At 64.2% G+C, this 56,477-nt stretch carries 52 protein-coding genes and 1 tRNA gene (1 of these 53 only partly in view); 37 read left to right on the top strand and 16 right to left on the bottom strand.

The window, feature by feature from the left end:
- From hutU to hutG, 10 genes are all read left to right on the top strand, one after another.
- A protein-coding gene (hutU, locus tag A1D30_RS09795) for a urocanate hydratase (protein WP_063460538.1) crosses the window boundary here: on the top strand, positions 1-688 show its 3' end. 1,037 nt of this gene lie to the left of the window's left edge; 688 of the gene's 1,725 nt are visible here — the last part of the coding sequence; its start codon lies off the left edge, out of view; its stop codon occupies positions 686-688.
- Between the two features lie 106 nt (positions 689-794).
- Complete coding sequence (locus A1D30_RS09790; protein WP_242421835.1) at positions 795-1,541, top strand: IclR family transcriptional regulator; 747 nt, start codon at positions 795-797, stop codon at positions 1,539-1,541.
- A 31-nt stretch (positions 1,542-1,572) separates the two neighbouring features.
- Positions 1,573-2,322, top strand: coding sequence for a glutamine ABC transporter substrate-binding protein (locus A1D30_RS09785; protein WP_063460536.1), 750 nt, complete (start codon positions 1,573-1,575; stop codon positions 2,320-2,322).
- A gap of 34 nt (positions 2,323-2,356) precedes the next feature.
- Entirely contained in the window at positions 2,357-3,025 is a 669-nt protein-coding gene (locus A1D30_RS09780; RefSeq protein ID WP_063460535.1) for an amino acid ABC transporter permease, read from the top strand.
- A 17-nt stretch (positions 3,026-3,042) separates the two neighbouring features.
- Entirely contained in the window at positions 3,043-3,819 is a 777-nt protein-coding gene (locus A1D30_RS09775) for an amino acid ABC transporter ATP-binding protein (RefSeq protein ID WP_063460534.1), read from the top strand.
- 61 nt (positions 3,820-3,880) lie between these two features.
- Positions 3,881-4,774, top strand: a complete 894-nt coding sequence (locus A1D30_RS09770) for a phytanoyl-CoA dioxygenase family protein (protein ID WP_199865944.1) — start codon at positions 3,881-3,883, stop codon at positions 4,772-4,774.
- A 21-nt stretch (positions 4,775-4,795) separates the two neighbouring features.
- The gene (locus A1D30_RS09765) at positions 4,796-5,410 is read left to right on the top strand and encodes a HutD family protein (protein ID WP_063460532.1); all 615 of its coding nucleotides are present in this window, start codon (positions 4,796-4,798) and stop codon (positions 5,408-5,410) included.
- 89 nt (positions 5,411-5,499) lie between these two features.
- Positions 5,500-6,777, top strand: coding sequence for an imidazolonepropionase (gene hutI / locus A1D30_RS09760; RefSeq protein ID WP_063460531.1), 1,278 nt, complete (start codon positions 5,500-5,502; stop codon positions 6,775-6,777).
- Entirely contained in the window at positions 6,774-8,168 is a 1,395-nt protein-coding gene (locus tag A1D30_RS09755) for a formimidoylglutamate deiminase (protein ID WP_063460530.1), read from the top strand. The genes hutI and A1D30_RS09755 overlap by 4 nt, the downstream gene beginning before the upstream one ends.
- A gap of 36 nt (positions 8,169-8,204) precedes the next feature.
- Positions 8,205-9,017 (top strand): N-formylglutamate deformylase, encoded by an 813-nt coding sequence (gene hutG, locus A1D30_RS09750; RefSeq protein ID WP_063460529.1) that lies wholly within the window; start codon positions 8,205-8,207, stop codon positions 9,015-9,017.
- Positions 9,018-9,083: 66 nt separating this feature from the next.
- On the opposite strand, the gene asd is transcribed toward hutG, so the two are convergent.
- The 6 genes from asd to A1D30_RS09720 form a co-directional block, all read right to left on the bottom strand.
- Entirely contained in the window at positions 9,084-9,932 is an 849-nt protein-coding gene (gene asd / locus A1D30_RS09745; RefSeq protein ID WP_063460528.1) for an archaetidylserine decarboxylase, read from the bottom strand.
- Positions 9,933-9,996: 64 nt separating this feature from the next.
- Complete coding sequence (locus A1D30_RS09740; RefSeq protein WP_063460527.1) at positions 9,997-10,710, bottom strand: ABC transporter ATP-binding protein; 714 nt, start codon at positions 10,708-10,710, stop codon at positions 9,997-9,999.
- 1 nt (position 10,711) lies between these two features.
- Positions 10,712-11,485, bottom strand: a complete 774-nt coding sequence (locus A1D30_RS09735) for an ABC transporter ATP-binding protein (RefSeq protein ID WP_063460526.1) — start codon at positions 11,483-11,485, stop codon at positions 10,712-10,714.
- Complete coding sequence (locus tag A1D30_RS09730) at positions 11,478-12,476, bottom strand: branched-chain amino acid ABC transporter permease (RefSeq protein WP_063460525.1); 999 nt, start codon at positions 12,474-12,476, stop codon at positions 11,478-11,480. The genes A1D30_RS09735 and A1D30_RS09730 overlap by 8 nt, the downstream gene beginning before the upstream one ends.
- The gene (locus A1D30_RS09725; protein WP_063460524.1) at positions 12,473-13,336 is read right to left on the bottom strand and encodes a branched-chain amino acid ABC transporter permease; all 864 of its coding nucleotides are present in this window, start codon (positions 13,334-13,336) and stop codon (positions 12,473-12,475) included. Before A1D30_RS09725 ends, A1D30_RS09730 begins: the two co-directional genes overlap by 4 nt.
- 112 nt (positions 13,337-13,448) lie before the next feature.
- Entirely contained in the window at positions 13,449-14,636 is a 1,188-nt protein-coding gene (locus A1D30_RS09720) for an ABC transporter substrate-binding protein (RefSeq protein ID WP_063460523.1), read from the bottom strand.
- Between the two features lie 526 nt (positions 14,637-15,162).
- On the opposite strand from A1D30_RS09720, the gene A1D30_RS09715 reads away from it, so the two are divergent.
- The 4 genes from A1D30_RS09715 to A1D30_RS09700 all read left to right on the top strand — a co-directional run bounded on the left by A1D30_RS09715 (position 15,163) and on the right by A1D30_RS09700 (position 18,049).
- Positions 15,163-16,302, top strand: a complete 1,140-nt coding sequence (locus A1D30_RS09715; RefSeq protein WP_242421869.1) for an HPP family protein — start codon at positions 15,163-15,165, stop codon at positions 16,300-16,302.
- Between the two features lie 230 nt (positions 16,303-16,532).
- Positions 16,533-16,781 carry a translation initiation factor IF-1 gene (infA, locus tag A1D30_RS09710; protein ID WP_063460522.1) on the top strand — a complete coding sequence of 83 codons (249 nt, stop codon included), beginning with the start codon at positions 16,533-16,535 and terminating at the stop codon, positions 16,779-16,781.
- 217 nt (positions 16,782-16,998) lie between these two features.
- A tRNA-Pro gene (locus A1D30_RS09705) sits at positions 16,999-17,075 on the top strand.
- 161 nt (positions 17,076-17,236) lie between these two features.
- Positions 17,237-18,049, top strand: a complete 813-nt coding sequence (locus A1D30_RS09700; protein WP_082836386.1) for a heparan-alpha-glucosaminide N-acetyltransferase — start codon at positions 17,237-17,239, stop codon at positions 18,047-18,049.
- Positions 18,050-18,190: 141 nt separating this feature from the next.
- Here the strand turns inward: A1D30_RS09700 and A1D30_RS09695 are convergent, their stop codons facing one another.
- The 6 genes from A1D30_RS09695 to A1D30_RS09670 form a co-directional block, all read right to left on the bottom strand.
- Positions 18,191-18,976, bottom strand: coding sequence for a peptidylprolyl isomerase (locus A1D30_RS09695; RefSeq protein ID WP_063460520.1), 786 nt, complete (start codon positions 18,974-18,976; stop codon positions 18,191-18,193).
- A gap of 68 nt (positions 18,977-19,044) precedes the next feature.
- Positions 19,045-19,311, bottom strand: a complete 267-nt coding sequence (locus A1D30_RS09690) for a BolA family protein (RefSeq protein WP_063460519.1) — start codon at positions 19,309-19,311, stop codon at positions 19,045-19,047.
- Positions 19,312-19,326: 15 nt separating this feature from the next.
- Positions 19,327-19,866, bottom strand: a complete 540-nt coding sequence (locus A1D30_RS09685; protein WP_063460518.1) for a septation protein A — start codon at positions 19,864-19,866, stop codon at positions 19,327-19,329.
- Between the two features lie 23 nt (positions 19,867-19,889).
- Positions 19,890-20,303 (bottom strand): peptide-methionine (R)-S-oxide reductase MsrB, encoded by a 414-nt coding sequence (msrB, locus tag A1D30_RS09680; RefSeq protein ID WP_063460517.1) that lies wholly within the window; start codon positions 20,301-20,303, stop codon positions 19,890-19,892.
- Positions 20,300-21,784 carry a protein adenylyltransferase SelO gene (locus A1D30_RS09675; protein ID WP_063460516.1) on the bottom strand — a complete coding sequence of 495 codons (1,485 nt, stop codon included), beginning with the start codon at positions 21,782-21,784 and terminating at the stop codon, positions 20,300-20,302. The genes msrB and A1D30_RS09675 overlap by 4 nt, the downstream gene beginning before the upstream one ends.
- A 70-nt stretch (positions 21,785-21,854) precedes the next feature.
- Positions 21,855-22,895 (bottom strand): AraC family transcriptional regulator, encoded by a 1,041-nt coding sequence (locus A1D30_RS09670; RefSeq protein WP_063460515.1) that lies wholly within the window; start codon positions 22,893-22,895, stop codon positions 21,855-21,857.
- A 191-nt stretch (positions 22,896-23,086) separates the two neighbouring features.
- Here A1D30_RS09670 and A1D30_RS09665 point away from each other — a divergent pair, with 191 nt between their 5' ends.
- Positions 23,087-24,793: a carboxylesterase family protein gene (locus A1D30_RS09665; RefSeq protein WP_063460514.1), complete on the top strand. Its 1,707-nt coding sequence runs from the start codon at positions 23,087-23,089 to the stop codon at positions 24,791-24,793.
- Positions 24,794-24,827: 34 nt separating this feature from the next.
- Here A1D30_RS09665 and A1D30_RS09660 read toward each other — a convergent pair whose 3' ends face one another.
- Positions 24,828-25,514 carry a Crp/Fnr family transcriptional regulator gene (locus tag A1D30_RS09660; RefSeq protein WP_063460513.1) on the bottom strand — a complete coding sequence of 229 codons (687 nt, stop codon included), beginning with the start codon at positions 25,512-25,514 and terminating at the stop codon, positions 24,828-24,830.
- 276 nt (positions 25,515-25,790) lie between these two features.
- Here A1D30_RS09660 and A1D30_RS09655 point away from each other — a divergent pair, with 276 nt between their 5' ends.
- From A1D30_RS09655 to A1D30_RS09565, 19 genes are all read left to right on the top strand, one after another.
- The gene (locus A1D30_RS09655) at positions 25,791-27,434 is read left to right on the top strand and encodes a 3-(methylthio)propionyl-CoA ligase (RefSeq protein WP_063460512.1); all 1,644 of its coding nucleotides are present in this window, start codon (positions 25,791-25,793) and stop codon (positions 27,432-27,434) included.
- Positions 27,435-27,699: 265 nt separating this feature from the next.
- Positions 27,700-28,932: a branched-chain amino acid ABC transporter substrate-binding protein gene (locus A1D30_RS09650; RefSeq protein WP_063460511.1), complete on the top strand. Its 1,233-nt coding sequence runs from the start codon at positions 27,700-27,702 to the stop codon at positions 28,930-28,932.
- Positions 28,933-29,002: 70 nt separating this feature from the next.
- Positions 29,003-29,956, top strand: coding sequence for a branched-chain amino acid ABC transporter permease (locus tag A1D30_RS09645; RefSeq protein ID WP_063460510.1), 954 nt, complete (start codon positions 29,003-29,005; stop codon positions 29,954-29,956).
- A gap of 4 nt (positions 29,957-29,960) precedes the next feature.
- Entirely contained in the window at positions 29,961-31,286 is a 1,326-nt protein-coding gene (locus tag A1D30_RS09640; protein ID WP_063460509.1) for a branched-chain amino acid ABC transporter permease, read from the top strand.
- Between the two features lie 2 nt (positions 31,287-31,288).
- Positions 31,289-32,074 (top strand): ABC transporter ATP-binding protein, encoded by a 786-nt coding sequence (locus A1D30_RS09635; protein ID WP_063460508.1) that lies wholly within the window; start codon positions 31,289-31,291, stop codon positions 32,072-32,074.
- Between the two features lies 1 nt (position 32,075).
- Entirely contained in the window at positions 32,076-32,771 is a 696-nt protein-coding gene (locus tag A1D30_RS09630; protein ID WP_063460507.1) for an ABC transporter ATP-binding protein, read from the top strand.
- A gap of 190 nt (positions 32,772-32,961) precedes the next feature.
- Positions 32,962-35,061, top strand: a complete 2,100-nt coding sequence (locus tag A1D30_RS09625; RefSeq protein WP_063460506.1) for a 3-hydroxyacyl-CoA dehydrogenase NAD-binding domain-containing protein — start codon at positions 32,962-32,964, stop codon at positions 35,059-35,061.
- Positions 35,062-35,101: 40 nt separating this feature from the next.
- Entirely contained in the window at positions 35,102-36,277 is a 1,176-nt protein-coding gene (locus A1D30_RS09620) for an acetyl-CoA C-acyltransferase (protein WP_063460505.1), read from the top strand.
- A 372-nt stretch (positions 36,278-36,649) separates the two neighbouring features.
- Positions 36,650-37,072: a hypothetical protein gene (locus A1D30_RS09615; protein WP_242421834.1), complete on the top strand. Its 423-nt coding sequence runs from the start codon at positions 36,650-36,652 to the stop codon at positions 37,070-37,072.
- Between the two features lie 51 nt (positions 37,073-37,123).
- Entirely contained in the window at positions 37,124-38,983 is a 1,860-nt protein-coding gene (locus A1D30_RS09610; protein ID WP_063460503.1) for an acyl-CoA dehydrogenase, read from the top strand.
- A gap of 2 nt (positions 38,984-38,985) precedes the next feature.
- Positions 38,986-39,186, top strand: a complete 201-nt coding sequence (locus A1D30_RS09605; RefSeq protein ID WP_063460502.1) for a hypothetical protein — start codon at positions 38,986-38,988, stop codon at positions 39,184-39,186.
- A gap of 170 nt (positions 39,187-39,356) precedes the next feature.
- Entirely contained in the window at positions 39,357-40,148 is a 792-nt protein-coding gene (locus A1D30_RS09600) for an SDR family oxidoreductase (RefSeq protein WP_063460501.1), read from the top strand.
- A gap of 146 nt (positions 40,149-40,294) precedes the next feature.
- A complete protein-coding gene (locus A1D30_RS09595; RefSeq protein ID WP_063460500.1) occupies positions 40,295-40,726 on the top strand; it encodes a PaaI family thioesterase in 432 nt (143 codons plus the stop codon).
- Positions 40,727-40,821: 95 nt separating this feature from the next.
- Complete coding sequence (locus A1D30_RS09590) at positions 40,822-41,838, top strand: NADP-dependent oxidoreductase (protein WP_063460499.1); 1,017 nt, start codon at positions 40,822-40,824, stop codon at positions 41,836-41,838.
- Positions 41,838-42,302, top strand: a complete 465-nt coding sequence (locus tag A1D30_RS09585) for a GNAT family N-acetyltransferase (protein WP_063460498.1) — start codon at positions 41,838-41,840, stop codon at positions 42,300-42,302. Before A1D30_RS09590 ends, A1D30_RS09585 begins: the two co-directional genes overlap by 1 nt.
- Positions 42,303-42,311: 9 nt before the next feature.
- Positions 42,312-43,973: an isovaleryl-CoA dehydrogenase gene (locus A1D30_RS09580; protein WP_063460497.1), complete on the top strand. Its 1,662-nt coding sequence runs from the start codon at positions 42,312-42,314 to the stop codon at positions 43,971-43,973.
- A gap of 25 nt (positions 43,974-43,998) precedes the next feature.
- Positions 43,999-44,934, top strand: a complete 936-nt coding sequence (locus tag A1D30_RS09575; RefSeq protein ID WP_063460496.1) for a glutathione S-transferase family protein — start codon at positions 43,999-44,001, stop codon at positions 44,932-44,934.
- Positions 44,935-45,840 carry an SDR family oxidoreductase gene (locus A1D30_RS09570; protein WP_063460495.1) on the top strand — a complete coding sequence of 302 codons (906 nt, stop codon included), beginning with the start codon at positions 44,935-44,937 and terminating at the stop codon, positions 45,838-45,840.
- A 50-nt stretch (positions 45,841-45,890) separates the two neighbouring features.
- Positions 45,891-46,481, top strand: a complete 591-nt coding sequence (locus A1D30_RS09565; protein ID WP_063460494.1) for a methylated-DNA--[protein]-cysteine S-methyltransferase — start codon at positions 45,891-45,893, stop codon at positions 46,479-46,481.
- Positions 46,482-46,501: 20 nt separating this feature from the next.
- On the opposite strand, the gene A1D30_RS09560 is transcribed toward A1D30_RS09565, so the two are convergent.
- Entirely contained in the window at positions 46,502-46,987 is a 486-nt protein-coding gene (locus A1D30_RS09560) for a hypothetical protein (protein WP_131798443.1), read from the bottom strand.
- 240 nt (positions 46,988-47,227) lie between these two features.
- Between A1D30_RS09560 and A1D30_RS09555 the strand changes: the two genes are divergently transcribed.
- Positions 47,228-48,268: a diguanylate cyclase gene (locus A1D30_RS09555; RefSeq protein WP_063460492.1), complete on the top strand. Its 1,041-nt coding sequence runs from the start codon at positions 47,228-47,230 to the stop codon at positions 48,266-48,268.
- Positions 48,269-48,564: 296 nt separating this feature from the next.
- Here the strand turns inward: A1D30_RS09555 and A1D30_RS09550 are convergent, their stop codons facing one another.
- Positions 48,565-49,650 carry a DUF72 domain-containing protein gene (locus tag A1D30_RS09550; RefSeq protein ID WP_063460491.1) on the bottom strand — a complete coding sequence of 362 codons (1,086 nt, stop codon included), beginning with the start codon at positions 49,648-49,650 and terminating at the stop codon, positions 48,565-48,567.
- A 52-nt stretch (positions 49,651-49,702) separates the two neighbouring features.
- A complete protein-coding gene (locus A1D30_RS09545) occupies positions 49,703-50,107 on the bottom strand; it encodes a hypothetical protein (RefSeq protein WP_063460490.1) in 405 nt (134 codons plus the stop codon).
- Positions 50,108-55,297: 5,190 nt separating this feature from the next.
- Here A1D30_RS09545 and A1D30_RS24740 point away from each other — a divergent pair.
- Both A1D30_RS24740 and A1D30_RS26020 read left to right on the top strand, forming a co-directional pair.
- The gene (locus A1D30_RS24740) at positions 55,298-55,921 is read left to right on the top strand and encodes a DUF4272 domain-containing protein (RefSeq protein ID WP_082836384.1); all 624 of its coding nucleotides are present in this window, start codon (positions 55,298-55,300) and stop codon (positions 55,919-55,921) included.
- 316 nt (positions 55,922-56,237) lie between these two features.
- Positions 56,238-56,477, top strand: a 240-nt coding sequence (locus A1D30_RS26020) for an RHS repeat domain-containing protein (RefSeq protein WP_199865943.1), incomplete at its 3' end; no start/stop codon positions are given.

Genomic DNA, 56,477 nt, shown 5'->3' with positions numbered 1-56,477 from the left:
CCAGGTGGCGTTCGACGAAGGTGTGAAGAATGCCTTCGACTTCCCCGGCTTCGTGCCTGCCTACATCCGCCCGCTGTTCTGCGAAGGCAAGGGCCCGTTCCGCTGGGTGGCCCTGTCGGGCGACCCGGAAGACATCCGCAAGACCGACGCGAAGATCAAGGAACTGTTCCCCGAGAACAAGCACGTGCACCGCTGGCTCGACATGGCGGGCGAGCGCATCGCCTTCCAGGGCCTGCCTGCACGCATCTGCTGGCTGGGCCTGGGCGAGCGCCACATCGCGGGCCTGGCCTTCAACGAGATGGTCAAGAACGGCGAGCTGAAGGCCCCCATCGTGATTGGCCGCGACCACCTGGACACCGGCAGCGTGGCCAGCCCCAACCGTGAGACCGAAGGCATGAAGGACGGAACGGACGCTGTGAGCGACTGGCCGCTGCTCAACGCGCTGCTCAATACCTCGGGCGGCGCCACCTGGGTCAGCCTGCACCACGGCGGTGGCGTGGGCATGGGCTACTCGCAGCACTCGGGCATGGTCATCGTGGCCGATGGCACCGATGCGGCGGCCCAACGCCTGGCCAATGTGCTGGTCAACGACTGCGGCAGCGGCGTGATGCGCCACGCCGACGCGGGCTACGAGTTGGCCGTGGAGACAGCGAAGAAGCAGGGCCTCAAGCTGCCCATGGTGAAGTAGTCCGAAGAAAGCGAGGGAATAACAGGAATGTGAAAAAGGGAACTGCATTCCCATCAAATGGGAATGCAGGGTAGGAATGTCGCTGCAATACTTTGATACTGAGTCCATGACCGCCCGTGGACTGACCTCCGTTGCCGCTGCCGACCGTGTTCTGCACGTGCTGGCCGTACTGGCGCAGCACGGTCAGCCCATGTCGGCGGCCGAGCTGGTGGAGGCCACGGGCCTGGCGCGCAGCACGTTGTACCGCCAACTGGCGCGGCTCAAGCTGTGGGGTTTTGTGCTGGAGAGCAGCGGGCACTACGCGCCCGGGCCGCTCAGCCTGCAACTGGCCCTGGGCTTTGACATGGCGTCGCACCTGGTGCACCACGCGCGGCCGGACATGCAGGCCCTGGCCCGGCAGTCCCACGAGAGCGTGGGGCTGGTGGTGGCCGTGAATGACAGCGTGGTGTGCCTGGACATGGTGGACAGCACGCAGGCGCTGCGCTGCTCATTTGAAAAAGGGCGCAGCGTGCCGCTGCGCGCGGGCGCCTCCGCCAAGTGCCTGCTCGCCCATGTGGCCCCGGCCACGCGCAATGCCATTCTGGACCTGCACTACGGTGCAGGCACCCCCGAGCGCCAGGTGGCGCTCGCCGAGCTGGAAGGCATTGCCAAGGCGGGCTACGCCGTCAGCTCCGGCGAGGTGGATGCCGGTGTCTGGGGCGTCAGCGTGCCGGTGTTCGGCTCTCCCCGGCAGGCGGCCGGGGCCATCACGCTGATGGCCCCGATCTTGCGGGCCCAGGGGCAGGAGACCGCGCTCACCGGCATGGCCGTCGTCGCCGCGGCGCGCATCTCCCGCCAACTCACTTCTCCCTGATTTCCCTCACCCCTCCTCAGGAGCTTTCCCCATGAACCTTCGCCGCAACCTTCTTCTGGCCAGCCTGGCCGCCGCTGCTTTCTGCACCACGGGTGCGCAGGCCCAGGACAACGTCCTGCGTGTGGGCACCGATGCCACGTTTCCGCCCATGGAGTTTGTCGAGAACGGCAAGCGCACGGGCTTTGACATCGAGCTGGTGGAAGCGATTGCCAAGACCATGGGCAAACAGGTCGAATGGGTGGACATCGACTTCAAGGGCCTGATCCCGGGCCTGATCTCCAAGCGTTTCGACATGGCCGTCTCGGCCATCTACATCACCGATGAGCGCAAGAAGGTGGTGGACTTCACCGACTCCTACTACGCCGGTGGCCTGGTGGTGATGGTGAAGGCCGACAACAAGGCCATCAACAAGCTGGCCGACCTGGACGGCAAGAAAGTCAGCGTGCAGGTGGGCACGAAATCCGTGAGCTACCTGACTGAAAAATTCCCCAAGGTGCAGCGTGTCGAGGTCGAAAAGAACCAGGAGATGTTCAATCTGGTGGACATCGGCCGCGCCGACGCTGCCGTGACCGGTAAGCCCGCCGCGTTCCAGTATGTCCGCACCCGCCCGGGCCTGCGCGTGCTCGATGAGCAGCTCACCACCGAAGAGTACGGCATGGCCCTGCGCAAGGACACGCCCGAGCTGACGAAGGCCGTCAACGGTGCCATCACCAAGCTCAAGGCCGATGGCACCTATGCGGCCATCGTCAAGAAGTGGTTCAGCAACAGCGCTGCCAAGTAAGCCACTGACCCGCTAGCCGTTGCTGTACTGAGCCATGGAACTCGATTTTTCTCCTGTCTGGGCCGGGGTGCCGCAGTTGCTGGCGGGTGCGCTGGTCACTGTGGAAATCACGGCTGCCTCGCTGCTGCTGGGCTGCGTCATGGGCCTGCTGGTCGGCATTGGCCGGCTGAACCCCAAGCGCCGCGTGGTCTACGCCCTGTGCACCGCCTACGTGGCTGCCATCCGTGGCACCCCGCTGCTGGTGCAGTTGTTCATCCTGTTCTTTGGCTTGCCGCAGTTCGGCATCCTGCTGCCTGCCTTTGTGTGCGGCGTGATCGGCCTGGGCATCTACTCGGGTGCCTATGTGTCCGAGGTGGTGCGCGGCGCCATCCAGTCCATTGACAAGGGGCAGATGGAGGCGGCGCGTTCCATCGGCATGTCCTCGGGCCTGGCCATGCGCACCGTGGTGCTGCCACAGGCCGTGGTGCGCATGATTCCGCCGCTGGGCAACGAGTTCATCGCGCTCATCAAGAACTCGGCGCTGGTGTCGCTGCTCACCATCCACGACCTGATGCACGAGGGGCAGAAGATCATCAGCGTGTCGTACCGCTCGCTGGAGGTGTACCTGGCGATTGCGGTGGTGTATTTCATCCTGACCGGGGCCACGACGCTGGTGCTGCGCCGCATCGAGTTGCGCTTGCGCGCCGGGGGGATGGTGCAATGAAGAAAGAAGCACTTCCAATGAATGGAGCAGGCCAGGCCGCTGAACCCATCGTGCGCATTCGCGGGCTGCGCAAGGCGTTTGGCAGCCATGTGGTGCTGAACGGCATCGACTTTGATGTGCTGCCATCGCAGGTGGTGGTGGTCATCGGGCCCAGTGGGTCCGGCAAGAGCACCTTCTTGCGCTGCTGCAATGGGCTGGAGCAGCCCGAGGGAGGCTCCGTCGAGATCTGTGGCCGCACGCTGGTGCAGGACGGCCGCATGCTGCCCGACCATGACCTCAACGCGCTGCGCGAAGAAGTGGGCATGGTGTTCCAGTCGTTCAACCTGTTCCCGCACCTGTCCGTGCTCGACAACGTCACGCTGGGCCCGCGCAAGCTGCGCGGCCTCTCGCGCAAGGAGGCCGAGGAGCGCGCCCAGGCCCTGCTGACCAAGGTGGGCCTCGCGCACAAGGCGCCGGCCATGCCCGCCAGCCTGTCGGGCGGGCAAAAGCAGCGTGTGGCCATTGCCCGCGCGCTGGCCATGGAGCCGCGCGTGATGCTGTTCGACGAACCCACCTCGGCGCTGGACCCGGAGCTCGTGGGCGAGGTGCTGCAGGTCATGAAGCTGCTGGCCAGCGAAGGCATGACCATGATGGTGGTGACGCACGAGATGGACTTTGCGCGTGAGGTGGGCGATGTGGTGGTCGTGATGGACGGCGGCGGCATCATCGAGGCTGGTGCACCCGCCACCATCTTCACCAACCCCACGCAGGAGCGCACGCGCTCCTTCCTGCAGGCGGTGCTGACCCGCGCCTGAGGCCGGGTGCGGCGGGGTGCACGACAACGGTCAGCAACAACACAACAGGAGACAAGCCCGCATGCCTTCTTCGCTATTGCCCGCCATGGACCCGCGCCTGTCAGAGCGCTTTCAGCAGCGCCTGCGAGAGAGCCTGACCGCAGACGACATTGCCCGCTTTGACCGCGACGGCGCGCTGTGCATCAAGCAGTTGCTCACGCCCGAAGAGGTGGCGCTGCTGCGCGAAGGCATCGACGCCAACCTGGCCGCACCCAGCCCGCGCGCCAAGGTGGCCAGCCGGCCTGACGACCCGGGTCGCTTCTTCGAGGACTTCTGCAACTGGCAGGACATCCCGCAGTTCGGCCGCTTTGTGCACGAGACGCCGCTGGCCCTGGCCGCGCAGCGCCTCATGCAGTCGCGCACCGTGCGGCTGTACCACGACCATGTGCTGGTGAAGGAGCCGGGCACCCGCCAGCGCACGCCCTGGCACCAGGACCAGCCCTACTACAACATCGACGGCCAGCAGAACATCAGCATGTGGATACCGGTTGACCCGGTGTCGCGCGCGGCCACGCTCGAATTTGTGGCCGGTTCGCACAAGGGGCCGTGGCTCATGCCGCGCACCTTCATGGACAACCAGGCGAAATGGTTCCCCGAAGGCAGCCTGCAGGACCTGCCCGATGTCGAGGCCGACCGTGCTGCCTTCCCCATCGTGGGCTGGGAGATCGAGCCCGGCGACGTGGTGTGCTTCCACATGCTCACGTTGCATGCCGCGGGTGGGGTGGAAGGGCCGAATCGTCGCCGCGTGTTCTCGGTGCGCTTTCTGGGCGACGACACGCGCCATGCGCCCCGGCCGTGGAAGACCTCGCCCGAGTTTCCGGGCCTGGCCGACGAGTTGCCCGCTGGCGCGGAGATGGACCACCCGCTGTTCCCGCTGCTGGTCACCGGCGCAGAGCCGACCACCGCAACATCCTGATTGATGAACACGACAACACCGATGGCAACGCATTTTTTTGACCTGGCTACCACCCCCAGCATGCCTTGGAAAAACGGCGGCGGCAGCACGCAGGAGCTGGCCTGCTGGCCCCCCGGTGCGGACATGAACAGCTTCGAGTGGCGCGTGAGCCTGGCCACGGTGGACCGGCCCGGGCCGTTCTCGGTTTTCCCTGCCATCGACCGGCAGATCATGCTGCTGGGCGGCGACGGCCTGCACCTGCGCAGCCCTGGCTGGGAGCACCGCCTGGAGCAGCGCTGGCAGCCGTTTGCGTTTTCGGGCGACGACGCGGTGGATGGCGCGATGCTGGGCGGCACGTCCAAGGACTTCAACCTTATGCAGCGGCGGGGCCAGTGGCATGGGCCGCTGCAGGTGGTGGGCGATGCGCAGTCGCCCGGCGGCACGCCCGCAGGCCTGTGCCTGGTGCTGCAGGGCGATTGGCAGTGGGTGGCGCCGGGCGCCGGGCCGCGTGCGCTGGCGGCAGGGCAGGGCTTTTGGTGGGCGGGCGAGGGCGGTGCAACGCCGGGCCAACTGGAGCCGCTGCATGCGGGTGCCGCCGCCGACGCGCCTGCGCTGGTCTGGATCGCCTTGCAGCGCGGTGCAGTCTCCAAAATTTGAATAAAAAGGGCTGCCACCGCCTGATGGATAAGCGCTGGTAGCTATTATTTGTATAGCATTCAACACGGAGCCCACGGGTGGGCAGGCAGATGCAACACATGGACAACCACGGCCACCCGAGCGGGTCGGCCGCCAGCCAGAACGCCGATGGCGTGTGGCACAACCTGCAACCCGCGCCCGGCCTGTGGGTGGCCGATGTGGCTGTGCCCGAGGGCCAGCCTGCCTGCGTGGTGGTGCAGCAAGGCCAGATGGCCTGGGTGGGGCCCGAGGCGCAGTTGCCCGCCGCTTACAAGGCATTGTCGCGCCACGATGCGCGGGGCGCGCTCGCCACCCCCGGGCTGGTGGACTGCCACACGCACCTGGTCTATGGCGGTCAGCGGGCCAACGAATTCGCCATGCGCCTGGCCGGTGCCACGTACGAAGAAGTGGCCCAGGCAGGCGGGGGCATTGTGTCGTCGGTCAAGGCCACGCGTGCGGCGTCGGAAGACGAACTTTTTGCCCAGGCTGCTCCGCGCCTGCAGGCTTTGCTCGATGAAGGCGTGTGCGCCATCGAGATCAAGTCAGGCTACGGCCTGGCGCTGGAACATGAGCGCAAGCAGTTGCGCGTGGCCCGTCGCCTGGGCGAGGTATTTGGCGTGACGGTGCGCACCACCTTCCTCGGCGCGCATGCGCTGCCGTCCGAGTACGCAGGCCGCAGTGGCGACTACACCGACCTGGTCTGCAACGAGATGCTGCCCGCACTGGCCGCCGAAGGCCTGGTGGATGCAGTGGATGTGTTCTGTGAACGCATCGCCTTCACGCTGGCCGAGACAGAGCAGGTCTTCCAGGCCGCGCAAAAGCTGGGCATCCCCGTCAAGTTGCATGCGGAGCAACTGTCGGACATGGGCGGCTCGGCGCTGGCAGCGCGTTACGGCGCGCTGTCGTGTGACCACATCGAACACCTGTCGGCCGACGGCATTGCCGCGATGAAAGCCGCAGGCACCGTGGCCGTGCTGCTGCCCGGCGCCTACTACACGCTGCGCGACACACACTTGCCGCCCATCGCGCAGCTGCGCGAGGCCGGTGTGCCCATGGCGGTGTCTACCGACCACAACCCGGGCACATCGCCCGCGCTCAGCCTGCTGCTCATGGCCAACATGGCCTGCACGCTGTTCCGCCTGACGGTGCCCGAGGCACTGGCGGGCATCACTACCCATGCCGCGCGCGCGCTGGGCTTGCAAGATTCCCATGGCCTCATCGCATCGGGCCGACCTGCCAACTTTGTTTTGTGGCCCGTGGGCGAGGCGGCCGAGCTGGCCTACTGGTTTGGCCAGAAGCCCGCCTGCACCATCGTGCGGCAGGGGTGCATCCACGGAGTCATGCCATGAGCGAGCCGCTTCAACGCCAACTTTTCGCGGCCGATGCCTTGCTGCCCACCGGCTGGGCGCGCGATGTGCTCGTGGCCTGGGATGGGGCAGGGCGCATCACCGCCGTCACGCCCAACGCACAGCCGAACGGCGCTGCCGTGGCCCCCGGCCCGCTGCTGCCCGGCATGCCCAACCTGCATTCGCACGCGTTTCAGCGCGCGTTTGCGGGCCTCACGGAGTACCGGGGCGAGAGCCAGGACAGCTTCTGGAGCTGGCGCAACCTGATGTACCGCTTTGCCGCGCGCATCACGCCCGAGTCGCTGGAGGCCATCGCCACCTGGCTGTATGTGGAGATGCTGGAGGCGGGCTACACCAGCGTGTGCGAGTTCCACTACGTGCACCACGACCAGGACGGCCGCCCCTATGCCGACGATGCCACGCTGTCGCTGGCGCTGCTGCGCGCGGCGAAGAGCGCGGGCATCGGCATCACGCTGCTGCCGGTGCTCTACCAGACGAGTGGTTTTGGTGCCAAGCCACCGCGTGCCGACCAGGCGCGCTTTATCCGCAGCACCGACAACATGCTCTCTTTGTTGGAGCGCCTTGCGCCCGCCACACGGGCGCTGGGCGGCATTCTGGGTCTGGCCCCGCATTCGCTGCGTGCCGTGCCGCCCGATAGCTTGGCCGCCGCCGTGCAGGGACTTACGGCGCTGAACCCCCAGGCCCCCATCCACATCCACATTGCCGAGCAGACGCAGGAGGTGGAGGACTGCATCGCCTGGAGCGGCCAGCGCCCCGTGCAGTGGCTGCTGGAGCACGCACCCGTGGACGAGCGCTGGTGCCTGGTTCACGCCACGCACATGACGCCGCAGGAATACGCCGACGCAGCCCGCACGGGCGCGGTGGCTGGCATTTGCCCCACCACGGAAGCCAACCTGGGCGACGGCATCTTTGACATGCCGCTGTGGCTGCAGCATGGCGGCCGCTGGGGCGTGGGTTCGGACAGCCACGCCTGCGTGAACGCGGCCGAGGAGCTGCTGATGCTCGAATACGGCCAGCGTCTGTCGCTGCGCCAGCGCAATGTGCTGGCCAGCCGCAGCCAGGCCGAGGTGGCCACGGCCATGACCTTGCAAGCGGTGCAGGGCGGGGCGCAGGCGTCTGGCCGCTCGGTCAGTGGCCTGGCCGTGGGTCAGCAGGCCGACCTGGTGGCGCTGGACGCGCGGCATGTGGCGCTGGCGGGCCTGCCCGCACCCAGCATGTTGTCGTCCCACGTGTTCGGCAGCCACCGCACCTCGGCCATTGACAGCCTGTGGGTGGCGGGCGTGTTGCGCGTGGCGCAGGGCCGCCATGCCCTGCACGACGCAGCCGCGCAGGCCTTTGTAGCGGCGCGCTCCACCACCATTGCGGCGGACTGAAACCCCGGGTCTTGAACTCCAACCACTTTGTCCCTTATGACCACCACGCCCCCACCCTTCACCTTCCACCAGGGCACTGCGCCCTTGCTGGTCTCGATGCCCCATGCAGGCACCTATGTGCCGCCCGTGTTGGCAGCGCGCTTCACCGATGAGGCCCGCCAAGTGCCCGACACCGACTGGCACATGGAGCGCCTCTATGCATTCGCGAAAGACATGGGGGCCTCCATCCTCGTGGCCACGCATTCGCGCTACGTGGTGGACCTGAACCGACCACCCGATGGCGCGAGCCTTTACCCCGGCCAGAGTGTCACCGGCCTGTGCCCGGTCGATACCTTTGACGACACGCCCATCTACGCCCAGGGCGATGTGCCCGATGACGCCGAGGTGGCTGCGCGCCGCGACGCCGTCTGGGCGCCGTACCATGCGCAACTGCGCGCCGAGCTGAGCCGCATCCGCGCGCAGCATGGTGTGGCGGTGCTGTGGGACGCGCACTCCATCCGCTCCGTGCTGCCGCGCTTTTTTGAGGGCAAGCTGCCCGACCTGAACCTGGGCACGGCCGATGGTGCCAGCTGCGACCCGGCACTGGCGCAGGCGCTGTTGGCCATTGCCCAGTCGGCGCCGGGCTACACCGGTGTGCTCAATGGCCGTTTCAAGGGCGGGCACATCACGCGCCACTACGGCCAGCCCGCGCAGAACATCCACGCCGTGCAGCTGGAGATGACCCAGTGCAGCTATATGCAGGAGGCCTTGCCCTTTGACTACCTGCCCGAGGTAGCAGCCGAGGTGCAGCCGCACCTGGAGCGTCTGCTGGAGGCGGCGCTGGCGTTTGCGGCCGCCCGGCGGAAGTAGTTTGCTCTTGTTTTGATAGCTTCTGGCGCTTGATGGTCGGGCGCCAGAAGCCAATATGGCTTCAAATCAGACGCTGCGCTGCGCCATGGCCTCACCCAGCTGGATGGGCCGTGCGGGTGCCCACTGCGGGTTGAACTGCAGCGGCCCCTCGGGGAACAGCATCACCACGGTGGAGCCGAGCAAAAAGCGTCCCATCTCATCGCCCTTTTGCAGGCTGACCTGGCCCGGTGCGTAGTCCCACTGGCGCAGCGTGCCGGGGCGCGGGGGGTTCACCTGGCCGTGCCACACAGTGGCCATGCTGCCCACGATGGTGGCGCCCACCAGCACCAGCACAAACGGACCCTGGGCCGACTCGAAAACACAGACCACACGCTCGTTGCGCGCGAACAGGCCGGGCACGCCGCGCGCGGTGGTGGGGTTGACCGAGAACAGCTCGCCCGGCACGTGGATCATGCGCGTGAGCGAACCCGCGCAGGGCATGTGGATGCGGTGGTAGTCGCGTGGGCTCAGGTAGAGCGTGGCGAAGTGGCCGTTTTCGAAACGCGCACCCAGTGCCGCGTCGCCGCCCACCAGGGCGGTGGTGGAATACGAATGGCCCTTGGCCTGGAAGACCTGGTCCTTGGCAATGGGGCCGAACTGGCTGATGGCGCCGTCCACGGGGCAGATCAGGTCGGCATCGGCCAGCGGGCGGGCGCCGTCTTTCAATGCGCGCGTGAAGAAGTCGTTGAAGCTCGCGTAGCTGGTGATGTCAGGGTTGGCCGCCTCGCCCATGTTCACGTTGTAGCGGCCCACAAACCAACGGATCACCGAGGTGGTCAGGCCCCCCAGCCGGGCCGATGCGAACTTGCCAGCCAGGGTGGTCAGTGCCTGCTTGGGCAGGAGGTATTGCGGCAGAACTGCCAGGCGATCAGACACGGGCGAACCCCTCGAAGACGAAAGCGGATGATTCTATCGGCGCAGGCGGGCATCGCCCGCACGGTCAAACCCCGAGGTACTGGTCCAGCAGCGCGGGCTGCGCGTGCAGCGTGTCCGAGCTGCCTTCAAACACCACCTGGCCCTTGACCAGGATGATGTTGCGGTCGGTGATTTGCGTGACATGTTTCCAGTTCTTGTCCACGATCACGCTGCTGATACCGCTGTCCTTGATCAGGCTGCAGATGCGCCAGATCTCGCGCGCGATCAGTGGCGCCAGGCCCTCGGTGGCTTCGTCGAGGATCAGCACATCGGGGTTGGTCATCAGCGCGCGGCCGATGGTCAGCATCTGCTGCTCGCCACCGCTGAGCTGCTGGCCGCCATGGCCCAGGCGCTCCTTCAGGCGCGGGAAGGTCTCCAGCACACGTTCGTAGGTCCAGTCGCGCTGGCCGCGTGTGCCCGCACGTGCGGCCATCTGCAAATTCTCGACCACGCTGAGGTTGCCAAAGATGCCACGGCCTTCGGGCACGTAGGCAATGCCCAGCCGCGCCACCTCGTAGGGCGGCTTGCCCGTCATGTCGCGGCCCGCCACAGCCACGCTGCCCGAGCGGGGTTTGACCAGGCCCATCAGCGACTTGAGCAGGGTGCTTTTGCCCATGCCGTTGCGGCCCATGAGGCCGATGGTCTCGCCCTGGCCCACGGTGAAGTCAATGCCGTGAAGGATGTGGCTGCTGCCGTAGAAGGTGTGGATGCCTTTGGCATCGATCCATGGAGTGGTCATCTCAGTGGTCCTCGCCCAGGTAGGCGGCTTGCACGCCCTCGTCGGCGCGCACCTCAGCCGGTGTGCCGTGGGCAATCACCTCGCCGTTGACCATCACGGTGAGGCGATCGGCCAGCGCAAACACGGCATCCATATCGTGCTCTACCAGCATGATGGCGTGCGCGGGCTTGAGGCGCTGCAGCAGGTCCACCATGCGCTCGGCCTCGGCCACGCCCATGCCGGCCAGGGGTTCGTCGAGCAGCAGCACCTGGGGCTCGGTGGCCAGGGTCATGGCGATCTCCAGCTGACGCTGCTCGCCGTGGCTCATGGCTCCGGCAATTGCCGTGCGCCGGTCTTTGAGGCCAGACAGCTCGATAGCGCTTTCCAGGCGGGCGGTGGTAGCTCTGTTTTTGATAGTGGCTGCACGGGTGTCCTGCCACCAGCGCAGCGGGTTCCAGGGCTGCTGCGCATCGCGCGACTGGGCGGCCAGGCGCACGTTTTCGTGCACCGTGAGCGGCAGGAAGATGTTGGTCTTCTGGTAGCTGCGGCCCAGGCCCTGGCGCGAGATGCGCTCGGGCGCCCAGCCGGTCACATCGGTGCCGCCCAGCAGCACGGTGCCCGAGGTGGGCGGCAGATCGCCCGAGAGCAGGTTGGTCAGCGTTGACTTGCCCGCGCCGTTGGGGCCGATCACGGCATGGATCTGGCCGCGCCAGAGGTCCACGGACACGCCATTGACGGCCGCCAGGCCGCCAAAGCGCTTGGTGAGCTGGCGGGCAGAGAGCAGGGCGTCAGCCATGGTGAGAATCCTCCTGCGCCTTGCCGCCCTGGCGTTGCCCCAGCATGCCCAGCAGCCCGCGCGGCGCGGCCACCACCACCAGCACGATGAAGCCGCCCATCAGCAGTTGCCAGTGTTTGGTGATGTCCTTGAACACATGAAGCAGAACTTCGAAAGCAAACGCGCCGACGATGGCCCCTGCAAAGTTGCCCATGCCGCCCAGGATGACCATCATGATGGCGTGTGCGCTCATGTGGAAACCCATCAGCTCCGGGTTCACATAGCCGGTCTGCGCGCCCCACAGGTAGCCTGCCAGGCCCGCCAGCGCACCCGCCACGGTGAACGCGGTGAGCTTGTAGCCCTGGGTGCCAAAGCCCATGGCGCGCATGCGGTGCTCGTTGATGCGAATGCCTGCCAGCGCCCGGCCCAGCGGGCTCCAGAGCAGGCGGCGCAGCAGCACATAGACGATGACCACGAGCGCCAGCGTGAAGTAGTAGAAGGTCTTGCGGCCTTCGAGGTCGAAGGGTAGCCAGCCGAAGATGGAGGCATCGGGCCGGAAGTTGATGTACAGCCCGTCCGAGCCGCCCAGCATCTTGTTGTCGAAGAACAGATAGAACACCATCTGCGCAAACGCCATGGTGACCATGATGAAGTAGATGCCGTGGGTGCGCACCACAAAAAAGCCGATCACCAGGGCCACCAGTGCGGCGCCCGCCACCGCCAGCGGCAATGTCCACCACAGGCTCACGGGCGCGTCGGCCGGTGTAAGGAAGGCCAGCGCATAGCCCGCCACGCCAAAGTAGGCGGCATGGCCCAGCGACACGAGGCCGGTCACGCCCTGCAGCAGATCCAGGCTCATCGCAAAGATGGCCATGATCATCATGCGCGTGACCATCTGCACGTAGAAGTCGCTGCCGACCACAGGGAACAGCAGCAGCGCAGCCAGCCCCAGTGCCAGGGCAAACTGCACGCTGCGTGGCAGCACTTCGATATTGGCGCGGGGGGTGCTCATTGCTTAAACAGGCCTTCCGGTTTCCACAGCAGCACAGCCGCCATCAACATATAGACCAGCATGCCCGCCATGGAAGGCAGCAGCACTTTGCCAAAGGTGTCTACCAGCCCCACCAGCAGCGCCGCAATGAGCGCTCCTCGCACGGAGCCGATGCCACCGATCACCACCACCACAAAACACATGATGAGCACCGACGAGCCCATGTTGGGATACACGCTGGACACCGGCGCGGCCACCATGCCCGCCACCGCCGCCAGGCCCACGCCCAGCGCGAACACGATGGCATGGATGAGCTTGATGTTCACCCCCAGCGATTCGGCCATGTCGCGGTTGAACGCGCCCGCGCGGATCTTCATGCCCAGGCGGGTCTTGGAGATCAGCAGGTACAGGGCCACCGCCAGCGCAATGCACACCCCCGAGATGAACAGCCGGTAGACGGGGTAGGAGAGGGTGTCGGTAAGCGGAATCGACCAGTCCAGCATCTTGGGGATGGCCACGCCGTGCACGTCATCGCCCCACAGGATGGAACGCAGCTCTTCAAAGATGTAGATCAGCCCGAAGGTCAGCAGCACCTGGTCCAGGTGATCGCGATGGTAGAAGTGGCGGAACAGCAGCCATTCGAGCGCCAGGCCAAAGACCACCGACAGCAGAGCCCCGCCCAGGATGGCCAGCGCCAGGCTGCCGAAATGCCCCGACAGCGAATATGCGAGGTAGGCCCCCAGCATGTAGAAGCTGCCGTGCGCCAGATTCACCACGCCCATGATCCCGAAGATCAGCGTGAGTCCGGCCGCCAGCATGAACAGCAGCAGGCCGTACTGCACGCTGTTGAGCAACTGGATCAGGAAGGTGGCGAAGTCCATCGGGTGCCGTGGGTGGAGTGCAGTAAGTCAGGCCGCCCGGCACGAAGCGGGCAGCAGGGCGCCCGGCTGGGGGCCGGGCGGGTGATGGAGAGGGGGCCCCCCGTACAGCGGGTTAGCCCATCCTGCAGCCGGCGCCGCTGTCGGCCAGCGCCTTTGCGGCCACGCCAATCACCTTGTTTTCCTTGTTTTCCACCTGGCGCAGGTAGATGTCCTGCACTGGGTTGTGGGCCTTGCTCATGGTCCACTTGCCACGCGGGCTGTCGATGGTGGCGCTCTCCATGGCCTTGATGACGGCCGCTTTGGCAGTCAGGTCGCCCTTGACCGCATTGGCACCCTGCACCAGCAGCAGGCCGGTGTCGTAGCCCTGCACGGCGTACACGTCGGGCTGGCTGCGGAAGGTCTTGGCGTACTCCAGGCGGAACTGCTTGTTGCGCGGCGTGTCCAGCGAGTCGCTGTAGTGCATGGTGGTGATGATGCCGTCGGCCGCAGGGCCTGCGGCTTCAAGCACGCCTTCGGTCAGGAAGCCCGAGCCGTACAGCGGGAACTTGTCCTTGAGGCCCGCCGCAGCGTAGTCGCGGATGAACTTGGCCGCGCCGCCACCGGCAAAGAAGCAGGCCACGGCATCGGGCTTGAGCGCGGCGATCTCGGTCAGCAGTGCCTGGAACTCCACGTTCGGGAAGGGCAGGCCCAGTTCCTTCACGATGGTGCCGCCCGCAGCGGTGTAGCTTTGCTTGAAGCCTTCAAAGGCCTCGTCGCCGGCCGCGTACTTCCAGGTGATCCACACGGCCTTCTTGTGGCCTTTTTCAACCATGGCCTTGCCCAGTGCCAGCGTGGGCTGGGAGTTACTGAACGAGGTGCGGAACACGTTGGGGGCGCACAGCGCGCGGGTGGCGGCATGCACGCCTGCGTTGGGGATGAGGTTGAGCACGCCGGTGTCGCGCGCCACCTTCTGGATGCCCATCTGCACGCCGGAGTGCACGGTGCCGATCAGCACATCCACCTTGTCGCGCTGCACCAGCTTGCTGGCGTTTTCCACGCCCTTGCTGGGCTCGGACTCGTCGTCCACCTTGAACCACTCGATTTCGCGCCCGCCGAGCTTGCCGCCTTGCTGGTCGATTGCCAGGCGCACGCCGTTCTCGATGGCCACGCCCAGCTGGGCAAACGTGCCGGTGTAGGGCAACATGAAACCCACACGCGCCTTGCCGCTTTGGGCGCGCACGATGGAGGGCAGCAGCAGCCCTGTGGATGCTGCGCCCACAAGGGCGGCGCTGCGGCTGATGACGAGGCGGCGGGTGGTCATGGAATGGGTCTCCTTTGTTTAGGCTTAAAGTAATTTACTTCAAGCATTCCGTGGTGAATACCTATGGGTTACCCGTACCGGAGCGGACGGGTCGTGCCATACCAATGCAACAGAGGCCACGATTGCCCATCGCAGCACGACCTGCAGGTCGAGGAGGCTGGATGTTGGCCATCGTAAAAACAAACATGAATTAAAGTGCATTTATCGATGTTTTGTGCAGTATAGATCATGATTTTGAGACCGTGATGGCTGTTTGTAGCCCTCAATATCAGTAGTTTCGAGCATAGGTAGCCCCTCCCTGTCCCTGGTGATCGGTGCGGCTGCAGGGCTGTGGTGTGGGGGCTTATGAGGCCCGGGTCTCGCTGGATGCCGACCTCGGCGACACTCAAGGGCTGCGGCGCGCTGCGCCCTCCTTGGGCGCCGACTGTTTTGCTGCCGAATGGGGTGCGACTGCGCTTCCTCTTTGCCCATGTCTTTTTCCGTTCCACCATCCCCGTCTTCTTCGCCCCAGTCAGGGCGCACGCGCATGGCCCGCTGGCTGCGCCATTTCTGGCCTGCACCACTGGGCATTGATGGCCGGGAGCGGCTGCGTTTTATTGCAGGGGCGGTGGTTGGCGTGCTGTTGACGGCCTGGCTGAGTCGCTGGTGGGCGGGTGGCAGCAGTGCGGGGCCCTGGATGGTGGCTTCGCTGGGGGCCAGTGCGGTGCTGGTGTTCGGCATGCCGTCGAGCCCGCTGGCCCAGCCATGGCCTGTGCTGGGTGGCAGCACTTTGTCTGCCCTGGTGGGCGGGCTCTGTGCGGCGCTGATTCCCGATCCCGTGTGGGCCGGGGCGGTGGCGGTGGGGTTGGCCATTGCGCTCATGGTGCCGCTGCGCTGCCTGCACCCACCGGGCGGTGCCATGGCGCTGTATGTGGTGCTCACGGCAGGCGATGGTTGGCACCTGGCGGCGTTTCCGATTCTGTTCAACGTGGTGGTGTTGCTGGTGACTGCCGTGGTCTACAACGGCCTGACCGGGCGCCGCTACCCCCACCCGCAGCGTATGGCGGCGCGCACCGATGTGGCCCAGGGCGCCTTCACCGCATCGGACGTGGATGCGGCGCTGTCGCACTACAACCAGGTGCTGGACGTGAGCCGCGCCGATCTGGAGGGGTTGCTGCACCTGGCAGGCCGCGCCGCGTTCCAGCGGACGCTGGGGGAGGTGCGCTGTTCGGACATCATGTCCCGGCCCCCGCTGGCGGTGGAGGCGGCCATTTCACTGAAGGAGGCTTGGGCCCTGATGCGGGCCGAACAGATCAAGGCGCTGCCCGTGGTGGATGCGCAGCGTCTGGTGGTGGGCATCGTGACCGTGGCGGACTTCATGCGCCTGGCCAATCTGGATGTGCATGAAGGCCTGGGGCAGCGCCTGCGCACCCTGGTCATGGGGCGCGGCGGCCAGCCCCAGAACGTGGGGGAGATCATGTCCCACCCCGTGCAGGTGGCCCGTGTGGAGCAGCACGCCATGGATCTGGTTCCGCTGTTTTCCCAAGGGGGGCACCACCACATCCCCATCGTGGATGCAGACGATCGCCTGGTGGGCGTGATCACGCAGACGGATCTGGTGCGCACGCTGGCCCTGGCTGTGCAGGGGCGCGATGGCCCGCCCGCTACCGTCCAAACGGGCCGATAGGCACAACAGGGCGCATCGCGGTACAATCGACAGGCTTTGCACAGCGCTTTTGCCTGTCCATTGAAGCCGTCTCCCCCGGCCGTCTGCCTGATCTGCGCCCCGGGTGCAGCGACTCCCACCGCCCGCAATGCACCGTGTGTCGAGCACCGACCACGTCGTAGCTGCCGTGGTGAATGCACCAAGCGTTCAGGCGCAAATCGCAGAATATTAGTTTTGAAGAGATAACGAACATGGCCAAAGAAGAACTCATTGAAATGCAAGGCTCCGTCACGGAAGTCTTGCCCGACTCGCGCTTTCGCGTCACGCTGGACAACGGTCACCAACTGATCGCCTACACCGGCGGCAAGATGCGCAAGCACCACATCCGCATCCTGGCGGGTGACAAGGTGTCGCTGGAAATGTCGCCCTACGACCTGACCAAGGGCCGCATCACCTTCCGCCATCTGGCTGGCCGTGGCCCTGGCCCGAGCAGCCGCTAAGCCATCGCCTGGCTTGATTCATTGGTCCCATCGGTTTCATTGGTCTTTTTCAGCCTGAAGGGCTGATCCGTTTCTTGTTGTTCTCTCGTCCTCGCATGGCTTTGCCAGAGGCTGTGGATTTTCGGTTTGTTGTTGGTGCCTGCCGCTTTTCAAAAAAATGAAAAAAGCAGGCATCGAACCAAAAAACAGGAAATTGGCGGGTTAGAATACGAGCTGTCGGAGCGTAGCGCAGCCTGGTAGCGCATCTGCTTTGGGAGCAGAGGGTCGCGAGTTCGAATCCCGCCGCTCCGACCAATGTCTGAAGGCCTTGCAGCACATGCTGCAAGGCCTTTTTTCTTGCCTGTTGCGGTGCGGGCAAGTGAGTGACTGGGGCAAACGTCCTTACCATCGGGGCGTCCCGGATGGCGCCGAAGCCTGGGGCGCATCCGTCCAATCGCCGCCTGACCGGCCACGCCATGAAACGTCCTCTGCCTGTCTCCCCGTCTTCTGCCTCAAGCCCATGGACGGGCACCCCGGCCGCCACCGGCCAGCGCTATGACGCAGTGGATGCTCTGCGGGGGTTGGCGATGGTGTGGATGACTGCTTTCCACTTCTGTTTTGACCTGAGCCATTTTGGTTTCTGGCCGCAGAATTTCCGCGTGGACCCGTTCTGGACCACGCAGCGCACCTTCATCGTGAGCCTTTTTCTTTTCTGCGCCGGGCTGGGTCAGGCCATTGCGTGGCATCAGGGGCAGGGGTGGCAGCGTTTCGGGCGCCGCTGGATGCAGATCGCGGGCTGTGCGCTGCTGGTGACGCTGGGCTCGTTTGCCATGTTTCCGCAGAGCTTCATCTACTTCGGGGTTTTGCACGGCATGGCAGTGATGCTGCTCATTGCCCGGTGCACATCTGGCTGGGGGCGCTGGCTGTGGCTGGCGGGGCTGGTGGCGGTGGCCTTGCCGCCCCTGGCGCAGCATCTGCTGGCGGGCAGTTGGGCGGAGGCTGCGCCCTGGTTCAACGGCCGGGCCCTCAACTGGCTGGGGTTGGTATCCCGCAAGCCCTTCACTGAAGACTATGTGCCTGTTTTCCCTTGGTTGGGCGTGATGTGGTGGGGGCTGGCTGCAGGCCAGTGGATGCTGGCCCGCCGGTCGGTGCTGCTGTCGCTGCCACTGCCCGGCATCGTCCGGCCCGTGTCGGTTCTGGGGCGCTGGAGCCTGAGTTACTACATGCTTCACCAGCCGGTGATGATGGGTCTGTTGATGGTGGTGGCCTGGTGGCTGGGCCGGTCGTAGCTGCCGACTGGTTGATGGAAAGAACAAGCGGCTCTGTGGGTGAACTGTCGGCGGCAGACCGTTCCCAGCGGGCATAAAAAAACGCGGCCTAGGCCGCGTTTTTTGGGGGGGGGCATCCCTGCGGATGCCGGTCCAGCCTGATTACTCGACCTTGGCCTTGGCGCGCAGGTCTTCCTGGAACTTGGCCAGCTTTTGCTGCTGCAGTTGTTGCGCCACTTGGGGCTTGACTTCGTCCAGCTTGGGCAGCTGGGCTTGGCGCACGTCGTCCAGGCGGATGACGTGGTAGCCAAACTGGCTCTTCACGGGGGCGTCGGTCATCTTGCCCTTTTCGAGCTTGACCAGGGCTTCGGTGAATTCGCTCACGTAGCTGGCGGGGTTGGCCCAGTCCAGGTCGCCACCCTTGGCGCCGGAGCCTGGGTCCTTGGATTGCTTCTTGGCGATGTCTTCGAACTTGGCGCCCTTCTTGATGGACGCGATGATGGCCTTGGCGTCGGCTTCCTTCTCCACCAGGATGTGGCTGGCCTTGTATTCCTTGCCGCCATTGGCCGCCACGAACTTGTCGTATTCGGCCTGGATTTCGGCGTCGGTCACCGGGTTGGTCTTCTGGTAGTCGGCGAACAGTTCGCGGATCAGGATGCTCTGGCGGGCCAGTTCCATCTGGGCCTTGTAGTCGGCCGAGGCTTCCAGGCCGCGCTTTTGGGCTTCCTGCATGAAGATTTCGCGGGCGATCACTTCTTCCTTGATCTGGCCTTCGATGTCGGGCGTCACAGGGCGGCCCGAGCGTTCCACCTGCTGCTTGAGTGCCTCAACGCGCTCTTTCGGCACGGCCTTGCCGTTGACGATGGCAACGTTCTGGGCGGAAGCGGGCAGGGCCATCGTGCCCAGCACGGCAGCGGCCACGAGGCCGGACAGGAGCTGTTTCTTCATGCGGAATCCAAAAAATGAGAGGTTGTTTGTGCCAGCTGAAATCCGGCGCATTGCTATCTGGGGCCGGTTCAGAGAACTTCAATGGCAAGGGCGTGTACGCCTTGGTCAATAAATTCTTGCAGCGCATCATACACAAGGCGGTGTTGCGCTACGCGGGGCTTGCCTGTAAACAAAGGTGACGAAATGCGGACCCGGAAATGCGTGCCAAAACCGGTGCCGTTGGCTCCGGCATGGCCTGCGTGGGCGGCGCTTTCGTCCAGCACTTCAAGGGCGGTGGGCGTGAGCCGCAGGGCGAGGGCCTGATGCATCTGCTGGGCGATGGAGAGGGTGGTCATGGTGGTCTCGTTGCCTCAGGCTGCAGGCTCGTCGCCCTTGAGGTGTGGCGCGATGTAGATGCCCTGGCCGATCAGGAAGACCAGTGGGAAGGCGTAGCCCCAGAGCTTGAAGTCCACCCAGGCTTCGGTGCTGAAGTTGACCACCACATAGGCGTTGATGACGGACATGAAGGCGCAGTAAATGATCCACGCCACATTGAGCCGCAACCACACCCGGTCGGGCAGGTCCAGCTGGCTGCCCAGCAGCATCTTGAGGAAGTTCTTCTTCATGGCCCACAGGGCCACGGCCAGCGCGAGGGACATGGCGCCGTAGAGCACCGTGGGTTTCCACTTGATGAAGCGGTCGTCCTGCAGCACCAGCGTGAGCGTGCCAAACAGCAGGATGAGCACCAGCGTGACCTTGTGCATGGTCTGCAGGCGGCGGTCGATGGCGTAGATCAGGCCCATCTGCACCACCGTGGCGGCCATGAGCACGGCTGTGCCCACATAGATGCCATAGAACTTGTAGGCCCCGAAAAACAGCAGGATGGGGAAGAAGTCGATCAGGATTTTCATGGAGTCGGGGACATTCTCGGCGGTCAGCCCTTGTCGGATTCGAAGTCGAGCGACGCGGAGTTCATGCAATAGCGCAGGCCGGTGGGTGCCGGGCCATCTTCAAACACGTGGCCCAGATGGGCCCCGCATTGTGCACACACCGTCTCGGTGCGGACCATGCCGTGGCTGCGGTCCACGATTTCGGTGATGGCGCCAGGGATGGCCTGTGAGAAGCTCGGCCAGCCGCAGCCCGCGTCGAACTTGGTGTCCGAATCAAACAGCTTGGCATCGCAGCAGATGCAGTGGTAGCTGCCGTCGGCCCAGTGGGTTTCGTACTTGCCGGTGAACGGGCGCTCGGTGGCGGCGTGGCGGGTGACCTGGAACGCCACAGGCTCGGCGCCTTTTTCGCGCAGCACGGCTTGCCATTCGGCGTCGGTCTTCTGGATGGGATGGGTCATGATGAACAGCTGATCTCGATGGAAGACGCCCAGTCGGGCGGGAAGGCTGCGTAGGCTTCGTGGCCGGGGTGCTCGTCGAACGGGCGCTCCAGCAGCCGCTGCAGGGTTTGGAGTTCGCTGAAGTCGCCAAGTTTCGCCGCGCGGATGGCCTGTTCGCCCAGGTGGTTGCGCAGCACGAATTTGGGGTTGGTTTTGAGCATTAAATTGGCCGCTACCGCGCGACCATCATGCTTTTTTTGCTCTGAATATGATAGCAGCCATGCATCGCAGGCCGCGTGATCGGCAAACAGGTCGCGCACCGGCTCGAAATCGCCGCTGCCCACGGCATGCGAGAGCCGGCGCCAGAAGATGGTGTAGTCCACGCCATTTTTTGCGAGCAGCAGCAGGATGCCGTCGATCAGCGTGGCGTCCTCTTCGTGCACCGTGGTCAGGCCCAGCTTGGCGCGCATGAGGGCCATGAACTCCTGCGGGAACACCGCCTTGTAAGACTCCAGTGCCGCCTTGGCCAGTTCCTCGTCGCCGATCAGTGGCAGTAGCGCCTGCGCCAGGCAGAACAGGTTCCAATACGCCACATTGGGCTGGCGGTTGTAGGCATAGCGGCCCTGCGTGTCGCTGTGGTTGCACACATGGCCCGGCACGAAAGCGTCCAGAAACTGGAACGGGCCGTAGTCTATCGTGAGGCCCAGGATGCTCATGTTGTCGGTGTTCATCACCCCATGGCAAAAGCCCACGGCCTGCCACTGGGCCATGAGGCGCGCGGTGCGTTCACTCACCGCCTGCAGCAGGGCGGCGTAGGCATTGCCACCGAAATCCGTGGTGCCCCGGCATTCGGGGTAGTAGCGGTCGATGACATAGTCGGCCAGCGCTTGCAGCGGGGCTTCCTGGCCGTTGGCGGCAAAGTGCTCAAAGTGGCCAAAACGCACAAAACTGGGCGCCACGCGCGTGACCACGGCGGCGGTCTCGATCTCTTCGCGCCGCACCGGCGCGGGCGAGCCGGTGATGCACAGCGCACGCGAGGTGGGAATGCCCAGCCCGTGCATGGCCTCGCTGCACAGGAACTCACGGATGCTGGAGCGCAGCACCGCCCGGCCATCGCCCATGCGGGAGTAGGGCGTGCGGCCCGCGCCCTTGAGCTGGATTTCGTGGCCGTTGGCCGTCTCGCCGAGCAGGATGGCCCGGCCGTCGCCCAGTTGCCCCGCCCACACCCCGAACTGGTGGCCGCTGTACACGCTGGCCAGGGGGCGCGAGCCCGCCAGCAGCGTGTTGCCAGTGAAGGCCTGCAGCGCTTTGTCACTCCCCAGCCAGGATGGGTCGAGCCCGATCAGCCGTGCCACATCGGGGCTGGTGCCCACCCAGTGGGGGGCGGGCAGTGGGGTGGGGCGCAGTTCGGTATGGAAGGCGGGCCCCAGGTCGGTGAAGCGGTGGTTCCAGGCCAGTCCCAGGTCGGCGGCGGTTTCGCTGTGGTCGGCGCTCAGGTTCATGGCCGCAATTGTCTCGCACCGTGGATGGCACAAGGCTGGCAAGGCCATGGGGCGTTGCCGCTATGGATTCTCAGGAGGTGGGCGCTGCCTCCGGCTCCGCCAGCAGCTGTGTGCGGTACTGCCCGGGCGGCATGCCAAACCAGCGCTTGCAGGCGCGGAACAGGTTGCTCTGGTCTGCAAAACCCAGCAGGTCGGCAATCTCGGCCAGGCTGCGGCGCTCATCGCTCAGGTGCTGGCACGCGAGTTCGCGGCGGGTGTCGTCCAGCAGTTGCTGGTAGCTCACCGACTCGGCCTGCAGGCGCCGCTGCAGGGTGCGGTCGGTCAGGTGCAGGCGTGCGGCAATGTCCTCGCGCCGGGGCTCGCCCAGGTGCAGCACGCGCGCGATTTCGGTGCGGACGCGGGTGCTGGCCAGCGTCTGGCCGAGCTGGTCCAGCTCGGTTTCGACCAGCCGTTCGTGCAATGTCCACAGACCTGGGTTGTGGGTGGGGATGGGGGCGCGCAGATCGGCTTCGGAGAGCAGGAAACGGTTGGCGGGCTGGCCAAAGAGCGGCGTGACGCCAAACGCGGCACGATACCGACCGTCTTCGCCAGGTGGGGGGGTGATCAGTTCTACAGCCAGGGGCACCAGATCGCGCCGGGTCAGCCAGCAGCACAGTGTGAACAGGGTGAGCACCGCGAACTCGATGCGCTGGCGCGGAATGGGCCGTGTGGCGCCGATGTGGCTGAGCGCCAGCCAGTAGCCCTGGCCACGCGGGTCGCGCTTCATTTCAAAGGTGGTGGCGTCCGAGATCAGCGCCATCTGCCGCTGCAGGTGTTCAAAGCCGATAAGCAGGTTGGGGCCGGAGGCCAGCGCGTAGCCCACCAGGTCCACATTGCCGTACCGCGCTGCCAGGTCCCGCTCCAGGCCCAGGCCGGGTTGGCCGTAGCGCGCCGCTGCGGCCTCCCAGAGCCGGCTCACGCGGTCCACATCCACGCGGGTCTGAGGCTGCTGCTGCAGACCCGGCAGGTCGATGCCGGCTTCGGTGCACAGGTCGGCCGCTGGCAGCCCTTCTGCCGCAAACATGTCCGCAATGCCACGCACCCATGCGGCGGAGCTGGTGCGCTGGGTCATGGGTGGTTCATGGGCAGGCTTCCCACTCAGGGTTAACGCGAGGGTGGTGTTCTGAAGTCACTGTTTTGGCGTGGTTGCGATAGTGGGCCAGCGGCGATGCATTCACACAATCGTCGCCGAGGTCAGGCCCTGCCGCAAGTGTGACGCTTCGCTGAGGCCTGACCCATTCTAGAACTCACAGGAGACAAGACATGATCGATGTGCGCAAGCGTGTGCCATGGCTGGGGGCGGTGGTGTGCGTGCTGGCTCTGGCTGGTTGTGGTGGTGGCTCGGGCTCTGCGCCCGAGGTGCGTGAGACGGTGTACGGCACCGTGCGCGGCGTGGACGATAGCGCCGTGACGGGCACCTATGCCTGGAAGGGCATGCCCTTTGCCAAGCCGCCCGTGGGGGACTTGCGCTGGCAGCCACCTGCGGAGCCCGCTGCCTGGGCCGGTGAGCGCAGCGCCACGCGTTTTGGCAATGCCTGCCTGCAGATGGGGCGTCTGTACGGGCCCGGGGCCAACAACCGCTTTGACGACACCATTGGCCAGACCTTGGGCACGCCCGTGGGCAACGAGGATTGCCTGACGCTGAACATCTGGCGCCCTGCGACCAATCAGGACAACCTGCCGGTGCTGCTCTTCTTGCATGGCGGCAGTGCCATCTCGGGCTACACGGCCGACCCGGTGTACGACGGCGCCGCATTGGCGCGCGCGGCCAATGCCGTGGTGGTCACGGCCAACTACCGGCTGGATGTGCTGGGCTTTCTCCAGCTGCCGCAACTGCACAGCGGCAGCCAGGCGTACACGGGCAACTATGCGCTGCTGGACAATGTGCAGGCGCTGACCTTCATCCAGCGCAACATCGCCAAGTTTGGCGGCAATGCAGCCAATGTGACGCTGATGGGGCAGTCGGCGGGCGCCATCAACGTCCTGGCGCTGCTCACCGCGCCCCAGGCCGCAGGCCTTTTCCACAAGATCGTGCCCATCAGCGGAGGCATCTCGCTGGCCAGCAACCTGCCAGCGGGTTCCATCCCCACGCTCAATCCGGCATCGAAGTACGCAGCGCAGTCAGGGGCCTTGCTGGCCGCACTGGCACTGGCCGACGGCCTGGCGCCCGACGCTGCCGCCGCTGCCACGCTGGTGGCGGGCTGGACGCCCGCGCAAACTGCCAGCTACCTGCGCGGCAAGGACGGCCGTGTGGTGCTGCAGACAGTGATGCAAAAAGGGCTCACGGGGTCGGGGCCGATTCCTGACGGTGTGGTGGTGCCGACCAACCCCATCGCGGAGATTGCAGCGGGCCGCTACCACAAGGTGCCCGTGCTCTCGGGCTACACCCAGGACGAGGCCAAGCTCTTTGCGCCTTTCCTGGCGCTGCTGGGTGGCAAGCCGGGCCTGAAGATCAGCGATGCGGAGCGCTTTGCGATGACGCAGGGCTTCAACCCCGATGCCCCCACCACGCTCACGGTGGCCGACATCATTGACCCTTCGTACCTGCCGATCGCGGCGCCATCCACGGGCTACAACGCCCGCATGAAACTGCTGGGCAGCGTGTTCTTTGAACCCAGCCGCGACAACCTGCTGGGCACGTTGCGCACCCAGCAAGCCAACGTGTGGAGCTACCAGTTCAACTGGGCCCAGCAGCCTGCACCCTGGAACGATGTGTACGGTGCTGCCCATGGCTTTGACCTGCCCTTTGTCTTTGGCAACTTCGGCCCGTCCCTGCTGGCCAAGGCCGCCAACAGCACGGCCAACCAGCCCGGCCGCCTCGCGCTCTCTGGCGTGATGATGGACAGCGTGCGTGCCTTCGTGCACACCGGCAACCCCAACCACACCGGCCTCGGCGAGGAGTGGCAGCCCTGGCCGCGCAAGTTCATCTTTGACGCAGACCAGAAGGCCACGCGCCTGAGCGTTCAGTGAGGACCCTGCGCCTGATGCTGCTTCCCATGTCCGTTCATGCTGCTGCGGTGGCAGCAAGGTATGCGCCGAGCGCCTCGTCGTCCACGATGGCCACCTTGCCAAAGTCCAGCGACACGATGCCCAGTGCCTCCAGCGTGCGCAGCACGCGGTTCACCGTCTGGCGCGACAGGCCCACCAGCTGGCCCAGCTCGTCCTGCGTGAGGTTGAGCCTGCGCGTGCTGCGCCAGAACAACCGGCTCAGGTACAGCGCGACGCGGTGCTCGGGGGATTGTGTGCGGCCAGCCTCGATGATGGTCATGGCCTGTCCGAGCCGCATGTTCAGGTGTTGCACCAGGAACTGGTTGAACGCCAGGCTGCTCTCGCGCAGCGTGGCAAACAGTGGCAGCGGCAGGCACAGCAGCGTGGTTGGCCGCAGCGCCACCACGTTGTACTTGCGCGGCTCGGGCTTCATGGCCGAGCCCTCGCCAAACCACTCGCCATCCGGCACACCGATGAAAGCCGACGCCCGTCCTTTGCTGGCCGGGCTCTGCAGCATCACCAGGCCCGACAGAACGGCATGCCAGCCCTCCACCGCGCTACCCGCAGGCATCATGACGGCGCCCTTGTCGCCCTGCACGGCAAACACCTCGTCGCGCAGGCGCTCCTGCAGCGCGGCGGGCACGCTGGCAAACCAGGGCTGGGCCGAAATGAAGCGCGGAGCAGGGGGCAAGGTGCTGAGCATGTGCGCGATTGTCGCTGCACTTTGGCGCCGGGTTCAGGGTAATCCCTTGGGCTTTGTCAATGGGACGACAGGTGTTGGCAGCCGCGCGCGCGCGGCGCACACTGGCGGCCTGCCGTGGGGCGCCAGGAGTTGCGTGGCAAAGCCGATGGCGGGTGGCGCAGCGCCTGGTGGACCAATGGATTTCAGCGGCCTGTTTGCATGACTTTGGAGACACCTGGGGCCCATGCCTCGCGCTACCATGATCTTTCCCTTCACTACAACATTCAAGGAGCACCCATGCTGGGCCTGATGCAAAGTCAACCGTTGCTGATCTCGTCGCTGATCGAGTTCGCAGAACGCCACCATGGCGACGCCGAAATCGTCTCCCGGCGGGTAGAGGGTGACATTCATCGCTACACCTACCGCGACCTGGCGGCGCGTGCACGCCGTCTGGCCAACGCGCTCGACGACCTGCAACTGCAGTTCAGCGACCGCGTGGCCACGCTGGCCTGGAACGGCTACCGCCACATGGAGATGTACTTTGGTGTCTCGGGCTCGGGCCGTGTGCTGCACACCGTGAATCCCCGCCTGCACCCCGACCAGATCGCCTGGATCGTCAACCATGCCGAAGACCAGGTGCTGTGTTTTGACCTGACCTTCCTGCCCCTGGTGCAGGCCGTGCACGCCAAGTGCCCTACCGTGAAGAAGTGGGTGGCCCTGTGCGATGCCGACAAGCTGCCTGCGGACTCTGGTGTTCCCGGCCTGTCGAGCTATGAAGACTGGATTGGCGCCCATTCGGCCGACTACGCCTGGCCCGAGTTTGACGAGAACTCGGCATCGAGCATGTGCTACACCAGCGGCACCACGGGCAACCCCAAGGCCGCGCTTTACAGCCACCGCTCGACCACGCTGCATGCCTATGCCGCCGCGCTGCCCGACGTGATGTGCCTCTCGGCCCGCGACTCGGTGCTGCCCGTGGTGCCCATGTTCCACGTCAATGCCTGGGGCATTCCGTACTCGGCGGCGCTCACGGGCTGCAAGCTGGTGTTTCCCGGCCCGGCGATGGATGGCAAGTCGATCTATGAACTCATCGAATCCGAAAAGGTGAGCTACGCCGCCGGTGTGCCGACCGTGTGGCAGATGATGCTGGGCCACATGAAGCCTGCAGGCCTGAAGTTCTCCACGCTCAAGCGCACGGTGATTGGTGGCTCGGCCTGCCCACCGGCCATGATCCATGCGTTCAAGGAAGACTACGGCGTGGAAGTGCTGCACGCCTGGGGCATGACCGAGATGAGCCCACTGGGCACGCTGTGCACGCTCAAGAACAAGCACCTGTCGCTGCCCAAGGATGAGCAGATGAAGGTCTTGCTCAAGCAGGGCCGCGCGATCTATGGTGTGGATATGAAGATCGTCGGCGGTGATGGCGAAGAGCTGCCCTGGGACGGCAAGACCTACGGCGACCTGCTGGTCAAGGGCCCGTGGATCGTGGACAGCTACTTCAAGGGCGAAGGCGGCCATCCGCTTGTCAAAGACAAGCAAGGCCGGGGCTGGTTCCCCACGGGCGACGTGGCCACCATCGATGCCGACGGCTTCATGCAGATCACTGACCGCAGCAAAGACGTGATCAAGTCGGGCGGCGAGTGGATCAGCTCCATCGACATCGAGAACATCGCCATGGCCCATCCCGCGATTGCCATGGCAGCGTGTGTGGGTATGCCGCATCCCAAGTGGGACGAGCGCCCGATCGTGGCTGTGGTCAAGCGCCCCGGCACTGAGGTCACACGCGATGAGCTGCTCGCTTTTTACGAAGGCAAAACCGCCAAGTGGCAGATCCCGGACGACGTGGTGTTTGTCGATGCCATTCCGCTCGGTGCCACCGGCAAGATGCTCAAAACCAAACTGCGTGAGCAGCTCAAGGATTACAAGCTTCCGGGCTTGTGAAAGCTGCGTCTTCGGCTCCGCTAGCCCTCTTGATCGCCCTCGCGGCTTTCGAAACTGGCGCGGCCCAGACCAGTGCACCCGTGGAACTGGCTTTGCCAGGCCACCGGGTGCGTCTCCCTCCCGAAGGAGAGGGGGAAGGCGCGCAGCGCCTCAGGGGGTGACACCGAGTTCAGTCACGTGTGCGACGCTGGTAGGGCAATCCCTGAGCATCGCATTGTTGCAACGCGGTACGCTGCGTTGTGTCGATTCACTAGGAGACAAAACCATGAAATTTGCTATTAAGGCTGTAGCAGCCTCGGTAATCTTGGCGGCCGCTGGCGGGGCCTTCGCTCAAAAGGGCGAAACAGTGAAGATCGCCTGGCTGGACCCCCTTTCGGGTCTGATGGCAGCCGTCGGAACGAACCAGCTCAAGAGCTTCCAGTTCATCTCCGAAGAGTTCAACAAGAAGAACGCCGCAGGGGTCAAATTCGAGATCATCGGAATCGACAACAAACTCAGCCCACAAGAGACCACCAGCGCTCTGCGCTCGGCCATGGACCAGGGCGCACGCTACGTGGTGCAAGGCAACGGCTCAGGCCCTGCGCTCGCCATCATCGACGCGCTGGAAAAGCACAACGCACGCAATCCCGGCAAGGAAGTCCTGTTCCTCAACTACGCCGCCGTGGATCCTGATCTCACCAACAGCAAGTGCAGCTACTGGCACTTCCGCCTGGATGCAGACACGTCCATGAAGATGGAAGCGCTGACGACCTACATGAAGGACCTGCCCGAGGTCAAGAAGGTCTACCTGATCAACCAGAACTACTCGCACGGCCACCAGGTCTCGAAGTTCGCCAAGGAAATGATGCAGCGCAAGCGCCCCGACGTGCAGTTTGTCGGCGACGACCTGCACCCCCTGGCCCAGGTGCGCGACTTTGCCCCGTACATCGCCAAGATCAAGGCCTCGGGTGCCGACAGCGTGATCACCGGCAACTGGGGTTCTGACCTCGCGCTGCTGATCAAGGCTGCCAATGACGCAGGCCTGAACAACGTCAACTTCTACACCTACTATGGCTCTGTCACCGGCAGCCCCACGGCCATGGGCGCCGCTGCTTCAGGCCGCGTCTACATGGTGGCTTACGCCCACATGAACCTGCCGGGCGAGCTGAACAAGATCGTGGTGGATTACAAGAAGAAGTTCAACGACGACATGTACACCGGTGCCGTGTACCACGCGTTCACGATGCTGTCGGAGGGCTTTGCCAAGGCCAAGTCCACCGACCCCGTCAAGGTAGCCGCTGCGTTTGAAGGCATGAAGTTCAAGAGCTTCAACGGCGAAGTCGAAATGCGCAAGACCGACCACCAGCTGCAGCAGGGCCTGTTCATCTCGAAGTGGGAGAAGGCCGGTGGCAAGTTCCCTATCGACTCCGAGAACACTGGCTACACCTTTGTGCCTGTGAAGTACTACGAGCCCTATGTGGCCAGCACGCCCACGTCGTGCCAGATGAAGCGTCCGTAAGTCCTGCGTGACCGCTTCGAGGCCCGACCTGGCTCGGGCCTTTTTTTTACCCCTGCAGTGAAAAATTCCAATGAATCCTGAGTTTTTCGTGATCTCTTTGCTGAACGGCGTGAGCTACGGGCTCCTGCTGTTCATGCTGAGTTCCGGCCTCACGCTGATCTTCAGCATGATGGGCGTGCTCAACTTTGCTCACACCAGCTTCTACATGCTGGGTGCCTATTTCGCGTTCACCATCTCCGGGGTGGTGGGCTTCTGGCCCGCGCTGGTGCTGGCGCCGCTGGCGGTGTTTGTGCTCGGCGCCGCGTTTGAGCGCTACGCCCTGCGCCGCGTGCACAAGTTTGGCCACGTGCCAGAGCTGCTGGTCACCTTCGGGCTCTCGTACCTGATCCTGGAGGTGGTGCAGCTGGTGTGGGGCCGCTCGACCGTGCCTTATGGCCTGCCCGAGCAACTGCAGGGCCCGCTGTTCTCGCTGTACGGTACGCAGTTCCCCAAGTCGCGGTCGTTCGTGATGCTGGTGGCTCTGCTGATGCTGGTGTCCGTGTGGCTGCTTTTGACGCGCACCCGCATCGGCCTGGTGATCCAGGCCGCCCTCAAGTACCCCGAGATGGTCGAGGCGCTGGGCCACAACGTGCCGCGCGTGTTCATGCTGGTGTTTGGCGGCGGCGCTGCACTGGCGGGGCTGGCGGGTGTGATCGGTGGCAACACCTATGTCACCGAGCCCGCCATGGCGGCGTCGGTGGGCTCCATCATCTTCGTGGTGGTGGTGGTGGGGGGCATGGGCTCGCTGGCAGGGGCTTTCATCGCCTCGCTGCTGATCGGTGTGGTGCAGACCTTTGCGGTGGCGCTCGACTATTCACTGATCCACGTCTTCAAGGCTGTGGGCGTGGCGGTTACCGACCAGACCTTTGGCTATCCCTTGCTCAAGCTCACGATTTCCCAGGTCGCACCCATCCTGCCTTACCTGTTCCTCGTGCTGATCCTGATCTTCCGCCCCAAGGGCCTGCTGGGCACCCGGGAGGACTGATGCCATGAATTCGATGACCAACACTGCTTCCCCAAGCGCCACGGCGCACTACCGGTTCAAGCCCTGGAATGTCGGGCGGATCGTCATCTGGTCGCTGTTTGCGATTGCCTTGATCGTTGCACCCATGCTGTTTCGCAGCAGCCTGGCGCTGACCATGCTCTCGCAGATCGGCTACCTCATCATCATCTGCCTGTCCTACAACATGCTGCTGGGGCAGGGGGGCATGCTGAGCTTCGGCCACGCGGTCTACACCGGCCTGGGTTCGTTCATCGCCATCCATGCGATGAACATGGCGGGCAAGGGCAGCTTCCACATCCCGCTGGTGCTGATCCCTCTGGTCGGCGGGCTGGCCGGGGCCTTTTTCGCCATCATCCTGGGCTTCGTGACCACGAAGAAGTCGGGCACGACGTTTGCCATGATCACGCTGGGCATCGGCGAGCTGGTCGCATCGATGGCCCTGATGTTTCCCGAGTTCTTCGGGGGCGAAGGGGGCATCACCACTGACCGGGTGTACGGCAAGGCCTTCTTTGGCCTGAATTTTGGCTCGGGCATGCAGGTGTACTACCTGATCGCTGCCTACTGCTTCGTGTGCACAGCAGCGATGTTTGCCTTCACTGGCACACCGCTGGGCCGCATCCTGAACGCCGTGCGCGACAACCCCGAACGTGTGGAGTTCATCGGCTACAACACGCAGCGGGTGCGCTACTTCGCCTTCATCATCGCAGGCTTCTTTGCAGGCATTGGCGGCGGCCTGGCCACGATCAACTTCGAGATCGTGACCGGTGCCGACAGCCTGAACGTGGTGCGCTCGGGCGGCTACCTGCTCTTCACCTTCCTGGGCGGGGCCACGTTCTTCTTCGGTCCCATCATCGGCGCGGTGCTGCTGGTGCTGGCTTCGGTGCTGCTGTCCGAGCTGTCCAAGGCCTGGCTGCTGTACCTGGGTCTGGTGTTCCTGTTCATGGTGATGTATGCGCCCGGCGGCGTGGCCAGCCTGATCATGATGAACCTGCGCCTGGCCAAGTTTGGCAAGCTGCGCCAGCTCTGGACGTCGTACCTGGGCCTGGGCGGTACCGCCCTGGTGGGGGTGCTGGGCGCGGCCTGCATGATCGAGATGACCTACCACCTGCAGCTCAATGCAGCGCTGGGCACCGAGCTGACGTTCCTGGGCGCAACGCTCAATGCCAAGGGCTTTGGCAGCTGGTTTGGCGCCATCTTTGTGATGGTGACGGGCTTTGGTCTCTTCGAGCTTTGCCGCCGCCAGTTTGTGCGCCAGTGGGGCAAGATCCAGGAAGAAATAGAACATGAAATCAAGCGCGGGGAGGCGGTGTAACCATGGCGGCTGACAACGCAACCTACGCGCTCGAACTGCGCGACCTGCGCAAGAGCTTTGGCAAGACGGAGATCATCCGTGGTGCCAACCTGGCAGTGGCCCCCGGCGAGCGGGTGGCCATCATAGGCCCCAACGGTGCGGGCAAATCCACGCTGTTCAATCTGATCAGCGGGCGCTTTGCGCCCACCAGCGGGGACGTGATCCTGAACGGCCAGCGCATCAATGGCATGGCGCCGTACGAGATCAACCGGCGCGGGCTTTCGCGCAGCTTCCAGATCACGAACATCTTCCCCAAGCTGAGCGTGTTCGAGAACCTGCGCTGTGGCGTGCTCTGGAGCATGGGCTACAAGTACACGTTCCTGCGCTTCCTGTCGAACCTGCACGATGCCAACGAGCGCGCCAAGCAGCTCATGGAGATGATCAAGCTCGACAAGAAACGCGACACGCTGGCGATGAACCTTACCTACGCCGAGCAGCGCGCGCTGGAGATCGGCATCACCATTGCCGGTGGTGCCAACGTGATCCTGCTGGACGAGCCCACGGCGGGCATGAGCAAGACCGAAACCACCCGCTTCATCCACCTCATCAAGGAGGTGACCGAGGGCCGCACGCTGCTCACGGTGGAGCACGACATGGGCGTGGTGTTTGGCCTGGCCGACAAGATTGCCGTGGTGGTGTATGGCGAAGTGATTGCTTTCGACACGCCCGAAAAGGTGCGCGCCAACCAGCGCGTGCAGGAGGCCTATCTGGGCTCGGTCGTTGCAGACGAGCAAGGGGCGGGACACTGACATGCTGAAAATCGAGAATCTCCACGCCTACTACGGCAAAAGCCATGTGCTGCATGGTGTGACCTTTGACGTGCAACCCGGTGAAATCGTGGCCCTGCTGGGGCGCAACGGCTCGGGCCGCTCCACCACCGCCAAGGCCATCATGGGCCTGGTGGACTGGGAGGGCACCCTGAACTGGAAGGGCCAGGACCTCAACGGCAAGAAGGCCTACGAGATCGCCCACCTGGGGGTGGGCTACGTGCCGGAAAGCCGCGATGTGTTCCCCAACCTCACCGTGCACCAGAACCTGATGCTCGGCCAGAAGGGCAGTGGCAAGAACAGCCGCTGGTCGTTTGACGACATGTACGACATGTTCCCGCGCCTCAAGGAGCGCCAGCACACCGAGGCGGGCGTGATGTCGGGCGGCGAGCAGCAGATGCTGACCCTGTGCCGCACGCTGATGGGCGACCCTGACCTGATCATCATCGACGAGCCCACCGAAGGCCTGGCGCCCAAGATTGTCGAGCTGGTGGGGCAGTACCTGCAGACCATCAAGTCGCGCGGCATCTCGGTGCTGCTGATCGAGCAGAAGCTCACCATCGCGATGAAGATCTCGGACCGCGCACTGGTGATGGGCCACGGCTCCATCGTGTTCCAGGGCACGCCGGACAGTCTGCGGGCTGATAACTACATCCGAAAAGAGTGGCTTGAAGTCTGACGATTTCTGAGAAACCATGACAAAAAGAGGCGCCTGGTAGCTGAAGGCGCCTCTTTTTTTGCTCTAACAAATGGTGCGCTGCAAACCCCCTTGTCCCGCCCGGGACAAATTGACACGCCAAACTGGTTTGAAGTCTCTACAATAAAAACGCACGATCGTTCTTTTTCACTTTCCAAGGAACAACAGCACCATGACCGCTGAATACAAAGTCCACGGCTCCGTTGCCGTGATCACCATGGCCAACCCTCCCGTCAACGGACTCGGTCTGGCGACCCGCCAGGGCATCGTGGACGGCCTTGGCCGTGCCAATGCCGATGCTGCCGTGAAGTCCATCGTGATCACCGGTGCCGGTGGTGCGTTCTCTGGCGGCGCCGACATCAAGGAGTTCGGCACCGACAAGTCGCTGCAGGAACCCAACCTGCTGTCGGTGATTGCCGCCATCGAAAACTCGGCCAAGCCCGTCGTGGCCGCCATGCACAGCGTCGCCATGGGCGGCGGGCTGGAGCTGGCCCTGGGTTGCCACTACCGCATTGCAGCCCCTGGCTGCTCGATTGCATTGCCCGAAGTCAAGCTGGGTCTGATCCCCGGCGCAGGCGGCACGCAGCGCCTGCCGCGCGTGATCGGTGTCGAAGCCGCGCTCAACCTCATCGTGAGCGGCGAGCCCGTCAAGAGCGAAATGATCGGCGCCGTGCCCGGCCAGAAGCTGTTCGACAAGATGGCCGCGTCGGCCGAGTCGCTGGCGGCAGAAGCCCTGGCGTTTGCACAGAGCGTGGCCGATGCCCGCCCGCTGCCCCTGGTGCGCAACTTCCCCTGCAAGCACTCCGAAGGCGATGCGTATTTCCAGTTCGCGCGCAACATGGTCAAGGGCATGGCCAAGAACTTCCCCGCGCCTGCCAAGTGTGTGGATGCGGTCGAAGCCGCCACCAAGAAGAAGTTTGCCGAAGGCATGCTGGTCGAGCGCGAAATCTTCATCAACCTGATGTGGACGCCCGAGTCGCGCGCACTGCGCCACCTGTTCATGGCAGAGCGTGCAGCGAGCAAGATTCCTGATGTGGCATCCGACACCCCCAAGCGCGACATCAAGCTGGTCGGCGTGATCGGCGCGGGCACCATGGGCGGCGGCATTTCCATGAACTTCCTGAACGCAGGCATCCCCGTCAAGATTCTGGAAATGAAGCAGGAAGCCCTGGACCGTGGCGTGGCCACGATCAAGAAGAACTACGAAGCCCAGGTCAAGAAGGGCAAGCTCAAGCAGGACAAGTACGACCAGCGCATGGCCCTGCTGAGCACCACGCTGAGCTACGACGACTTCAAGGACTGCGACCTCATCATCGAAGCCGTGTTCGAAGAAATGGGCGTCAAGGAAGCCGTGTTCAAGCAGCTGGATGCCGTGGCCAAGCCCGGCGCCATCCTGGCGTCCAACACCTCTACACTCGACGTGGACAAGATCGCCGCTTTCACCAAGCGTCCGCAGGACGTGGTGGGCATGCACTTCTTCAGCCCCGCCAACGTGATGAAGCTGCTCGAAGTGGTGCGTGGCAAAGAGACCGCCAAGGACGTGCTGGCCACGGTGATGGCCATCGGCAAGAAGATCAAGAAGACCTCGGTGGTCTCGGGCGTGTGCGATGGTTTCATCGGCAACCGCATGATCGAGCAGTACAGCCGCCAGGCCGGTTTCCTGCTGGACGAAGGCTGCACGCCGCAGCAAGTGGACAAGGCCGTGGAGAAGTTCGGCTTTGCCATGGGCCCGTTCCGCATGGGCGACCTGGCGGGCAACGACATCGGCTGGGCCATCCGCAAGCGCCGCTCCGTGGAGCGCGCCGACATGAAGTACAGCCGCACCGCCGACAAGCTGTGTGAACTGGGCCGCTTCGGCCAGAAGACCGGCGCAGGCTGGTACGACTACCAGGCCGGCAAGCGCGATGCGATCCCGAGCGACCTGGTCAACAAGATGATCGAAGACCATCGCAAGGAACTCGGCATCACGCCGCGCAAGATTTCGGACGAAGAAATCGTGCAGCGCCTGGTGTTTGCCCTGGTCAACGAAGGCGCTCACATCCTGGAAGACGGCATTGCCAGCAAGTCCGGCGACATCGACATGGTGTACCTGACCGGCTACGGCTTCCCCATCCACCGTGGCGGCCCCATGCACTACGCCAGCGAGGTGGGTCTGTTCAACGTGGTGCAGGCCATGGACCGTTTCGCCAGGAACCCGCTGGATGACGCAGCGTTCTGGAAGCCCGCTCCGCTGCTGGCCAAGCTGGCCGCCGAAGGCAAGGCCTTCCAGTAAATAGCCGCGTGCACCCACCTACAGATTCAAAGGAATTCACATGACCTCCGCAGTGATTGTTTCCACCGCCCGCACGCCGCTCGCCAAGAGCTGGAAGGGTTCTTTCAACATGACGCACGGCGCCACCCTGGGCGGCCATGCCGTGCAGCACGCCGTACAGCGCGCCGGTATTGACGGCGCTGACGTGGACGACGTCATCATGGGTTGCGCCACGCCCGAAGGCGCTACCGGCAGCAACATCGCGCGCCAGATCGCACTGAAGGCGGGCCTGCCCATCACGGCCTCCGGCGTCACGGTCAACCGTTTCTGCTCGTCCGGTCTGCAGACCATTGCCATGGCCGCCCAGCGCATCATCGCGGGCGAGGCCGACGTGTTCGTGGCCGGTGGTGTCGAAAGCATCTCCTGCGTGCAGCAAGAGATGAACCTGCACATGATCCAGGACCTGGCGCTGGCCAAGCAAAAGCCCGAGATCTACTGGAGCATGCTGCAGACCGCCGAGCAAGTGGCCAAGCGCTACAACATCGGCCGCGAAGCCATGGACGAATACGGTGCAGGCAGCCAGCAAAAGGCCTGCGCTGCGCAGGCCAACGGCTTGTTTGACGCCGAAATTGCCCCCATCACGGTGACGGCCGGTGTGGCTGACAAGACCCTGGGCCTGATCACCAAGCAAGTCACCGTGAGCAAGGACGAAGGCACGCGCGAAGGCACGACGGTCGAAGCTATCAGCGGCCTGCGCTCGGCGCTGCCCGGCGGCCTGATCTCGGCCGGCAATGCCAGCCAGTTCTCTGACGGCGCCGGTGCCTGCGTGCTGACCAGCGAAGACTACGCCAGCAAGAAGGGCCTCAAGCCCCTGGGCCGTTTCCTCGGCTTTGCGGTGGCTGGTTGCGAGCCCGACGAGATGGGCATCGGCCCCGTGTTCGCCGTGCCCAAGGTGCTGAAGAAGCTGGGCCTGAAGGTGGAAGACATCGACCTGTGGGAGCTGAACGAAGCCTTTGCTGTGCAGGTGCTGTACTGCCGCGACAAGCTGGGCATCCCGGCCGATCGCCTGAACGTGAACGGCGGCGCCATCGCCCTGGGCCACCCCTACGGCGTGTCGGGCCAGCGCCTCACGGGCCACGCCCTCATCGAAGGCAAGCGCCGTGGCGCCAAGCGCGTGTGCGTGACCATGTGCATCGGCGGCGGTATGGGCGCTGCGGGCATCTTCGAGGTGTTCTGACCACGGCGGCACCCTGGTACGCCACCAGCATGCGCACCGGCAGGGCCTCGCCCGAGGTCTGCACAGCGCACGCAGGGGGTGTGCTGTGCCGGGTGCTCGCGGGCGGCCCTTGGTGTGTGGGGGGCCCCTGGTGGCCAGGTGACTGCGGCCGGGGGCCGTGAGGGGAGGGTGGAAGGGCAATAGGCTACAAATTGTTGCCTTGTGGAATTCGGTCGGTGCCTGCGGGCAGCGGTTGCGCGGGCAGAATCCGGCGCGGCCGGTGGCCAGCGCGGTGCCCGGTCCACGCTCCATTCCCCTTCCTTCCCTCAACGGTACCCCCCCATGCGTCGCACGTCCTCCTTTCGCCTTTTTGCTGCACTGTCCGCACTTGCCATGGCATGCAGTGCCCATGCCCAGAGCTTCAAGCTCCAGCTGCCGCTGGAGTCCGACCCGGACGTGGTGCTGCAGGAGGTGGTGGTCGATGCCAAGCAGACCCGCGTCACGCTGCTGGTGAAGAACAGCACCAACGAGGCATTCGAGGCCTGCGCGCAGCCCACGGGATCGCCCGATGCGTTCACTCTCAAGGACCTGGGCAGCGGCACGGTGCTGCAGCAGCAGTCCATCGGTGGGCTGACGCTGTGCAATGTCAAGATGGATGTGGTCAAACCCGGCCGCAGCAAGTTTCTGAAGATCACTTTCCCGCCGCTCCCCGCAGGTGCCACGCGCCTGCAGCTGGGAGAGGCCAGCTGCCAGCCCAGGCCCGATTCGGACATGGAGTTCTGGTGTTTCAAGAACATCGTGCTGCCCGCACGCTGATCCTCGCGCAGAGCAGGAGGAGCGCGGGCATGCCAACCACAAGGAGACCCCATGACCTTGCGTTCCACGCTCGACTTCCTGCTCTACGACTGGCTGGGCGCCGAGGCCCTCGCGGCCCGCGCACGCTTTGCCGACCATTCGCGTGAAACCTTCGACGCGGTGCTCGACACCTGCGAGCGCATCGCACGCGAGAAATACGCCCCCTTCAACCGCACGGTAGACACCGAAGAGCCGCATTTCGATGGCGAGAAGGTGATCCTGCCCCAGGCCACCTACGAGGCACGCAAGGCCTACGCAGAATCGGGCTTGCTGTCGGCCGCGCAGGACTACGAGATTGGCGGCATGCAGCTGCCCTATGCGCTCGAAGCAGCGGCCAACAGCTTCTTCGCGGTGGCCTCGATCAGCATCGGCTCCAACCTGCTCACCTCGGGCAATGCCAATTTGCTGATGGCGCATGGCACGGCGCTGCAGAAAGAGGTGTTTGCGCTCAATGAATTCAATGGCCGCTGGTCGGGCACCATGTGTTTGTCCGAACCCCAGGCGGGCTCGTCGCTGTCGGATGTGGCTACGCGCGCTGTGCCCGACGGCGAGGGCTATGAGGCCGACCCGCTGGGCCCGCGCTACCGCCTCACCGGCAACAAGATGTGGATCAGCTCGGGCGACCATGAGCTGACCGAGAACATCGTGCACCTGGTGCTGGCCAAGATCCCCGGGGCGGACGGAAAGCTGGTGCCGGGCACACGCGGCATCTCGCTGTTCATCGTGCCCAAGAAGCTCGTGGACACCCAGGGCAACCTCACCGGCGTGCGCAACGATGTGGCGCTGGCGGGCCTGAACCATAAGCTGGGCTGGCGCGGCACCACCAACACCTTGCTCAACTTTGGCGAAGGCAAGTTCCCCGTCGAAGGCCAGGCCGGTGCCGTGGGCTACCTGGTGGGCCAGCCCGGCAAGGGCCTCGCCTGCATGTTCCACATGATGAACGAGGCGCGCATCGGCATCGGCATGGCCGCCACCATGCTCGGCCTGGCGGGCTACTACGCCAGCCTGGACTACGCCAAGAACCGCCCCCAGGGCCGCCCCGTGCAGGGCCCCAAGGATGCGGCAGGCGCTGCGGCCGTGGTCAAGGATGCTGCCCAGCCCCAGGTGCGCATCATTGAACACGCCGATGTCAAGCGCATGCTGCTGGCCCAGAAGTCGTATGGCGAGGGCGCGCTGGCGCTCAACCTGTTCTGTGCCCGCCTGGTGGACGAGCAGCACTCGGGCGACGCCGCTGCGGCCGACGAAGCCCGCCTGCTGCTGGAAGTGCTCACCCCCATCGCCAAAAGCTGGCCCAGCGAGTTCTGCCTGGAGGCCAACTCGCTGGCCATCCAGATCCACGGCGGCTACGGCTACACGCGCGACTTCCCGGTGGAGCAGTACTGGCGCGACAACCGCCTGAACATGATCCATGAAGGCACGCACGGCATCCAGGCCATGGACCTGCTGGGCCGCAAGGTGCTGATGGAAAACGGCCGGGGCCTGCAACTGCTCGCTGGGCGCATCAACGCCACCATCGAGCGTGCGATCCAGGTCCCTGCACTGGCAGCCCATGCCAATGCGCTGGGCGCGGCGCTGCAGCAGGTGGGCGCTGCCACCAAGGCCGCCTGGGCCACGGGCCAGCCGGCCGATGCGCTGGCCAATGCCGTGCCTTACATGCAGGCCTTTGGCCACACGGTGCTGGCCTGGGTGTGGCTGGACCTGGCGCTGGCCACGCTGGCCGATGACGCCGCACTGGCGCAGCCCGCCAGCGTGGGCCGCATGGGGTCCATGCGCTATTTCTTTCACTATGAGCTGCCCAAGATCGGCGCCTGGCTGCAGGTGGTCAGCACGCGCGATGCGACCTGCGCCAGCTTTCCCGAGGATGCATTTTGACCATGGCCACTTCCCAAAACCTGCAGCGACTGCACAAGCTGATCTGGGTGCTGATCTACGGTGGCCTGCTCACGCTGGTGCTGGGCCTGGCTACCGGGCGCAGCGACGCTGCCCTGGGCTGGAGCCTGGCGCTGGGCGGTGGGCTGGCGGCCGCCGTGGGCGTGGTGCTGATTGCCGTGCGCGCGCGCCTGAAAACAGACTGAGCTTGCTGCCGAAGTGGCGCTGAAGCTGTGCCGAAGTGGCGCTGAACTGGCGCCGACACCGGGGCGACACAATGGCCCCGCGTTGCGCCGCACAATGGCTGCTGCAAACACCGGCCCGGTTGACGATCGGCGCCGAGAATGTTCCGATAAACCCAAGGAGACGAGACACCATGACACGCACTATCCAACAACTGTTTGACCTGACCGGCAAGACCGCCCTGGTGACCGGCGGCTCGCGCGGCCTGGGCCTGCAACTGGCGCATGCGCTGGGCGAAGCAGGCGCCAAGATCATGCTCAGCTCGCGCAAGGCCTCCGATCTGGAAGAAGCCACCGCCGAGCTGCAGGCCGCAGGCATCGATGCCCGCTGGATCGCTGCCGACTGCGCCAACGAGACCGACATCCGCCGCCTGGCCGACGAAACGCTGGAGTGCCTGGGCCATGTGGACATCCTCATCAACAACGCCGGTGCCGCCTGGGGCGCGCCCGCCGAAGACCACCCGGTGGACGCCTGGGACAAGGTGATGAACCTGAACGTGCGCGGCTACTTCATCCTCAGCCAGCACATCGCCAAGCACAGCATGATCGGCCGCCGCAGCGGCAGCATCATCAACGTGGCGTCCATCGCGGGCCTGGGCGGCAATCCCAAGGGCATGAACACCATTGCCTACAACACCTCCAAGGGCGCTGTGATCAACTTCACGCGCGCACTGGCTGCCGAATGGGGCGCGTACAACATCCGCGTCAATGCGATCTGCCCGGGGTTCTTCCCGAGCAAGATGACGGTGGGTACGCTCAAGGCCATGGGCGAGGAAGCGCTGGCTGCCCATGCCCCGCTGGGCCGACTGGGCGACGACGAAGATTTGAAGGGCCTGTGCGCGCTGTACGCTTCGGATGCAGGCAAGCACATCACCGGCCAGTGGCTCGCGGTGGATGGGGGCGTGAGCATCGTCACGGGAGGGTGATCATCCCCCTGAGGTGCTTTGCGCCTTCCCCCTTCTCTCGGCTTCGCCGGGAAGGGGGACACCGCCACCGCGGCGGGGCGGCCCTTGCGCGGCGGTCGCTGGCTTGGGCAGTGCCAGTTTTTTAGTTCGTCTATTGAGGACATGCCGTGAAAAGTTTTGGTGTCGAAATCCCCTTTGTCAGCCACCTCGGCTTCACGCTGCACCGCATGGAAGGCGGCGAGTCCGAGCTGCGCTACGAAGCCAAACCTGAGCACCTGAACTCGTTTGACGTGACGCATGGCGGTGCGTCGATGACGCTGCTGGACGTGACCATGGCCACGGCTGCGCGCAGCGAGACGCCAGACATGGGTGTGGTCACCATCGAGATGAAGACCAGCTTCATGCAGCCCGCGCGCGGGCCGCTGGTGGCCAAGGGGCGGCTCATCCACCGCACGGCCACCATGGCGTTTACCGAGGGCACGGTGTACGACGCGCAGGGCCGCATCTGCAGCCATGCCACGGGCACGTTCAAGTATGTGCGGCGCCTGCCGGTGGACAACCGCAGCGCCCACGGGCTCAAGGTGATTTCCACCGATTGAGCCAGTTTTTCCGAATAAAAATGGCCGTTTCCGCGCAACAGATAAGCGCTTATAGCTATTAAATTGATAGTGATTTCACACTGAAGGAGCCTCTCATGCCACGCAACCAACAAATCGTTCTCGACAACCGCCCCCACGGCGAGGCCGTGGCCAGCAACTTCAAGCTGGTGGCGGTGGACACCCCTGAGCTCAAGGACGGCGAAGTGCTGGTGCGCCATCACTTCCTGAGCCTGGACCCCTACATGCGCGGCCGCATGAACGAGAGCAAGAGCTACGCGGCGTCGCAAGGCCTGGGCGAGGTCATGATCGGCGGCACCGTGGGCGAGGTGGCCGAGAGCAAGCACCCCAAGTACGCCGTGGGCGACAAGGTGGTGGGCATGGGCGGCTGGCAGGAGTACAGCGTGGTCGATGGCAACGCGCTGGGCGCACTGCGCAAGGTCGATACCACCCATGTGCCGTTGTCGCACTACCTGGGCGCTGTGGGCATGCCGGGCGTGACGGCCTGGTACGGCCTGGTCAAGATCATCGCGCCCAAGGCGGGCGACACCGTGGTGGTGAGCGCCGCCACCGGCGCCGTGGGCAGCGCCTTTGCCGCCCTGGCCAAGGCGCGCGGCTGCCGCGCGGTGGGCATTGCAGGCGGTGCTGACAAGTGCAAATACGCGGTGGACGAGCTGGGCTTTGATGCCTGCATCGACTACAAGGAGCACAGCGATGTAAAGGCCATGTCCAAGGCACTCAAGGAAGCCTGCCCCAACGGCATCGACGGCTACTTCGAGAACGTGGGCGGCTGGATCATGGACGCCGTGATGCTGCGCATGAACGCCTTCAGCCGCGTGGCCTTGTGCGGGATGATTGCAGGCTACGACGGCGCGCCCCTGCCCATGGCCAATCCCGCGCTCATGCTCATCAACCGCATGAAGGTCGAAGGCTTCATCGTGAGCGAGCACATGGAAGTTTGGCCCGAGGCGCTGAAGGAGCTGGGCACGCTGGTCGGCACCGGCAAGCTGCGCCCGCGCGAAACGGTTGCCCACGGCATTGCCGCTGCGCCCGAAGCCTTCCTGGGCTTGCTCAAGGGCAAAAACTTCGGTAAGCAACTGGTGAAGCTGATCTGATGGCGCTGCGTTGGCTTTGGGCCTGCTTCGACGACCTGGGCGTGCACGCCCTGCACGACGCGCTGGCGTTGCGCTGCAAGGTCTTCATCCTGGAGCAGGGCCCCTACCAGGACCCGGACAGGGCGGACAAGCAATCGCACCACCTGCTGGGCTACGACGAGGCGGGCGTGCTGCAAGCCTGCCTGCGCGTGGCAGACCCGGGCGTGAACTACCCCGAGCCCTCCATCGGCCGCGTGGTGACCGCCAAGGAAGCGCGCGGCAATGGCACGGGCCGGGCGCTGATGGCGGAAGGCATTGCGCGCTGCAGCCAGGCGTGGCCCGGCCGGGGCATCCGCATCAGCGCGCAGGCGCACCTGCAGGGCTTTTACGGCAGCCTGGGTTTTGAGGCCGTGTCCGACGAATACCTGGAAGACGACATCCCCCACGTCGAAATGCTGAGACGGGGTGACCACCCCGCTGCCTGAGGAGCCGCCATGACCGCTGCCAGCCCTGCCGCCACCCACGAGGTGTTCAACCAGAGCACGCCCTGGGCCGATGTGAATCTGTTCACCACCAACCAGCCCCTGCAGGACGCCCTGCGCCTGCATGCCCCCGGCCTGCCGCTGGCGGGGCTGGCGGCGCTGGGTGCGGAGATGGGCTCGGCAGAGATGCAGGCCCATGCGCGCCTGGCCAACACTTACAAGCCGCAGCTGCGCACCCACGACCGCTTCGGCCACCGCACCGATGTGGTCGAGTTCCACCCCAGCTACCACGCGCTGATCGGTGCCGCGCTGCGCCACGGCCTGCACGCCACGCCGTGGTCGCGCCAGGACACGGGCCACGCGCACATCGAGCGGGCCGCAGGCTTCATGCTGTTTACCGAGGCGGAACCGTCGGTGCTGTGCCCCGTGTCGATGAGCTACGCCGTGACCCCCGCTTTGCGGGGCAATGCCGCCGTGTGGGCGGACTGGAGCAAGGGTTTGGCGAGCACGCAGTACGACCCGCGCCTGGCGCTGTTCTCGCAAAAATCCGCCCTCACCATGGGCATGGGCATGACCGAGAAGCAGGGCGGATCGGACGTGCGCGCCAACACCACGCAGGCCGTGCCCGATGGCGAGGACGCCTGGGGCGCGCGCTACCGCATCATCGGGCACAAATGGTTCTTCTCGGCGCCCATGTGTGACGCCTTCCTGATCCTGGCGCAGGCGCCCGGCGGGCTCACCTGCTTTTTCCTGCCGCGTGTGCTGCCAGATGACACGGTCAATGCGATCCGCATCCAGCGCCTGAAAGACAAGCTGGGCAACCACGCCAACGCGAGTTCCGAGGTCGAGTTCATCGGCGCCACGGCCTGGCGCGTGGGCGAGGAGGGGCGCGGCGTGGCGCAGATCCTGGAGATGGGCACCATGACGCGGCTCGATTGCGCCCTGGGCACCAGCGGCCTCATGCGCCAGGCGCTCAGCATTGCGCTGCACCACACGCGCCAGCGCTCGGCGTTTGGCAAGAAGCTCATCGACCAGCCGCTGATGCGCAATGTGCTGGCCGACCTGGCGCTGGAGAGCGAAGCGGCCACCGCTCTATCCATAAGGCTTGCGAGCGCTTTCGATCACAAGGACAAGAGCGAACACGAGGCCGTCATGGCCCGCCTGCTCACGCCCGTGGCCAAGTTCTGGGTGTGCAAGCGCGGCAGCGTGTTTGCGCAAGAAGCCATGGAATGCCTCGGCGGCAACGGTTATGTGGAAGAGGGCGGTGAAGGCACCATGGCCCGCATCTACCGCGAGATGCCGCTCAACTCCATCTGGGAAGGCGCGGGCAACATCATGGCGCTGGATTTGCTGCGCGCCGTGCGCCGCGCCGACACGGCAGCAGCCCTGGCCGACGAACTGGCCCCCGCACGCGGCGCCCACCCGGCGCTCGACCGCATGGCCAGCGCGCTGCCGCTGCGTGTGGATGCGATGACCACCGAGGCCGAAGCCCGCCGCCTGGCGCAGGACGTGGCCCTGGCCGTGCAGGCCGCGCTGTTGTACCGCAGCGCGCCCAGCGCCGTGTTCAGCGCGTTCTGCGATTCGCGCCTGGGTGGCGACTGGGGCTACAGCTTTGGCACGCTGGGTGCGGGTGTGGAGTTCGACCTGCTGCTGAACCGCGCCCTGCCTGCCTGACCTCACTTTTTTGCGGAGACCCACGATGTCCCACCTCATCCTGCACCACTACCCCTCGTCCCCGTTCTCCGAAAAAATCCGGCTTGCGCTGGGCTACAAACAGCTGGCCTGGAAGTCCGTGATCATCCCCAGCATCATGCCCAAGCCCGATGTGGTGGCGCTCACGGGCGGTTACCGCAAGACGCCGTTCTTGCAGATCGGCGCCGACATCTATTGCGACTCTGCCTTGATCTGCGACGTGCTGGAGCATGAGCAGCCCGAGCCCGTGCTCTACCCACCGCACCTCAAGGGCGTGTCGCGCGTGTTTGCGCAGTGGGCCGACACCACGCTGTTCTGGGCCGCCATGGCCTACAACCTGCAGCCCAGGGGCGCGGCCGCCATGTTTGCCAACCTGCCGCCCACCGCTGCCCAGACCTTTGGTGAAGACCGCCGCGAGATGAGCGCGGGCATGCAGCGCCTGCGCCCGGCCGACGCCACGGCCGCCTACCGCTCGTACCTGCGCCGCATCGCCCACATGGCCGAAGAGCACGACTTCCTGTTTGGCGCCGAGCCCTGCCTGGCCGACTTTGCGGCCTACCACCCGCTGTGGTTCACGCGCCAGTGTGTGCCGGTGATGGCCGATATCTTTGCCGCCACCCCCGCCGTGCTGGAGTGGATGGACCGCATGGCCGCCCTGGGCCACGGCCGCATGGAAAAGTTCAGCGCACAAGACGCCATCACCGTGGCTGCGGGCATGGACCCGCTGCCCCTGATGGACGACCTGTTCCAGGACGAGCACGGCATCCCGCTGGGCAACCAGGTGGCCATTGCCGCCGAGAGTTTTGGCACCGAACCCACCGAGGGCGAGCTGATCGCCGCCACCCGCACCCGCTACACCCTGCGCCGCACCGATCCGCGTGCGGGCACGGTGCATGTGCACTTTCCCCGCATTGGCTACACGTTGCGAAAGGTTGAGAAATAAATGATCGACGACTTCAAAGGCAAAACCGCCGTCCTCACTGGCGCTGGCTCGGGCTTTGGCCTCGAATGCGCGCGCATTGGCGCGCGGCTGGGCATGAACCTGGTGCTGGTCGATGTGCAGCAGGACGCACTCGACGCTGCAGCCGCCGAGGCGCAGGCCGCAGGCGTGCAGGTGCTGGCGCGCAAGGTCGATGTATCTGACGCAGCGCAGATGGAGCAGCTGGCCGCCGACGTGCAGCAGCGCTTTGGCGCGCCGCATCTGGTGTTCAACAACGCCGGTGTGGGCGCGGGTGGCCTGGTGTGGGAGAACTCGGTCAAGGACTGGGAATGGGTGCTGGGCGTGAACCTGTGGGGCGTGGTGCACGGCGTGCGCCTGTTCACGCCCATGATGCTGGCAGCGGCCAAGGCCGACCCCGCCTGGCGCGGCCACATCATCAACACCGCCAGCATGGCCGGGCTGCTCAATGCGCCCAACATGGGCATCTACAACGTGAGCAAGCACGCGGTGGTGGCGCTGTCCGAAACGCTGCACCAGGATTTGTCGCTGGTCACCGACCAGGTCACGGCCAGCGTGCTGTGCCCCTTCTTTGTGCCCACCGGCATCAGCCAGAGCCACCGCAACCGCCCGGGCGACCTGCCCGCCGACAAGCCCACCAAGAGCCAGCTCATCGGCCAGGCCATGAGCGACAAGGCCGTGGGCAGCGGCAAGGTGACCGCCGCCGAGGTGGCGCAAAAGGTGTTCGACGCCGCAGCGCAGGGCCAGTTCTACATCTACAGCCACCCCAAGGCCATCGCCTCGGTGCAGACGCGCATGGAAGACGTCATGCTGGGCCGCAACCCCACCGACCCGTTTGCAGGCAAGCCCGAGGTGGGCGCGCAGCTGCGTGCAGCTTTGAGGGCTGAATAGGCGCTCTCCGCTCTATCCATATGCCTTTGTAGCTATTAAATATGTAGCGTATGTCACTGCAGGCACCCATCACCCCTGGAGAGCAGGGCGCGGCCAGCGGCTACGCGCTGTTCCCCACCGCCATCGGCCATTGCGGCATGGCCTGGCAGGGGGCGCTGCTGGTGGGCGTGCGACTGCCCGAGGACGCGGGCGAGGCCCACACGCGCGCCCGCATGCAGCGGCGGTTTCCGCAACTGGCCGAATGCACGATGCCACCCCCGGTGGCCGCTTGGGCCGCGCGCGTGGCGGCCCTGCTGCAGGGGGCACACGACGACCTGTGCGACGTGCCCCTGGCCCTCGACACCGTGCCGCCCTTCAACGCCCGCGTGTATGCCTTGGCCCGCCGCATTCCGCCCGGCAAGACCATGACCTATGGCGAAATGGCCGCAGCCCTGGGCGAACCCGGCGCCGCCCGCGCCGTGGGCCAGGCGCTGGGCCACAACCCGTTTGCGCCCGTGGTGCCCTGCCACCGCATCCTGGCCGCCAAGGGCAAGACGGGCGGCTTCTCGGCCGGTGGCGGTGCGGCCACCAAGATGCGCATGTTGGGGATCGAAGGAGCATGCCCCGGCGGTACCTTGCCCCTGTTTGCGCACGACGAGTAGGCAACCCCGGACGGAATTGCTCACTCTTCTGCAGCGCTGCCAGCGTGGCGCACCCGGATCCCATACCGGGCGCGCAGGGCCGCCAAGGGCATGTCCAGGTGCTCTGGCGGGGAATTCCACGGCCAGCGCATGGTTTGCCGGGAGCAACGCCACCAAGTGCGCGGCACGGCCCAGAGCGTGGCGCCCAGGTTGCGAAGCACGTCGGTGGCGTGCAGTTGTCCATAGATCGCACGCGACTCATGCAGTGCATATCCCTTGAGCACAGCCAGCCCCTCGGTGGTGCCGCACAGGCTGGCGATTTTGACCACTGCTTCGTCGGGGAGGCTGGTGCTGCAGCCATAGAGCACGTGCACCGTGTCATGGCATCGAAAAAACAGCTGCGCCGCAGCCGACAGATCGCTGCCCCGCAACAGACTGGGGTGGGCGGCAAAGTACTCGTCCAGGCCCTGCTGCAGCGTCTGTGTCGAGTGCTGGAGCTGGTAGCGCAGCAAGGGAATATGGGGCATGGGCGGGGCGGTGTGGCATGGGCCTGCTTCGCATTGTTTGCCATGCGGGTGAGGCCTGCAAGGCCTTGGCGCCCCGCGCCTCTCTCCGTATTGGCGGGTGCGGTGTTGGCGTGGCATTGGCATGTTCGCAAACCAGGCCGCACGCTCGGCATGTGCGGTGCTACATTCGTCAGAGCGTCTGGCCCCACGCATACTGCAGGTTGTCCGCACCATTCCCTGCTGCCCCACAGGAACCCACCTATGTCACCGGAACGCGAGCGACTCACCCGCATGCTCTTTGATGAGTACATCGCGATGTACGCCGCGCGTGATCTGCGGCTGCTGGACCGCTTCAGCGACAACTTCAGCGGCTTCTCGGGCAGCAGCGACAGGCTGGTCAAGACCCGCGCCGAGTGGATCGAGACCACGCGGCAGGATTTTTTGCAGGTGCCCCAGCCCATCGTGATCGAGATGATGGACCTGTTCGCCCAGGAGCTGGGCGAGGACCTGCTGGCCGCCACCGCCTTCTTCCACATCCACCTGCCCATCCCCGACGCACTCTTTGCCCGCGAAACCGCGCGCAAGGTCGTGCTGTTCCGGCGCGAGGCCGGTGCGGGCCAGGACTCTGGCGGCTGGAAGATCGTGCATGTGAGCGTCTCCATCCCCTACGGCACCGCCCAGGGCGACGAGGTCTACCCCATCGAAGAACTGCGCCAGCGCAACCGCGAGCTGGAGGCGCTGGTGGCCGAACGCACCCAGGCCCTGGCCCAGGTCAACCACCGCCTGGAGCTGCTGAGCAACACCGACGGCCTCACCGGCATTGCCAACCGCCGCCACTTTGACGACGCCCTGGCGCGCGAATGGGCGCGCGCCCAGCGCGCTGCTGCGCCGCTGGCGCTCATCCTGCTGGATGTGGACGTGTTCAAGCATTTCAACGACCACTATGGCCACCTGGCGGGGGACGCCTGCCTGCGCACCCTGGCCACCACGCTCGCGCAGGTGGGGGCGCGGCGCGAGGGCGAACTGGCCGCACGTTTTGGCGGCGAAGAGTTTGTGGTGCTGCTGCCCGGCGCCGACCTGGCCGCCGCCGCCGAGGTGGCGCGCCATGTGCAAGAGGCCATCCACCAACTGGCGCTGCCCCACGAGGGCGCGCCCCACGGCATCGTCACCGTGAGCTTTGGCGTGGCCAGCCTGCAGCCCCAGCGCGACCAGTTGCCCGAAGAGCTGGTGCGCCGCGCCGACCGCGCCATGTACCGCGCCAAGCAAGGCGGGCGCAATCGGATTGAGCTGGCGCCTGCGTGATGCCCCTGGCTCCCCTTGTGTCTCTTCGTGTTCACGGAGCAAGCACGAAAAGCCGTTCGGGCTGAGTTTGTCGAAGCCCTGCGCGGCGATTTTTCCCGCTCTGCGGGAGCAAGCAGGCACTGTTGAACGCATCCCAGTGCAGCGACCCAGTTGCTTTCAAAAATACAAAACCGTTCACGCTGAGCCCGTCGAAGCGCGGCGCAGGGCTTCGACGGGCTGAGCCCGAACGGTATTGAATCATTGAGTGCGAATCCGCAGGCCGCGTTTGGGCTCCGAATCCACGCAGCTGGCAGTGCCTACCGCGCCCCCAGCTTCACGACCTCTTCCGCCACCCCCCGCACCGTCAGCGGCGCGCAGCCCTCGGCATGGTTGCTGATCGTCACCAGCGCGTTCTGCCCCCGGCCCGTGATGCCCGCAATCACCGCCGCCAGCGCCGCCCGCGTCTCCAGGTCCGGGTGGTGCAGCCGGTCGTAGGGCTCGTACAGCCGCTCGGCATCTTCATAGCCATAGGGGCCATGCACCGGGTTCAGGTTCCACCGGCAAACCAGGGGGCCGGGCCACAGCGCGCGCAGCATGGGCAGCTGGGCCTGCAGCGGCGGCATCTTGGCGTGCAGGCCCAGGCAGTAGGTGGCGCCAGCTTCGCGCAGCACGGCGGCAAAGTCGGGCGTCAGCCATTCGGGGTCGCGCACTTCCACCGCAATCACCCCCTCGGGCGCCGTGGGCGCGAGGGCGGGCAGGGCGAGCAGCATGGTGCGCAAGCGCTCCAGCAGCATCGGCATGCGGTCCAGCTGCGCCAGCGGCAGCGGGCTGAGCTGAAACACCAGCGCGCCCAGCTTGTGCCCCAGGCCCTGCAGCGCAGGCTCCACACACTCGCTGCGCGCCAGCTCGGGGCTCAAGAACGCCGGGTTGGGCTGGCGGCCCCGGCCGTCCTCGCTGCGCACCAGCGCATCCGTCACCACGCTGGGCGCCTTCACCACAAACCGGAAGTCGTCGGGCACTTGTGACGCATAGCGCTCGAACTGGCTCGCGGTGAGCGGGCGGTAAAAGCTGCGGTCAATGCTCACCGTGCGCATCAGCGGGTGCTGTGCGTACACGGCCAGCCCTTGTTTGGAGAGCTGTGCGTCGGAATGCTCGCCCTCCCACACCAGGCCCTTCCAGCCAGGGTAGGTCCACGACGATGTGCCCAGGCGCAGCCGCTCGGGCAGTGCGGCTGCCAGGCTTTTCAACGCATCGTCGGGAACGACAGGCGCCACCGTTCCAGACCGCGTGCGCCGTGCAGGGGGATCTTCCTTTGGGGCCGGGTGTTGAGAGAGCGGTGCCTGCGCTGCAGCCCCCTCCGCTGAGGGCTTGGGCAATGCGTCACCAAAAAGATCGTCTTGCATGCGCAGTCAATCAGCCATGGGGCCGGGGAGGGGGGCGTAGCCAGTGGGCCCGCTACGAACCGCCAAACAACCCGCCCTCGTCCAGCAGGTCAAACGTGATCTGCGGCTGCGCATCCATGCTCTTCTTGATGGCCGCCGGAATGGCCTGCCGCGTCTTGCGGCACAGCCCCGGCTGCTCATGCACCAGGATCGCAATGCCCCGCAGGCTGCGCACCTCATGCGGGCTTTGCGTGATCGAGAGACGTATGCCCAGCTGCTGCTCCATGCGCTCCTGCATCTTGCGCAGGTCCGCCAGGCTGCCCAGGTTTTCGAGCCGGTCGAGCATCTTTTTCTCTTCGGTGCGCGTGAGCATCAGGATGCGCATATCCCCATTGGGTGCCTGCAGCAACGCATCCCGGTCGCAGACGCAGGTGCCGGGGGGGCATTCGGTGCGGATGGGGAAGGGAAGGGAGGACATGGGGCGGTGCGGGCTGCAGAGGAGTGCAGTGCATTCTAGGGAGTCGGGCACGCGGGGATGGAACCACGGAACGAAGGGGGCAACGGCAGGTAGGGTTTCACGGATTGCTGTGGTGTGCAGAGTGAGAGATACACAACATTACAACTCGGCATGCCTCGTTCTATTGACCTGTTACTGAAGGTGTCTCTACAGTGCGCCGCACAACGGGAGGGAAGATGAATGAACAGTCTTGAAAAAAGACTCGCTGGCTTGCGCGCGCTTGCAAGCCTCGCAGGACAGGGATCGATCGATGTGGCGGGTGATTGGAATTGCTCCGATGCCTCCGGCTCACATCCAACTCTATCCAACGCTAGAAACTGCGTTGCTTTGGAACACTGGCAACTGCTGACTCATGCTCCCAGTGGCCAATCAGCGCCATGGATCATTGGCCTCTCAAGGTGATTGAGATTGCCTGGTCCAGCCATCAATGAAAAGCATGCGTGCATGCATTTGATTTATTTTCTATACATAGGGACCTACGTGTCTTACTGATGTAAGCGCGAGGCGTGTATTGCCCTCATCAAATTCAATATACGTGTCTCATGTCACTGTCGATGTGGCTGCAATGCAAGAAAATCCTATGCAGACCTATTTTTAGTTTGGCATGAATTTTCTGATCTGTATTTGGTTATCTATTTCAAGAAATATGTTAAGAATATTTTTGGTTTTGGCGGTTCTGCTTTCTCCGATCTATTCCGGTGCGAATGAGCTGAAGCTGTGGAGTTTTTTCCATACGTTCATGTCTACGGATGAAAATCAGCCTTACGGATACTACACATCGCCTGATGAAGCGGCTCTAAATGGCTGCTATTTCTTGGGAAAGAAGCATGAAATCACTTGTGTTTCAGTGGAGTATTGTCCATATGCATGTGCGGGCTACTCAATTCCGGGTGAAACCCCATATGTCGCGAGCTTCATTAACAAAGATGGTCAACCAGCCAAGATGCTGGTAACTGCTCACCTGCGCACGCCGGAGTACCCGCCGCAATCTCCGGAGGAGTGTCTTTGTCATGCTACTCCGAATCCCATTTTTCTGACTTCCGGCACAAAATACATGAAGGAGGTTGATCATGTTGTTGGTGGGTCTTTCTCTTTCATATTTTCAAGGATGTACCTGAGTAGGGGCATGCGCGCAGCTGGTCTTGGGCCTGGCTGGACCCACAACTACCATGGAAAAGTGAAATTTACTCCAGCCGTTGAATACGGTATTGATACTGCCTTAGTTGACCTGGGAGATGGTTGGACTAGATCGTTTGTGCGTCCAAAATCCGTCTGGCTCTCAGTAAATTCTGGGGATTCCCTCGAAAGTGGTCCCAGTGGGTGGGTACTGAAAGTCGCAGATAAAGACATTGTTTACGATTTTGATAATTTTGGAAGACTCATTAAAAAAACCTTTCCGAACAATGGGGTGGAACGATTTGAGTATTTAGGGGGTGATAGGCTTTCGCGGGTATTTGGCGATCTTCAGAAGGAAGTCAAATTTTTGTGGAATGGTGACACTATTGCCAGCGTGGAAGTCCGTGGGGCTGTAGTGAGATTTGAGTATGATTCGGCAGGTCGATTGGCTTTGGTTGGATATCCAGATGGTTCAAAAAAATACTATAAATATGAGCGTAGCGATTTTCCGGTGGCATTGACGGGTATTTTTGATGGTGCCAATGCTCGCCTAAAAACATATAAATATGATAGCGTGGGGAGAGCTATTTCCTCGGAAGCAGCCGGTGGAGTTGAAAAATATTCCGTAGATTACTCTTCGTATTCGGTTGGCATGGTCGGCGTGCAGGGTCCGCTTGGTTTCACGACTTGGGCGCGAATTCATTCAAGCGCAGGGCGGGCGGCATTGATTGCAATAGGGCGCCCCGATGCGTTTTTCAATGGTGTGGTGTCCGAGCGCGGTATGTCCGATTCTGGTCTGATCACCTCCGAGAAAGATTTTCGAGGTGTTTCGACGAACTACCAGTGGGACGTCACTCGGCGACTGCCCACTGTCGTTACCGAAGCCGTGGGCTTGCCCGAAGAGCGCAGTACTGTCACGGAATGGCACCCCCAGTGGCGCAAGCCGGTCTCCGTGACTGAACCTGGGCGCACCACCAATTACACGTACGACAGCGGGGGCAACCGCCTCACGCAAACCATTACCGATATCGCCACGGGCACCGCCCGCACCACCGCCTGGACATATCACCCGTCAGGCCTGGTTGCTACCGAGAAGGCCCCCAACGGCGCAGTCACCAGCTACCAGTACGATGGTGCAGGCAACCTCACCAGCACCACGAATGCCCAGGGCCATGTAGACACCTACACCCACGATGCGGCAGGCAATGTGCTCACCCACACAGCCCCCACTGGCCTCGTCACCAGCTACACCTACGACGCCCGTGGCCGCATGCTTACCGCCAACCGGGGCGGGCAGCTCACCACGCTCACCTACCGCCCCTCGGGCCAAGTAGCCACTGCGACGTTGCCACACGGCCACAGCATTACCTACACCTATGACTCTGCCCAGAGACTCACGGGCTGGAGTGATAACCGGGGCGGAAGCGGAGCTTACGTCCTCGACGGCATGGGCAATCGCACGCGGGAAGACATTCGCAACGCTCAAGGCCAGCTGGTGTGGCGCTTGGCGCGCACCATCAACACCAACAATCGGGTGGAGTCAGTCACCCTGGGTAGCAAAACCGTGACCTATGGCTATGACGGCAATGGCGATTGGGTAGGAACCGTAGAAGGCTGGCCTCAGCGGGGCTTGGATGCCTTGCGCCGTATCACGAGCGTCATCAACGATGAGGGTGCGACCGCAAAGCTTGCTTACAACGCCCTCGACGCCGTCACCCAGGCCACCGACTTCAAAGGCGTAGCCACCACCTACACCCGCGACGCCCTGGGCAACGCCACCACTGAAACCAGCCCCGACAGCGGCAGCGAAAGCGCCCAATACGACGCCCTGGGCCTGCCCAGTACCGTCACCGACGCCCTGGGCCAGGCCACCACCATCGAACGCGACCTGCTGGGCCGCCCCACGCTCATCACCCATGCCGGTGGGCGCACCGCCACCCTGCGCTACGACCTCACCCCCGCAAGCAAGGGGTATCTGGGCGAAATCGTGGACGCCAGCGGCACCACCACTTACGAGCGCGATGCCCAAGGCCGCGTCACCACCAAAACCCAGCGCCTCATCAATGGCGACACGCGCAGCGTCAGCTACGCCTACAACGCCCAGGGCCTGCTGGCCAGCACCACCTACCCCGGCGGGCAGGTGNCCAGCGGCACCACCACTTACGAGCGCGATGCCCAAGGCCGCGTCACCACCAAAACCCAGCGCCTCATCAATGGCGACACGCGCAGCGTCAGCTACGCCTACAACGCCCAGGGCCTGCTGGCCAGCACCACCTACCCCGGCGGGCAGGTGCTGCAGCATGTGTACGACACCACCGGCCAACTCACCGGCCTGACCTGGGCGGGGCAACCGCTGGTCACCGGCATCACCTGGAACCCCCTGGGCCAGCCCACCGGCTGGAGCTGGAGCCTGCCCGGGGCCACGGCCGCCATCCCGGCCACCCGCAGCTACAACACCGCAGGCCAGGTCACCGCCACCGAGTTCAGCAGCTACCAGTACGACGCGGCAGGGCGCATCCACACCCTCACGCAAAAACTCTGGCGCCCGGCCAACACCAACCCCCAGGCCAGCACCATCAGCCAGGCCACCAGCACCTGGACGGTGCAATACAGCCCCGCAGGCCGCATCACCGGCTTCACCAAAACCACGGCGGCCAACACCCCGGTGGATACGTCCACCTTCACATACGACACCAACGGCAACCGCCTGCTGGGCTTTGAGCAAACCACCAGCGCGGCAGGCAACAGCGCTACCACCAGCGTCACCTACCAATACAACAGCGCAGGCGACCTGCTGGGCGACGGCCTGACCAGCTACCTGTATGACAGCGAAGGCCGCATGGAAAGCGCCCGCACCGGAGAAGGCGAAGACGCACCCACCACCAAATACGCCCACAACGGCCTGGGCCAGCGCGTGTTCAAGACCGAGCCGCTGTACAGCGCCGCAGGCAAACCCGCCAGCACCAAGAACCGGAACAACCTGCTGGCCGATGACGACGGCGACGACAACAAGGAAACCCAGGCAGAACCACCCGGCCTCATCCAGCAAATCCTGAACTTCTTCAGCAAACTCTGGAGCCCCGGCACCAGCGATGCAGAAAGCCTGCTGGGCGAATACGGCTCGGGCGGCAGCAACAGCAGCGGCACCGCCCAATACATCTACCTGCCCACCGCCAGCGGCCCCATGCCGATAGCGGCAGTGATCAAAGGCCAAACCTATGCCGTCCACAGCGACCACCTGAACACCCCCCGCAAACTCACCCAGCCCGACGGCCAGGTGGCGTGGCAATGGGCGTACAGTGCGTTCGGCGACGAACAGCCCACGATTGGGGCCAAGCGATTCACCAGCGAGACCACCAACCCCACCACGGGCGCCACCAGCATCCCGGAAGTCACGTTCAACCTGCGGTACCCGGGGCAGTACTTCGACAAAGAGACGAAGCTGCATTACAACTACTTCCGCACGTATGCGCCGGGTACGGGGCGGTATACGCAGGGGGATCCGATTGGGTTGGATGGGGGGTGGAATCGGTTTACCTATGTGGATGGGGATACCTTAGGATTTACAGATCCAGAAGGACTCCAAGCTGTTCCACCACCACGAGGTAATCCTGTTCGACCACCGTCTGTGCCGGTACTTGCCCCGCCACCCAGGCCACAGAATTTTGAACCTATAACCAGTTACTCAACAAACACAATGCAGAGCTGCGGCGTGTGTTTGCAAATTTACTTTATCGCCAATCTAAATGGTGCATACTCGAATCACAGATTTATTGCTAACAATCAGTTGTTTAATTATTTAACTGGTGGTCGAGGTCCGGTAAATTCAGGTGCCATAGTAAATCATATGCAGGGAGGTCGCTCATCGGGATTTAGGAATCCAGAAGGTTTTGAGTGGCATCATCCTGTAGGGCGACCAAATGAGCTGTGGCTGGTTTTAAGGTGTGAACACCGTGATCCGCTGATTAGTCAATTTATTCATTCCCTGCCTGGAGGTGGGGGTGGTTTTTCTCAAAATTTTCCTGGTGGATATAGATGAATTTTGATCGTATTAGGGAGAGATCTATTTCAATTGCCCAGGGCATTGGGTATCAGGTAAATTTTAATTTACCGACTAGCGATTTTAAGATTCAAAAAGGGGGGGGTGAGGTTGTTGCAAGAATTTTGTGTCTTGATGTGTGTCTTTCTGTATCGTATGGATTTGATCGCTCTTTGGCGAAGAGGTGGATTGAGTCTGAAGGGCTTGAGGGGTATTTAACGGATAAAGAAAGAATGCTTGTTGATGGATTGGCAAAGGATTTTCTAATTGACTTTCATGTCCAAGCCGATGCGTTGTTTCTTTTGCTGTGGTATGTTGGTGTGATCAAGGACATGAAGCTGGTGGATCCTTTGGTGAGTAACTTGGTTAGTTATGTGCCGGATATGAGGGTAATGGAGGGCTCTGCTAATTTTCGTAGAGGGGTGGAATTTAAATCCCCGGAGAGTCTGTATCAGATGGCTGATTTGGCCTACTTATTGCACTGGTCTGTCGTTAATGCAAGAATTCATGGTGTAAAAATTCCAGCTAAAATTAATCCGATTAGTTTGATTGAGAGGCGCAGGGCAATGGAGTGGCTGTTAAGTAATTCTGATTGGGATAATGTTTCTTTGGATACATAATTGTAGGGAACCTCTAAAAACCTCCCTGCCCGAGGCCCCGCCGGTGGACGCGACAATCGCCGCATGAGCAAACCCAAAGCGCAAGCGCGCAGCGCCCTCAAGCTGGATCTCTTCGCCGATGCTGCCCGCAAGCGAGAAGCGAAGCAACGGGGTCAGGTCTTGCCTTTTGCCTAAATGGTGCAACCGCAGCACTCGTGCTGGCTCTCAGCTATTGAAAATTCCTAAATTGATAGCTGTCAACCCATGCCCATCAGGCGACAGCGCTCAATTTGGCCTCAAACCCGCCAAGACCAGCAAGCTTCGCAGCCTGTTGGCCTTGGCTTTTGTCTTTGCTGGGGCTGCATCACACGCCAGCATTCCCCGTGCTGCCCCAGTCCGCATCGGTTGCTCCTCTGAAATCCTCGACCCCAGCGGCACCACCACTTACGAGCGCGATGCCCAAGGCCGCGTCACCACCAAAACCCAGCGCCTCATCAATGGCGACACGCGCAGCGTCAGCTACGCCTACAACGCCCAGGGCCTGCTGGCCAGCACCACCTACCCCGGCGGGCAGGTG

The sequence above is a fragment of the Acidovorax sp. GW101-3H11 genome, assembly GCF_001633105.1.
GTDB lineage: Bacteria > Pseudomonadota > Gammaproteobacteria > Burkholderiales > Burkholderiaceae_C > Acidovorax.
The sequence above is the reverse complement of the archived record's forward strand: the minus strand, read 5'-3'. Positions and strand labels throughout refer to the sequence as shown.

Excerpts from the sequence above, each read along its gene's own strand:
- A1D30_RS09790 (WP_242421835.1), top strand. The coding sequence starts at position 795 with ATGACCGCCCGTGGACTGACCTCCGTTGCCGCTGCCGACCGTGTTCTG.
- A1D30_RS09785 (WP_063460536.1), top strand. The coding sequence starts at position 1,573 with ATGAACCTTCGCCGCAACCTTCTTCTGGCCAGCCTGGCCGCCGCTGCT.
- A1D30_RS09780 (WP_063460535.1), top strand. The coding sequence starts at position 2,357 with ATGGAACTCGATTTTTCTCCTGTCTGGGCCGGGGTGCCGCAGTTGCTG.
- A1D30_RS09775 (WP_063460534.1), top strand. The coding sequence starts at position 3,043 with ATGAATGGAGCAGGCCAGGCCGCTGAACCCATCGTGCGCATTCGCGGG.
- A1D30_RS09770 (WP_199865944.1), top strand. The coding sequence starts at position 3,881 with ATGCCTTCTTCGCTATTGCCCGCCATGGACCCGCGCCTGTCAGAGCGC.
- A1D30_RS09765 (WP_063460532.1), top strand. The coding sequence starts at position 4,796 with ATGGCAACGCATTTTTTTGACCTGGCTACCACCCCCAGCATGCCTTGG.
- hutI (WP_063460531.1), top strand. The coding sequence starts at position 5,500 with ATGCAACACATGGACAACCACGGCCACCCGAGCGGGTCGGCCGCCAGC.
- A1D30_RS09755 (WP_063460530.1), top strand. The coding sequence starts at position 6,774 with ATGAGCGAGCCGCTTCAACGCCAACTTTTCGCGGCCGATGCCTTGCTG.
- hutG (WP_063460529.1), top strand. The coding sequence starts at position 8,205 with ATGACCACCACGCCCCCACCCTTCACCTTCCACCAGGGCACTGCGCCC.
- A1D30_RS09740 (WP_063460527.1), bottom strand. The coding sequence starts at position 10,710 with ATGACCACTCCATGGATCGATGCCAAAGGCATCCACACCTTCTACGGC.
- A1D30_RS09735 (WP_063460526.1), bottom strand. The coding sequence starts at position 11,485 with ATGGCTGACGCCCTGCTCTCTGCCCGCCAGCTCACCAAGCGCTTTGGC.
- A1D30_RS09730 (WP_063460525.1), bottom strand. The coding sequence starts at position 12,476 with ATGAGCACCCCCCGCGCCAATATCGAAGTGCTGCCACGCAGCGTGCAG.
- A1D30_RS09725 (WP_063460524.1), bottom strand. The coding sequence starts at position 13,336 with ATGGACTTCGCCACCTTCCTGATCCAGTTGCTCAACAGCGTGCAGTAC.
- A1D30_RS09720 (WP_063460523.1), bottom strand. The coding sequence starts at position 14,636 with ATGACCACCCGCCGCCTCGTCATCAGCCGCAGCGCCGCCCTTGTGGGC.
- A1D30_RS09715 (WP_242421869.1), top strand. The coding sequence starts at position 15,163 with ATGGCCCGCTGGCTGCGCCATTTCTGGCCTGCACCACTGGGCATTGAT.
- infA (WP_063460522.1), top strand. The coding sequence starts at position 16,533 with ATGGCCAAAGAAGAACTCATTGAAATGCAAGGCTCCGTCACGGAAGTC.
- A1D30_RS09700 (WP_082836386.1), top strand. The coding sequence starts at position 17,237 with ATGAAACGTCCTCTGCCTGTCTCCCCGTCTTCTGCCTCAAGCCCATGG.
- A1D30_RS09695 (WP_063460520.1), bottom strand. The coding sequence starts at position 18,976 with ATGAAGAAACAGCTCCTGTCCGGCCTCGTGGCCGCTGCCGTGCTGGGC.
- A1D30_RS09690 (WP_063460519.1), bottom strand. The coding sequence starts at position 19,311 with ATGACCACCCTCTCCATCGCCCAGCAGATGCATCAGGCCCTCGCCCTG.
- A1D30_RS09685 (WP_063460518.1), bottom strand. The coding sequence starts at position 19,866 with ATGAAAATCCTGATCGACTTCTTCCCCATCCTGCTGTTTTTCGGGGCC.
- msrB (WP_063460517.1), bottom strand. The coding sequence starts at position 20,303 with ATGACCCATCCCATCCAGAAGACCGACGCCGAATGGCAAGCCGTGCTG.
- A1D30_RS09675 (WP_063460516.1), bottom strand. The coding sequence starts at position 21,784 with ATGAACCTGAGCGCCGACCACAGCGAAACCGCCGCCGACCTGGGACTG.
- A1D30_RS09670 (WP_063460515.1), bottom strand. The coding sequence starts at position 22,895 with ATGACCCAGCGCACCAGCTCCGCCGCATGGGTGCGTGGCATTGCGGAC.
- A1D30_RS09665 (WP_063460514.1), top strand. The coding sequence starts at position 23,087 with ATGATCGATGTGCGCAAGCGTGTGCCATGGCTGGGGGCGGTGGTGTGC.
- A1D30_RS09660 (WP_063460513.1), bottom strand. The coding sequence starts at position 25,514 with ATGCTCAGCACCTTGCCCCCTGCTCCGCGCTTCATTTCGGCCCAGCCC.
- A1D30_RS09655 (WP_063460512.1), top strand. The coding sequence starts at position 25,791 with ATGCTGGGCCTGATGCAAAGTCAACCGTTGCTGATCTCGTCGCTGATC.
- A1D30_RS09650 (WP_063460511.1), top strand. The coding sequence starts at position 27,700 with ATGAAATTTGCTATTAAGGCTGTAGCAGCCTCGGTAATCTTGGCGGCC.
- A1D30_RS09645 (WP_063460510.1), top strand. The coding sequence starts at position 29,003 with ATGAATCCTGAGTTTTTCGTGATCTCTTTGCTGAACGGCGTGAGCTAC.
- A1D30_RS09640 (WP_063460509.1), top strand. The coding sequence starts at position 29,961 with ATGAATTCGATGACCAACACTGCTTCCCCAAGCGCCACGGCGCACTAC.
- A1D30_RS09635 (WP_063460508.1), top strand. The coding sequence starts at position 31,289 with ATGGCGGCTGACAACGCAACCTACGCGCTCGAACTGCGCGACCTGCGC.
- A1D30_RS09630 (WP_063460507.1), top strand. The coding sequence starts at position 32,076 with ATGCTGAAAATCGAGAATCTCCACGCCTACTACGGCAAAAGCCATGTG.
- A1D30_RS09625 (WP_063460506.1), top strand. The coding sequence starts at position 32,962 with ATGACCGCTGAATACAAAGTCCACGGCTCCGTTGCCGTGATCACCATG.
- A1D30_RS09620 (WP_063460505.1), top strand. The coding sequence starts at position 35,102 with ATGACCTCCGCAGTGATTGTTTCCACCGCCCGCACGCCGCTCGCCAAG.
- A1D30_RS09615 (WP_242421834.1), top strand. The coding sequence starts at position 36,650 with ATGGCATGCAGTGCCCATGCCCAGAGCTTCAAGCTCCAGCTGCCGCTG.
- A1D30_RS09610 (WP_063460503.1), top strand. The coding sequence starts at position 37,124 with ATGACCTTGCGTTCCACGCTCGACTTCCTGCTCTACGACTGGCTGGGC.
- A1D30_RS09605 (WP_063460502.1), top strand. The coding sequence starts at position 38,986 with ATGGCCACTTCCCAAAACCTGCAGCGACTGCACAAGCTGATCTGGGTG.
- A1D30_RS09600 (WP_063460501.1), top strand. The coding sequence starts at position 39,357 with ATGACACGCACTATCCAACAACTGTTTGACCTGACCGGCAAGACCGCC.
- A1D30_RS09590 (WP_063460499.1), top strand. The coding sequence starts at position 40,822 with ATGCCACGCAACCAACAAATCGTTCTCGACAACCGCCCCCACGGCGAG.
- A1D30_RS09585 (WP_063460498.1), top strand. The coding sequence starts at position 41,838 with ATGGCGCTGCGTTGGCTTTGGGCCTGCTTCGACGACCTGGGCGTGCAC.
- A1D30_RS09580 (WP_063460497.1), top strand. The coding sequence starts at position 42,312 with ATGACCGCTGCCAGCCCTGCCGCCACCCACGAGGTGTTCAACCAGAGC.
- A1D30_RS09575 (WP_063460496.1), top strand. The coding sequence starts at position 43,999 with ATGTCCCACCTCATCCTGCACCACTACCCCTCGTCCCCGTTCTCCGAA.
- A1D30_RS09570 (WP_063460495.1), top strand. The coding sequence starts at position 44,935 with ATGATCGACGACTTCAAAGGCAAAACCGCCGTCCTCACTGGCGCTGGC.
- A1D30_RS09565 (WP_063460494.1), top strand. The coding sequence starts at position 45,891 with ATGTCACTGCAGGCACCCATCACCCCTGGAGAGCAGGGCGCGGCCAGC.
- A1D30_RS09560 (WP_131798443.1), bottom strand. The coding sequence starts at position 46,987 with ATGCCCCATATTCCCTTGCTGCGCTACCAGCTCCAGCACTCGACACAG.
- A1D30_RS09555 (WP_063460492.1), top strand. The coding sequence starts at position 47,228 with ATGTCACCGGAACGCGAGCGACTCACCCGCATGCTCTTTGATGAGTAC.
- A1D30_RS09550 (WP_063460491.1), bottom strand. The coding sequence starts at position 49,650 with ATGCAAGACGATCTTTTTGGTGACGCATTGCCCAAGCCCTCAGCGGAG.
- A1D30_RS09545 (WP_063460490.1), bottom strand. The coding sequence starts at position 50,107 with ATGTCCTCCCTTCCCTTCCCCATCCGCACCGAATGCCCCCCCGGCACC.
- A1D30_RS24740 (WP_082836384.1), top strand. The coding sequence starts at position 55,298 with ATGAATTTTGATCGTATTAGGGAGAGATCTATTTCAATTGCCCAGGGC.